This is a genomic window from Sporosarcina sp. P34, assembly GCF_002743375.1.
Lineage (GTDB): Bacteria > Bacillota > Bacilli > Bacillales_A > Planococcaceae > Sporosarcina.
The window spans coordinates 1-57,671 of the sequence record NZ_PDZC01000009.1; the positions used below are offsets into that span (position 1 = coordinate 1).

At 43.3% G+C, this 57,671-nt stretch carries 50 protein-coding genes (1 of these 50 running past the window's edge); 16 read left to right on the plus strand and 34 right to left on the minus strand.

Translation table 11 applies throughout. The features are described from left to right. Window positions 1-729: 729 nt before the first annotated feature. Both CSV63_RS12590 and CSV63_RS12595 read right to left on the minus strand, forming a co-directional pair. A complete protein-coding gene (locus CSV63_RS12590) occupies window positions 730-1,044 on the minus strand; it encodes a metal-sulfur cluster assembly factor (protein ID WP_099696123.1) in 315 nt (104 codons plus the stop codon). Window positions 1,045-1,090: 46 nt separating this feature from the next. After that, complete coding sequence (locus CSV63_RS12595; protein ID WP_099696124.1) at window positions 1,091-1,867, minus strand: prolyl oligopeptidase family serine peptidase; 777 nt, start codon at window positions 1,865-1,867, stop codon at window positions 1,091-1,093. A 173-nt stretch (window positions 1,868-2,040) separates the two neighbouring features. Here CSV63_RS12595 and CSV63_RS12600 point away from each other — a divergent pair, with 173 nt between their 5' ends. Beyond that, complete coding sequence (locus tag CSV63_RS12600) at window positions 2,041-2,865, plus strand: Cof-type HAD-IIB family hydrolase (RefSeq protein WP_099696125.1); 825 nt, start codon at window positions 2,041-2,043, stop codon at window positions 2,863-2,865. A gap of 12 nt (window positions 2,866-2,877) precedes the next feature. Then, window positions 2,878-3,735 carry a DegV family protein gene (locus CSV63_RS12605; protein ID WP_099696126.1) on the plus strand — a complete coding sequence of 286 codons (858 nt, stop codon included), beginning with the start codon at window positions 2,878-2,880 and terminating at the stop codon, window positions 3,733-3,735. Window positions 3,736-3,894: 159 nt separating this feature from the next. On the opposite strand, the gene CSV63_RS12610 is transcribed toward CSV63_RS12605, so the two are convergent. The 8 genes from CSV63_RS12610 to CSV63_RS12640 form a co-directional block, all read right to left on the minus strand. Beyond that, complete coding sequence (locus CSV63_RS12610) at window positions 3,895-5,265, minus strand: alpha-amylase family glycosyl hydrolase (protein WP_099696127.1); 1,371 nt, start codon at window positions 5,263-5,265, stop codon at window positions 3,895-3,897. Window positions 5,266-5,439: 174 nt separating this feature from the next. After that, window positions 5,440-5,568 carry a hypothetical protein gene (locus CSV63_RS16910; RefSeq protein WP_255407104.1) on the minus strand — a complete coding sequence of 43 codons (129 nt, stop codon included), beginning with the start codon at window positions 5,566-5,568 and terminating at the stop codon, window positions 5,440-5,442. 30 nt (window positions 5,569-5,598) lie between these two features. Next, complete coding sequence (locus CSV63_RS12615; RefSeq protein WP_099696128.1) at window positions 5,599-5,973, minus strand: YisL family protein; 375 nt, start codon at window positions 5,971-5,973, stop codon at window positions 5,599-5,601. A 92-nt stretch (window positions 5,974-6,065) separates the two neighbouring features. Continuing rightward, window positions 6,066-6,962 (minus strand): fumarylacetoacetate hydrolase family protein, encoded by an 897-nt coding sequence (locus CSV63_RS12620; RefSeq protein WP_099637514.1) that lies wholly within the window; start codon window positions 6,960-6,962, stop codon window positions 6,066-6,068. 55 nt (window positions 6,963-7,017) lie between these two features. Beyond that, window positions 7,018-8,205, minus strand: a complete 1,188-nt coding sequence (locus CSV63_RS12625; protein WP_233192091.1) for a DUF418 domain-containing protein — start codon at window positions 8,203-8,205, stop codon at window positions 7,018-7,020. After that, window positions 8,202-11,906, minus strand: a complete 3,705-nt coding sequence (gene addA / locus CSV63_RS12630; protein WP_099696129.1) for a helicase-exonuclease AddAB subunit AddA — start codon at window positions 11,904-11,906, stop codon at window positions 8,202-8,204. Before addA ends, CSV63_RS12625 begins: the two co-directional genes overlap by 4 nt. Continuing rightward, the gene (gene addB, locus CSV63_RS12635; RefSeq protein WP_099696130.1) at window positions 11,890-15,381 is read right to left on the minus strand and encodes a helicase-exonuclease AddAB subunit AddB; all 3,492 of its coding nucleotides are present in this window, start codon (window positions 15,379-15,381) and stop codon (window positions 11,890-11,892) included. The genes addA and addB overlap by 17 nt, the downstream gene beginning before the upstream one ends. Before the next feature lie 463 nt (window positions 15,382-15,844). Further along, the gene (locus CSV63_RS12640; protein ID WP_099696131.1) at window positions 15,845-16,477 is read right to left on the minus strand and encodes a TVP38/TMEM64 family protein; all 633 of its coding nucleotides are present in this window, start codon (window positions 16,475-16,477) and stop codon (window positions 15,845-15,847) included. Window positions 16,478-16,584: 107 nt separating this feature from the next. On the opposite strand from CSV63_RS12640, the gene CSV63_RS12645 reads away from it, so the two are divergent. Next, complete coding sequence (locus tag CSV63_RS12645; RefSeq protein WP_233192093.1) at window positions 16,585-17,307, plus strand: AzlC family ABC transporter permease; 723 nt, start codon at window positions 16,585-16,587, stop codon at window positions 17,305-17,307. Next, window positions 17,307-17,609 carry an AzlD domain-containing protein gene (locus CSV63_RS12650; RefSeq protein WP_099631055.1) on the plus strand — a complete coding sequence of 101 codons (303 nt, stop codon included), beginning with the start codon at window positions 17,307-17,309 and terminating at the stop codon, window positions 17,607-17,609. The genes CSV63_RS12645 and CSV63_RS12650 overlap by 1 nt, the downstream gene beginning before the upstream one ends. Window positions 17,610-17,720: 111 nt before the next feature. On the opposite strand, the gene CSV63_RS12655 is transcribed toward CSV63_RS12650, so the two are convergent. The 17 genes from CSV63_RS12655 to flaG all read right to left on the minus strand — a co-directional run bounded on the left by CSV63_RS12655 (window position 17,721) and on the right by flaG (window position 34,346). Next, window positions 17,721-17,972 carry a CsbA family protein gene (locus CSV63_RS12655; RefSeq protein ID WP_099631056.1) on the minus strand — a complete coding sequence of 84 codons (252 nt, stop codon included), beginning with the start codon at window positions 17,970-17,972 and terminating at the stop codon, window positions 17,721-17,723. 14 nt (window positions 17,973-17,986) lie between these two features. Further along, on the minus strand, window positions 17,987-19,159 hold the full coding sequence (locus tag CSV63_RS12660) for a PDZ domain-containing protein (protein WP_099696133.1): 1,173 nt from the start codon (window positions 19,157-19,159) through the stop codon (window positions 17,987-17,989). Between the two features lie 173 nt (window positions 19,160-19,332). Further along, window positions 19,333-20,760 carry a S41 family peptidase gene (locus CSV63_RS12665; RefSeq protein WP_099696134.1) on the minus strand — a complete coding sequence of 476 codons (1,428 nt, stop codon included), beginning with the start codon at window positions 20,758-20,760 and terminating at the stop codon, window positions 19,333-19,335. Window positions 20,761-20,830: 70 nt separating this feature from the next. Beyond that, on the minus strand, window positions 20,831-21,415 hold the full coding sequence (locus CSV63_RS12670) for a peroxiredoxin family protein (RefSeq protein WP_099696135.1): 585 nt from the start codon (window positions 21,413-21,415) through the stop codon (window positions 20,831-20,833). Further along, entirely contained in the window at window positions 21,412-22,065 is a 654-nt protein-coding gene (locus CSV63_RS12675) for a hypothetical protein (RefSeq protein ID WP_099696136.1), read from the minus strand. The genes CSV63_RS12670 and CSV63_RS12675 overlap by 4 nt, the downstream gene beginning before the upstream one ends. A gap of 73 nt (window positions 22,066-22,138) precedes the next feature. Next, window positions 22,139-23,470 carry a murein hydrolase activator EnvC family protein gene (locus CSV63_RS12680; protein ID WP_233192095.1) on the minus strand — a complete coding sequence of 444 codons (1,332 nt, stop codon included), beginning with the start codon at window positions 23,468-23,470 and terminating at the stop codon, window positions 22,139-22,141. Between the two features lie 25 nt (window positions 23,471-23,495). Continuing rightward, window positions 23,496-24,380, minus strand: coding sequence for a permease-like cell division protein FtsX (gene ftsX / locus CSV63_RS12685; protein ID WP_099696137.1), 885 nt, complete (start codon window positions 24,378-24,380; stop codon window positions 23,496-23,498). Then, window positions 24,370-25,056 carry a cell division ATP-binding protein FtsE gene (ftsE, locus tag CSV63_RS12690; protein ID WP_099696138.1) on the minus strand — a complete coding sequence of 229 codons (687 nt, stop codon included), beginning with the start codon at window positions 25,054-25,056 and terminating at the stop codon, window positions 24,370-24,372. The genes ftsX and ftsE overlap by 11 nt, the downstream gene beginning before the upstream one ends. Before the next feature lie 186 nt (window positions 25,057-25,242). Continuing rightward, entirely contained in the window at window positions 25,243-25,587 is a 345-nt protein-coding gene (gene cccB, locus CSV63_RS12695) for a cytochrome c551 (RefSeq protein ID WP_099696139.1), read from the minus strand. Between the two features lie 647 nt (window positions 25,588-26,234). Beyond that, a protein-coding gene (prfB, locus tag CSV63_RS12700; RefSeq protein ID WP_099696217.1) for a peptide chain release factor 2 occupies window positions 26,235-27,336 on the minus strand; the annotation gives its coding sequence in 2 pieces (ribosomal slippage) (window positions 26,235-27,263 and window positions 27,265-27,336; 1,101 coding nt in all). A gap of 33 nt (window positions 27,337-27,369) precedes the next feature. Then, entirely contained in the window at window positions 27,370-29,868 is a 2,499-nt protein-coding gene (gene secA / locus CSV63_RS12705; protein ID WP_099696140.1) for a preprotein translocase subunit SecA, read from the minus strand. A gap of 614 nt (window positions 29,869-30,482) precedes the next feature. Then, window positions 30,483-31,037 (minus strand): ribosome hibernation-promoting factor, HPF/YfiA family, encoded by a 555-nt coding sequence (hpf, locus tag CSV63_RS12710; protein ID WP_099696141.1) that lies wholly within the window; start codon window positions 31,035-31,037, stop codon window positions 30,483-30,485. A 117-nt stretch (window positions 31,038-31,154) separates the two neighbouring features. Then, window positions 31,155-31,526, minus strand: a complete 372-nt coding sequence (locus tag CSV63_RS12715) for a PilZ domain-containing protein (protein ID WP_099696142.1) — start codon at window positions 31,524-31,526, stop codon at window positions 31,155-31,157. Between the two features lie 67 nt (window positions 31,527-31,593). After that, on the minus strand, window positions 31,594-31,947 hold the full coding sequence (gene fliT / locus CSV63_RS12720; protein WP_099696143.1) for a flagellar protein FliT: 354 nt from the start codon (window positions 31,945-31,947) through the stop codon (window positions 31,594-31,596). Then, the gene (fliS, locus tag CSV63_RS12725; protein ID WP_085133016.1) at window positions 31,944-32,345 is read right to left on the minus strand and encodes a flagellar export chaperone FliS; all 402 of its coding nucleotides are present in this window, start codon (window positions 32,343-32,345) and stop codon (window positions 31,944-31,946) included. The genes fliT and fliS overlap by 4 nt, the downstream gene beginning before the upstream one ends. Before the next feature lie 34 nt (window positions 32,346-32,379). Further along, on the minus strand, window positions 32,380-33,954 hold the full coding sequence (gene fliD / locus CSV63_RS12730; RefSeq protein WP_099696144.1) for a flagellar filament capping protein FliD: 1,575 nt from the start codon (window positions 33,952-33,954) through the stop codon (window positions 32,380-32,382). 17 nt (window positions 33,955-33,971) lie between these two features. Next, the gene (flaG, locus tag CSV63_RS12735; RefSeq protein WP_099696145.1) at window positions 33,972-34,346 is read right to left on the minus strand and encodes a flagellar protein FlaG; all 375 of its coding nucleotides are present in this window, start codon (window positions 34,344-34,346) and stop codon (window positions 33,972-33,974) included. A gap of 256 nt (window positions 34,347-34,602) precedes the next feature. Between flaG and CSV63_RS12740 the strand changes: the two genes are divergently transcribed. The 5 genes from CSV63_RS12740 (at window position 34,603) to CSV63_RS12760 (ending at window position 40,560) form a co-directional block, all read left to right on the plus strand. Next, complete coding sequence (locus CSV63_RS12740) at window positions 34,603-36,570, plus strand: methyl-accepting chemotaxis protein (protein WP_099696146.1); 1,968 nt, start codon at window positions 34,603-34,605, stop codon at window positions 36,568-36,570. A gap of 113 nt (window positions 36,571-36,683) precedes the next feature. After that, entirely contained in the window at window positions 36,684-36,800 is a 117-nt protein-coding gene (locus CSV63_RS12745) for a YjcZ family sporulation protein (protein ID WP_099631072.1), read from the plus strand. Between the two features lie 25 nt (window positions 36,801-36,825). Continuing rightward, window positions 36,826-36,987 carry a YjcZ family sporulation protein gene (locus CSV63_RS12750; RefSeq protein ID WP_099696147.1) on the plus strand — a complete coding sequence of 54 codons (162 nt, stop codon included), beginning with the start codon at window positions 36,826-36,828 and terminating at the stop codon, window positions 36,985-36,987. A gap of 138 nt (window positions 36,988-37,125) precedes the next feature. Continuing rightward, window positions 37,126-39,108, plus strand: a complete 1,983-nt coding sequence (locus tag CSV63_RS12755; protein ID WP_099696148.1) for a methyl-accepting chemotaxis protein — start codon at window positions 37,126-37,128, stop codon at window positions 39,106-39,108. Between the two features lie 939 nt (window positions 39,109-40,047). Continuing rightward, window positions 40,048-40,560: a sigma-70 family RNA polymerase sigma factor gene (locus tag CSV63_RS12760; protein ID WP_099696149.1), complete on the plus strand. Its 513-nt coding sequence runs from the start codon at window positions 40,048-40,050 to the stop codon at window positions 40,558-40,560. Window positions 40,561-41,004: 444 nt separating this feature from the next. Here CSV63_RS12760 and CSV63_RS12765 read toward each other — a convergent pair whose 3' ends face one another. From CSV63_RS12765 to CSV63_RS12780, 4 genes are all read right to left on the minus strand, one after another. Then, a complete protein-coding gene (locus tag CSV63_RS12765) occupies window positions 41,005-41,559 on the minus strand; it encodes a competence protein ComK (RefSeq protein ID WP_099696150.1) in 555 nt (184 codons plus the stop codon). Between the two features lie 711 nt (window positions 41,560-42,270). Continuing rightward, window positions 42,271-43,062, minus strand: a complete 792-nt coding sequence (locus CSV63_RS12770) for a putative hydro-lyase (protein WP_099696151.1) — start codon at window positions 43,060-43,062, stop codon at window positions 42,271-42,273. Window positions 43,063-43,081: 19 nt separating this feature from the next. Further along, on the minus strand, window positions 43,082-44,308 hold the full coding sequence (locus CSV63_RS12775) for an NRAMP family divalent metal transporter (protein WP_099696152.1): 1,227 nt from the start codon (window positions 44,306-44,308) through the stop codon (window positions 43,082-43,084). Beyond that, a complete protein-coding gene (locus CSV63_RS12780) occupies window positions 44,305-45,081 on the minus strand; it encodes a LamB/YcsF family protein (RefSeq protein ID WP_099696153.1) in 777 nt (258 codons plus the stop codon). The genes CSV63_RS12775 and CSV63_RS12780 overlap by 4 nt, the downstream gene beginning before the upstream one ends. Window positions 45,082-45,360: 279 nt before the next feature. Here CSV63_RS12780 and pxpB point away from each other — a divergent pair, with 279 nt between their 5' ends. After that, window positions 45,361-46,101: a 5-oxoprolinase subunit PxpB gene (gene pxpB, locus CSV63_RS12785; RefSeq protein ID WP_099696154.1), complete on the plus strand. Its 741-nt coding sequence runs from the start codon at window positions 45,361-45,363 to the stop codon at window positions 46,099-46,101. Next, a complete protein-coding gene (locus CSV63_RS12790; RefSeq protein ID WP_099696155.1) occupies window positions 46,092-47,078 on the plus strand; it encodes a 5-oxoprolinase subunit C family protein in 987 nt (328 codons plus the stop codon). The genes pxpB and CSV63_RS12790 overlap by 10 nt, the downstream gene beginning before the upstream one ends. Window positions 47,079-47,132: 54 nt before the next feature. On the opposite strand, the gene CSV63_RS12795 is transcribed toward CSV63_RS12790, so the two are convergent. Then, a complete protein-coding gene (locus CSV63_RS12795; RefSeq protein ID WP_099696156.1) occupies window positions 47,133-47,888 on the minus strand; it encodes an IclR family transcriptional regulator in 756 nt (251 codons plus the stop codon). Window positions 47,889-48,115: 227 nt separating this feature from the next. Next, on the minus strand, window positions 48,116-51,787 hold the full coding sequence (locus CSV63_RS12800) for a flagellin N-terminal helical domain-containing protein (RefSeq protein ID WP_099696157.1): 3,672 nt from the start codon (window positions 51,785-51,787) through the stop codon (window positions 48,116-48,118). A gap of 505 nt (window positions 51,788-52,292) precedes the next feature. Here CSV63_RS12800 and CSV63_RS12805 point away from each other — a divergent pair. Continuing rightward, window positions 52,293-52,991 (plus strand): YjjG family noncanonical pyrimidine nucleotidase, encoded by a 699-nt coding sequence (locus tag CSV63_RS12805; protein WP_099696158.1) that lies wholly within the window; start codon window positions 52,293-52,295, stop codon window positions 52,989-52,991. A gap of 247 nt (window positions 52,992-53,238) precedes the next feature. On the opposite strand, the gene CSV63_RS12810 is transcribed toward CSV63_RS12805, so the two are convergent. Next, entirely contained in the window at window positions 53,239-53,703 is a 465-nt protein-coding gene (locus CSV63_RS12810; RefSeq protein WP_099696159.1) for an Lrp/AsnC family transcriptional regulator, read from the minus strand. Window positions 53,704-53,977: 274 nt separating this feature from the next. Between CSV63_RS12810 and CSV63_RS12815 the strand changes: the two genes are divergently transcribed. From CSV63_RS12815 to CSV63_RS12830, 4 genes are all read left to right on the plus strand, one after another. Beyond that, window positions 53,978-55,333 (plus strand): sodium-dependent transporter, encoded by a 1,356-nt coding sequence (locus tag CSV63_RS12815; RefSeq protein WP_099696160.1) that lies wholly within the window; start codon window positions 53,978-53,980, stop codon window positions 55,331-55,333. Between the two features lie 115 nt (window positions 55,334-55,448). Further along, window positions 55,449-56,528 carry a Glu/Leu/Phe/Val dehydrogenase dimerization domain-containing protein gene (locus tag CSV63_RS12820; protein ID WP_099696218.1) on the plus strand — a complete coding sequence of 360 codons (1,080 nt, stop codon included), beginning with the start codon at window positions 55,449-55,451 and terminating at the stop codon, window positions 56,526-56,528. A gap of 29 nt (window positions 56,529-56,557) precedes the next feature. Then, window positions 56,558-57,625 (plus strand): pyruvate dehydrogenase (acetyl-transferring) E1 component subunit alpha, encoded by a 1,068-nt coding sequence (gene pdhA, locus CSV63_RS12825; protein WP_099696161.1) that lies wholly within the window; start codon window positions 56,558-56,560, stop codon window positions 57,623-57,625. Continuing rightward, window positions 57,622-57,671, plus strand: the beginning of a protein-coding gene (locus CSV63_RS12830; protein ID WP_099696162.1) for an alpha-ketoacid dehydrogenase subunit beta. 973 nt of this gene lie beyond the right edge of the window; 50 of the gene's 1,023 nt are visible here — the first part of the coding sequence; the start codon lies at window positions 57,622-57,624; its stop codon lies off the right edge, out of view. The genes pdhA and CSV63_RS12830 overlap by 4 nt, the downstream gene beginning before the upstream one ends.

A 57,671-nucleotide genomic window follows, 5' to 3' on the forward strand; every position in this document is an offset into this window, starting at 1 on the left:
ATCCTCCAGGAGTCGCCCCAACTTCCGCTTCCATCCTACGTGGATAGTAGGGGTATTTGAATCACTTACTGGAGGTGGTGTGTTAATTATTATTGGTTTTGAACATGGTTAAGTTCAAAACCAAGTGCTTTGGAGTGGTGAGTGAATTTGTTTGTGTGAAGGGATGGAAGTGTGAGTATTTAGATCACTCACTGTAGGTTGTATGAGACTAATTGTTTTATTTTAACTTATTTAAGTTCAAGTTCAACGCCAATTACAAGACTAACTTCAATGCACGACAATAGGTAACTACCCTTACTTTGTAGGGATTGGTGCGTAGGAGGGGCGACTCCGAGAGGATCAGCGTGCGCCTTGAGACCCTGGACGTAGCGAAGCGAAGGAAGCGGCTCAAGCCACGCCCTCCGGAAAGCGTCCCCTCCGAAGCGCCAATCCCCTACCCCAACACCTCGTCAGCCTATTCTATATAATGCTGGCTATTGTTACGGAGAGAATCAGCCCGATTAATTGAGACAACTATAGGAGCGAAAGCCGTAACGAAGAACGGCTTTTGCGAGTAAAAGCGAAGCGTTAGGAGCATATCTTTGCACTTAGCGGACGAGGAAGCTCAAGCCATGCCCGCAGGAAAGCGTCCTACTCCGAAGCGCAAATCCCCACCCCAACACTACTGCCAGCCTACCCTTTCCATTAAAAAAACCACACCATATAAAACGGTGTGGTTGATGTATTCTATTAACGTACGCCTAGTGCAATCTTGGCATAGCGTGACATGTTGTCGCGGGACCATGGTGGATTCCAAATGATGTCTACCACTGCTTCCTTAACCTCTGGAAGTTCCATTAGCTCTTGCTCGATGTTCGCTACAATCTGTGGACCCATTGGGCAACCCATTGACGTCAGTGTCATTGTCACTTTCGCGACTCCTTCGTCTGACAACTCTGCATTGTAAACCAATCCAAGATTGACGATATCAATACCTAATTCAGGGTCGATGACGTTTTCCAACGCACCAAATAAATACTGCTTGATTTCTTCTTCTGTGTTCATCGGAATGCTCCTCTCTGCTGTGTAGTACTCTTATCTTACCAACATACTACCTCGCACGCAAATGCTGTGCAAGCCAATCGACTGATGCAAGCATTCCTGGACGTGAAACAGAGTGGCCTGCATTTTCGTCTGGCATCCACTTCAAAAGCTCTGGCTGATCTACGTAATCCTTTTGAATTTCCTCGTAAAATTCTTTCGTAAACTCAAATGGTACCATCGAATCTTGTTCTCCGTGCCAAATGAAAAGTGGACGCTGATGCAGTCTGCCTGGATTTTGTGATAGATCCACTTGGTCAAGGGCCGCGAATAGTTGTTCACGTTCTTCTTGAGACACGGGGATTTCCCTACCGCCACGCTCTGCGTAAGAAATTTGTCCTTTCGCTAAGCGCGTGAATGCAGGTGAACCCATCATGACGGAAGCTGCGTCGATCCAATCATAATTTGCAAGGCAACCGAATGTCGTAATTCCACCCATTGAAGTACCACCCATGCCGATTAATGTTTCGTCATCAATTAATTCTTTATTTACTAGTTCATCATGTAAAATATCTGCTTCTTTAATAGAGGTCAACACGATGTCCCAAAAGCTTAAGGCTAGTTGAAACTCATCAAGTGATTTTGAGCGTTCACCATGTAGTTTAGCTTCGGGTAATATCACACGAATCCCTTGTTTTGCTAGATTGTATGCATAGTGTAAATTATGTTCTTTTGCACTCGTAAATCCATGAAAAAATAGTACAACAGGAACGCGTTCTTTCTCTTTTGACTCTTCCACGATATGAAGTACCGGGATCTCTTGCCATTTTTCTGAACGAATAATCATGTCGATTCCTCTTTTCCTACAATCATTTACTGTTATGTTAGAATAGCAACAAGTAACAGATAAGACAATACCTTCGCCTTATCACTCATTTTTTTGACTTACTTACACGGTTAACGATAAACTATAAAGACATAACAATCTGAAAGTATTATTACTAGTAGGAGAGGATTTTTTTGAAACCACATTTGATTGTTTTAGATTTAGATGGAACATTATTGACGGATGAAAAAATCATTTCACCCAAAACAGAACAGACACTACGTAAGGCTGTTTCGCAAGGCCACCACGTTATGATTGCGACGGGTCGACCATACCGCGCTAGTGAAGTTTATTACCAGCAGCTTGATCTGACCACACCCATCGTCAACTTTAATGGAGCCTTTGTTCACCATCCTACCGATCGTTCATGGCAAACTATTCACGAAACGATTGCGTTGCCAGTCGTCAATGAAGTAGTAGATGCCATGCAGAACTTCCCAGTGAAAAATATCATAGCGGAAGTCATGGATGACGTCTATGCGCAGTATCATGATGAACGATTTTTAGACATTTTAAACTTTGGCAATCCACTCATCACCGCTGGAGATATTCGGAATTCATTAAAAACTGATCCAACTAGCTTGTTAATTCAAGCCGATTCGTTAACAGTTGATCCGATTCGACAGCATCTTGAAGACTTGCATGCAGAAGTCATCGATCATCGACGTTGGGGGACTCCATTTAACATCGTGGAAATAGTTCGTCACGGCCTCAATAAAGCAGTAGGCATTGACGCGGTGTCAAAATGGATGAACGTACCGAAAGAACGTATCATCGCATTCGGAGACGAAGACAATGATCTCGAAATGATTGATTATGCAGGAACAGGTGTCGCAATGGGGAATGCCATCGATCGTTTGAAATCCATTGCAGATGAAATAACCGACACGAATAATGAAGACGGAATTTCACGTATACTAGAAGAGCGATTATCCTTACAGAAAAACATCGTCGTATAAGGGGGAAAAGAAATGAAAATTTTTGCGGATAGCGCTTGTGATCTACCTTTAGACTTCTTTAAAGATAACGAAGTTGAACTATTCCCGTTAAGCGTTCTTCTAGACGGCAAAGAATACGAAGATATCGTCGAGATCCACTCCAAGGAAGTTTTCGATGCGATTCGCGAGGGACAACAACCCAAGACATCTCAAGCTTCACCTGATAAAATGATGACCAGCTGGAAAGATCTTGCGGCGTCCGGTGAAGACGGTATATACATCGCCTTCTCCTCCCAACTGTCAGGAACATACCAAACAGCGGTTATGACGAGTGACCTCGTAAAAGGAGACAATCCTTTCATGAACTTGGCAGTCATCGATACGCACTGCGCTTCACTCGGCTATGGTCTTCTCGTTAAGGAAGCCGTTCGTCTGCGCGACAAAGGTCTTGGCATGCGAGAAATTGAACAAGAAATTCGCACTATGGCGAGGCATATGGAACATCTATTCACAGTAGAAGACCTCGACTACTTAGCAAAAGGCGGTCGTGTATCTAAAGCAAGCGCATTTTTCGGTGGGTTGCTCAATATTAAACCATTGCTTCACGTAGAAGACGGAAAACTCGTTCCTATCGAAAAACATCGCGGACGCAAAAAAGTTCTACGTCGTATGATTGAAGTGATGGAAGAACGCGGCAGTAATCTTCAACAACAAACCATCGCGATCAGCCATGGCGATGACTTAACTACTGCCAAAGAGTTCCAGGAAATGATCCAAGAAGTCATTCAACCAAAAGCAATCGAAATCCACCAAATAGGCTCCGTCATCGGTTCACACGCCGGTCCCGGAACCATCGCCCTATTCTTCCTCAACCACACAAAAAACGAATAAAAAACAGCCTGCATACACCGCAGACTGTCTAGATCCCAAGATCCATTCCAAACTAGGAACTGATCTTGGGTTATCTTCTTTATGAAGTAACGCATGAAGTGTCATGTGCTAGCCTAGTTGATCGTAAGTGCAGAACGTCGATCAACGGAGCCTTACCCCTTACTTCTTCTCTCTAACAGTTTCCTCATTCCGACCCTGCTTGCCCTTCCGTATAACCATATACAAGAACAAGACAAACAGAACAACTACCATAATCGAAGCAATCAGATAAGGCGTATTAAATCCTTTATCCTCCTCGACGATATATACTTCCGCCAACTCACGGTCAAGAACGACGTGATATTTATTGTCCTTCGTCTCTTTGATCAAATCTTGACCAAGCACGCCGCGAAGTTTCTTATTTGGTCCAAGCTCAGAAGGATCAAGTTCTAAGCTTTGCACTTTCGATGTATTATTGAGCGCAATGATCCACTTCTCATCTTCAGAAGACCGTTCAAATACGACAAATCCATCTTTATTATGCAAAATCTTGAAATCACCTGTCCGAAGTGTTTCGGAATCATTTCGAAGAGTGTTTAGATCACCAATCCACTCATGTAACTCCATATCGGTTTTAAAGTTAAAGAACGGATGAGATTCCGGTGCTTCTTTACCATTCACGGCTATTTCCGTTGCGTAAGGAACTAGTGGAACTCCAGGAAGCATGAATTGTGCAACCGTTGCGACTTTCCAACGTGTCGGTGGGAATTGACGAAGTTCTACCATTTTATATGTAAAACGCGGTCCAGTTAAATCATCAAGCTGCAGTAATTTGCCTGCATTGTCATTACTAAACTGATCCAATGAAGAAGTATCTGGATCAACTTTCACAAATGATTCTTGAATTGCAGCACTTTGCTTTTCAGCCGGTACACTGTCAAATGACGCATCACTCTGCTCATTTGTAATCACGTATAACCCGTTGTTCGCATCCTTCACAGCTTCAATCATATTGTTTAGGAACGCCGTATTCGCATTGTGAAGTAATGTCAAACGAAGCCCGTCCAACTCATAATCAGAAACAAATTGTACAGCAGCATCCGTCAGTTCTTGCTGTACAGCAGGATCGCTGACGTCACCTACTAAAGGAAAATCCGCCATAACTTTTAAATCGTGCGCATGCATCTCTTCAATTAAAGCGATGAACTCTTCCGCTGTACCGAAGTGCGGTTCAATCTCGTCATAATCAAGAACTTCATTTCCATCATATGATGCTGTTTTGAAAACCGGTCCGACAGATATCATCGTAAAGTGCATGTCGATCAAATGTTGCAATCGATTGCTGATTCCGGCAAAGTCTCCCCCGTTAAATGCAGCTGGATCTTGTGCGTTGACGTCGAAATCATTCGATTCGACCCCATTATTGAAACGGTCGACAAGTAAATCATAGATACTTTCGTCGCTAAAAGCCCGGTCAGTATCTGCAAAAGCGGGTTGTGCTATCGAAAGGGCAAGCATACACGTTGCCAGTAGTCCGATTATTCGTTTCACTTTAGTATATCCTCCTCATACAAACTCTTCTTTTAGTTTATCAAACGGCTACAGACCATGCCATTCTTTCTCATAAAAACCTATGATGCGTTCTGTAAATACGGCAATCTTGTGAAAGTATAGTCCTGGAACCAAAAAAGCAGTGGAGGAAAAATCCCCCACTGCTTGCGCACATTAGTTATCGTCTTCAGCAAAGAAGTCCGGATCCCGTTGTTTACGCGCACTGACCAAAACGGAGACAGCAAACAGTGCCATCAGTAACAGGATCACAATCAAAAATATCCAGCCAACCTGTGTGGCCATTGGCTCATCTCCTATACTAGTCAGTCATTATTATGCGAAAAAGTTGAAACCTACCGGTAATTTGAAACCTATAAACATTGTTGCAAGTAATGCGATGATGAAGAGAATCCACATAAGACCTGTGTTCTTCCCTTTACTACCGCGAACCAGAACCATTTCCATAAATCCGATTGTCAAAATACCGAGGACAAATTTGATACCATATAGCATAGAATCAATACTCATATGCTTAAAGAAGAGCGCAGCTCCTGTGATGATGATCAATACATAGAACAGACGCAAAATCATATGTGTAATCTTTTTTCCTTTTGTTCCATTTGCCATGCTTGCGGCAACCAAAAAAAGTACAATGCCTACTACCCATGTGAAAATATGCATATGGGTTGTATCAGTTAAAAATCCCATTTCTTCCACCTCGTTATTTATCTAGTCGATTAATATCCTACCATATCTTTCAAACTACGACTATTCTGAAGCTTATTTCATAGACCTGACTATTATTCAAAGCGGTTAACTAGTGTACCAATGCCTTCGATGGACACCTTTACCGTATCGCCCTTTTTTAAGTAGGTCGGTGGTGTCATACCTTTACCAACACCAGCTGGCGTACCTGTCAAGATGACATCACCTGGCTCTAATGTGACATACTTAGAAATTTCAGCGATCAACTCATCAATTTTGAAAATCATATTGGATGTATTGCCGTTTTGGCGCACTTCGTCATTCACTTTCGTTACGACTGATAAATTTTGCGGATTGGGAATTTCGTCTTTCGTCACCACATAAGGACCCATCGGACAAGAATCGTCTAAACTCTTTCCTAGGAAGAACTGTTTGTGCTCCGTTTGAATATTGCGCGCTGTAATATCATTACCAATTGTGTAACCAAACACGTAATCATACGCTAGTTGCTTAGGAATGTTTTTGCCTGTCTTACTTATAACGACAGCCAATTCCCCTTCATAATCCAATGAATCCGTCACGTCACTATGGATCGATAATGTTTGCTCGTCTCCCGCGATAGATGTTGGAGACTTGGTGAATAGCATTAATTTCTCAGGTACTTTGGATCCAAGTTCCTCTGCATGGTCAAGATAGTTCTTCCCAACACACAAGACATTTTTCGGTGTGCGTGGAATTGGAGACAACCATTCGATGTCAGTGAACGCATGCTTGAACTGCTCTACATTGCCTTCGACTTCAGTTTTCTCTACCAATTTTCGAACTTCTTCCACAAAATCCATCCCATGTGAAACGCCTTCAATCATCGTTTTAGGGAAATCCGTTTGTTCCAAAGCTTCCGCCATAGCGAGTAAATCCCATACAGCTTCCTCACGTTTAACTTTTGGTCCGAATAAAGTCTGTCCCTCGTAACGGAATGACAATAATTTCATTTGAATACCCAACCCTTTCCATGTGAATTCACATATTCCTATGTTACGACAAAATCTACTTTTTTTCCTCTTTAACGACGAAATTCTTTCCGTAAGACCACTTCCGCCACACAGCTTCCAGTGGCCCCATTCGGAATTTCATCAACCATACCTGCGCGATAATGAGCTGAATCGCAAAAATCCCGATTGCCAGCCACGTGCCGGTCACTATATCTACTTTACCATACAGACCTACTCCATATGAATAAAATATCATCGTCGCAATGAGTGACTGCATAATATACGTCGTAAACGCCATTCTTCCTACATTTGCAAACGGTTGCGTCAGTCTTTTTAAAAATGGAATTTGAAACAGCAATAAAAATACTGCTGCGTAGCCAAGCGTCAGTATGGGTCCACCCACTATGGATTGAATAAGTAAGACATTCTCAAATTTCGGACCGTCCCAACTTGGAATGTTTTTCAGGGTTACGCCAGTCGGAATGAATACTAGCATCGCAAGAAATAACTTCCCTTTCAACGCATACATACGCTCGATCACCTTAAATTTCGATAACGCTGCACCGAACATAATCAAAGGCAATATGATAAAGACTGCTGTAATCGACCCAATGATTTCAAAAGTAAAGAATTCATTCAAACGGAAAGCGAAGATCTCGCTGAACGTCCCGCTTCCATAAGAGGAAATCGCCCGTTCGATCTGTTGTGTGTCCACGAATCCATCCAATAGACTCGAAGTGGATTTACTGCGGGTCAGCGCCAATATACCGTACAACAATAGCGTTGGCACAAAATAGATTACGAGTGAAAGTGTCAACAACCACTTTTTTGGAATACGGATCACCGCAATCATAATGAACCCCATCAACGCATAGGTGAACAAAATATCCCCTGACCAAATGAGCAACGCATGCAGCACGCCAAAAATTAGTAAAATCCCCATACGGCGTGCCATGAATGGCGCGAACTGTGTATGATTCCTCCATGATTTCTCATACTGCATATTCACGCCATAGCCAAATAACATGGCGAATAGCGGGTAGAAACTCGCTTCTATAAACACATCGATAAAATGAAACATCGACTGCTCATGCGGAATGGTATACCACGAATACGGATCCATATACGCATACGGTGAGTGGAAATGGAGCATATTCGCAATCAATATCCCGAGTAACGCAATACCTCTCAAATAATCGAGGGCTTCCACTCGTTCTGTTAAAGATGTTGGAGTCAACTTCAAACAAATTCCTCCTGTAAGCGAATCATTTTTGCACCACTGAATAAGTACAGCACCATTTCTTTAATTTCGATGGAAAGAATGGATTCCAACACATTCTTATACAAATTTAACTGAGTGCCATACCGAACTTGCATTTCTTTTTCAATTGCCGAATCGGAACGAAACTTACTGACATCGTCCGTTTTATAATCCACGAGTACCCACTCGCCGTTTTCATGAAATAGACAGTCGGCAATACCTTGCAGCAACTGAAATTCCCCTTCAACAGCAGGTAGCGCATAAGTAAACGGCATTTCACGCAACACCTCATCAGCTTGCTTCATCCGTTCGCCTAGTGACGTCTCGAAAAATGCTACAATCGCCTGAATGTCAATCGCCGCTGCTTCTTCTTTCGTCAGCAGTTCACGTGTTTCGAGTTGCTTGACAAAGTTTCTGGCACTCACTTGATCCAATTTCTCTTTCAAATCCAGATGCTGCATGACGGTATGCATCGCGGTTCCAATTTCCGCTTTCGTCAATGAACGTTTCTGTAAAAACGATGGTCGTGCATGAAGGTTTGAGATGCGTTTCGTGGCGCCTTGTTCCATTTCTTCAAACGGATCCGCATCTCCTCGTTCTAACTCAAGCAACGCAATCCGCTTCAACTCACTGACGGATTGCTTAGAAGATAATTCCACCGCAAATTCAAACGGGTACTGCGCATCAAAACGGCTTCGCACTTCTTCCACCAACACCGGATCCGCCATGGCATTTTCCTGATCGACAGGAATCCAGTCCTCGATCTCCACTTCATTCGTCTGATGAAAAGCCGAAAATGGCAAGGCATTGACTTCCCATGACGACGAATCCGCAAGTAGTTCTCCGCCTGTCATCTTACCAAACTTACCAAAATCCATATGACGTGCAACAGCTGGGCCTATCCAGTCGAGGTAACCGGTTGCCCGTGAACGTGTGTATTCCGGCAATGGATCCTCTTCATCCAATAACTGTGCTTCTTGCCACTTGTTTATCGTCTTTTCGATGTCTTTAACGGAGGCAATCAATTCCAAATGCTCTTTAGCACGTGTCATGGCTACGTAGAGTACGCGCATTTCTTCTGCTCGCATCTCTAGCTCCTTTTTCTCTTTGATCGCTAGAAACGGTAGTGACGTGAACGTAATCCGTTTTTCCGGATCGATCGCTTTGACGGCGAGACCGAAATGCTGATCGAACAAATACGGATTGTGGAAATCCATTTTATTAAACGGACGTCCCATTCCCGCTAAAAATACATACGGGAACTCTAGACCTTTCGATGAATGAATGGTCATGATCCGCACGACGTTTTCCTTTTCACTCATGAACCGCGCTTCCCCGAGATCGTCTCCGCGTTTACGCATGCGGTCGATAAATCGAAGGAAGCGGAACAATCCACGGAACGACGTCTTCTCATAGGCCATCGCACGGTCATGTAATGCACGTAGATTCGCTTGACGTTGTTTACCGTTCGGCAAAATCCCGACCATTTCGTAATAATGCGTATCTTGATATACTTGCCAGATCAATTCGGATAAGGAACCGTGCCGCGCCATATTCCGCCAGTCTTCAAGTAATAGGAAAAAGCGTTGAAGCTTTTGCTGAGTAGCAGGATTCACTCCCGCACCACCGGTCTGCATGAATACTTGCAGTGCTTCATAAAACGTCGCATTGCGATTGACGAGGCGAATTTGCGCGAGTTCATTTTCGGTCATGCCAACAAATGGCGCACGCAACACCGACACGAGCGGAATGTCTTGGTACGGATTATCGATGACACGCAATGTATTCAGCATAATCATCACTTCAATTGCGTCAAAATAGCCTGAAGATAAAGATACATAGACAGGAATCCCAGCGGCCTTTAATTCATCCGCAATTTCACTCGACCACGTCATCGAACGCATGAGGATGACAATATCACGGTATTCAAGCGGACGTTGTGTACCACTGAAGGCATCCGCTACTTGCGCCTGTTGATCTTTCCATGCCTTGATCTTCTGTGCAATACACCGTGCTTCCACTTGGGATTTCTTCAGCTCTTGCTGGGCTTCTTGCTCTTGCGACATGTCCTCCTCTTCATTCTCATACAAAATCGTCAAGCCCGCCGATACGTCTTTTTCGGGATATTGCGCACCGTATTTTAACGCGGCGGCGTCATCATACTCTATTTCTCCCACTCGCGTTCCCATGATCTGCCTGAAAATAAAATTCGTTGCATCAAGCACTTCTTTACGGCTTCGGAAGTTGGCATTCAAGTCAATTTTCAATCCTTGATCCCCTATATCTGATGTAAAGCGATCATACTTCCCTAAAAATAAACCTGGTTCTGCCAAACGGAATCGATATATTGATTGTTTGACGTCCCCTACCATAAATAAATTGCCATCTACTTCTCCGCCTTGCTTTACTAACTGCAAAATAGCTTCTTGTAAGAAGTTCGTATCTTGATACTCGTCCACCAATACTTCCGCAAATCGATTGCGGTAATCGTTCGCAATATCAGAAGGTACTCGCTCCCCGTCGACTTCTTCGGATAAGATCTGTAACGCATAATGTTCGAGATCCGAGAAATCCACTAAGCCGCGCTCTTCTTTTAACACTTGGTAACGCGTCGCAAAATCTTCTACCAATCCGACGAGCGTGTGCATAAGTGGCGCCATTAAACGAATTTCTTCTAATAATCTGGCAGGTGTGCGAGTAAAGTACGTATCTTTTAATGCAGTGACCATTTTCTTCACTTGATCACGCATCGTCTTACCACGCGTAGCCAAGTCTTCGTCACATGTACCTTTACGAATCGTACCTGCTTTGACCCACTTCAACGTCTGGAAATACGCAAAGGCATCTTCCCACTTCCCGTGAAGCATATAATTTAGCGCTCCGTCAATCCAGGCTTCATCAGCTTTCGCGGTTTCAAGCAACGGCAACGGGCCGTCGTTCATTTCTGCTACTCGCTGCAAATCGCGTGCTACCGTCTTAGCTTCTTCAAGCGTATGCTGGATTGATACTTTCAGCGAATCGATGAACGACAATTCATCAATCGTCGCATCCTCCCCAATTTCATATTGCTGTGGAATGAGCTCTAGCCACTGCGATGGATTCGGATGTACACGGGAATAATCATAGAGCTTATCAATCAGCGTCTCGATCGCCTGATCATTCCGGTCTGACGTGAAACTATCACTCAGACGATAAATCGCTTCCGGATCGGGCTGACTGTAGGCATCTTCCAACACAAGTGCAATCGTGTCATCACGTAAAATCGCCGCCTCTGTTGCATCGGCAATACGGAATCCAGGATCTATATCCAGTACATAGGAATACTGTCGAACGACTTGCAGACAAAATGAATGCAACGATGAAATCTGTGCTTTATTCAATAAATTCAATTGTCTGCGCAAATGGACGGAAGAAGGATCCTTGACGATTGCTTCTTCGAGCGCACTAGCCATACGGTGACGCATTTCGGCAGCCGCCGCATTTGTAAACGTCACAACGAGTAGCTGATCTACGTCTATCGGATTTTCTGTGTTCAATACTTTTTCAATCATCCGCGTGATGAGGACTTTCGTTTTCCCTGAACCTGCTGCAGCAGATACGAGAATATCTGTACCGGATGCATGGATTGCTTTCCATTGATCATCCGTAAATGTCTCATGTGGCGGCTTATCTGGAATTCGCATCTGGATCGATCTCCTTCCTCATCATGTCTAGTGATTCTTCCGGCTTATAGGCCGAATAGTTCCGTGCAGGCTGTGTCGGATCCGTACGATCAAACTGACAAATTGACTGATACGAACAGAACGTGCACGGCATATGTTCTTTTAGGCGGTACGGGTAGACACGTGTATCACCTGACAGCATGCCGTCTCCTGCCTGCTGATGTTTCTTGCGGACAAATGAACGCAAAATATTAATATCTTCAGGTGGTACGACTTTTGAATTCGAATAAAACGAGCCGTCTTTCTTCAAGCGTGCCGGAATAATTAACGACTCACTTTCGATATGATCATCCATCGCCAGTGCAACGTCCGCATCTTCCACTATATAGCCTTGCATTTTATAAGATTTTAATAGCTCTTTTTCCACAGCATCTTCGTTTAACTCTTTTGTCAAACGCAACATCGGATTGTGAACATACATATAAAGTACACCTGCGGGATTTGCGTAAACACCGAGCCAATCTTCCGCATGCTCGAGTGCAACATCTAGATACGTCAGCATTTGTAGCGATAAGCCATAATACACTTCAGTCAAATCAAGTGCACGGGCCGACGATTTGTAATCGACTACTCGCAGATACGTCTGATCGTCTTTTTTCATCGTATCGATTCGGTCGATTCGTCCTCTAATATGCATCTGTTGACCATTTTTCAAATTGATTTCAAGTGGTGCGATTTCTTCATTCGGACCAAAACCTGCCTCGATCGCAATCGGCGTAAAGCTTGAATTACGCGCCTGCGACTGTAGTGCACGGATCGTCCGTTGAATAATTTGCATCAACTTTCGTTGAATATATGCATAGCGTGGACTCGACAATAAAATTCTATGGAAGAACTTCGGCGCTAGTGCATCGATCGCTTCACGGCCTAACTGCCAGCACTGTTCTTTCGTCAACGCAGCCCAAGACAAACCTTGGCGCATGACTTCGTCAGATACCCATTTCAATGCCGCATGGAATAAATCCCCGATATCCGGTGCTTCCAACTGGAATTCAAAACGCTCTTGCAAATTCAGACCATATGTCGTGAAATGTTGGAACGGACAACTGTAATACGATTCTATCCTGGATACACTCGTTGTAAAGGACGAACCATATAAACCTGTCGTCAGTTCGGTATCGAGCAACTCGGTCTTCTGTCGCTTCAATGCAGGTTGAACGATGGACTCTATAACTGAAGACCACAGTGGATCTTCTTTATAATACGCTAGAACCGCTTGCCATTCAGGTGCGATTTCTTCCTGTGTTGAAGCTTGGCGCATCATACGGATTGCATAGGACAGCGCCACTTCGGGGTGTTCGATATACGTTAGCTTGTCCACAACCTCAGATAATTCCGTTGGTTCCATAACGGCGATCTCCGTTGGTATATTCGATACAATTTGCCTTAATCTAGGAATGTAAAGTGAAGGAATCAATGCTTTCCCTTCTTCATCCGCAATGGGATAGCTGACTGTCAAACGCGCACTCGCTCCGGTAAACGCTCGATACGCCATATACGATTCGCGCATGAGCTGAAGTTTGGTCGTAGGTGCGAGAGTCATGCCGATTTCACTAAACAACTCTCGGTCACTGTCCGAAAGTAACCCTTCATGATCATTACGCAAAGGCAATATCCCTTCATTCGCACCGAGTACAAACACCGCTTCAACATCCATCGCATTGAATAACTCTATCGTTGTCACAGTTACTTGATCGAGCGAAGGCGGAATCAATTTGAATTCTAGCGTATCGAATCCTTCATCCAATATTTTAATGGCTTCGGCAATCGGCAGTTCTTTCTCCCCGAACATCAGCACAAACTGATCCAGCACATTAATCCAACTCGTCCACGCTTGTTCATGTTCCGCTGCTGCTTGCAAACGATTTATTGTATGTTCCGTTTGCTGCAACTCTATTATTTTATCGTAAATACGAAGAGATTCTATTGTGTAAAACAGCGCTTCTGCCACGTCTTGACCGGTACGAGCAGCCGTTAACTTCTGCTGTAACTGCTCAATCGGTTCGCGAATCATATCGCGTGTCTCAGCAAACTCTGCTTGGGTTGCGAGTTCTTCATCTGTCTGTACGGTACGGACTTTTTCCAGACCCCTATAGCGACTAACCTTCCAACGCTCTTCATCTTGCCAACGGGATTTACCATGAATTCCTTTAGCCAGTACGAAATTCTCCAAACGGTCTGCCCGCTCTCTCCACACTTGTTTGCTTTCATTGATCGGGAAGAACAAATCCGTCTTCACTGCCCTGAACACTGCTTCATACGACCAATCTGTGCGCACCGCTTCAAGCAATGAACGCACAAATTCAATCAACGGATGATGAAGCATCGGTTTCTTTTGACTAATGAACACGGGAATATCATATTGCGTGAAGATATTCTGGATCAATTCGTTATACACATCCGGTTGACGATGGACAACTGTCATCCCTCGGTAACGCTTGCCTTCACGCATCATCTTGCGAATCGAACGCGCCACGGCATGAACTTCCGCACGGCGATTCGACGCTTCGATTAGTTGAATCGCGCCTTCTGATTCAAACGATTCAGGAGGATAGCGATCAAACTGCTCTTCCAAATGCGCCAATTCTTGACTGGAAAAGCGTTGCAACTCTGTCAAATGAATGCGTTCTTCACGATCGACTGACTCACTATAGGCCAGCTGCTGAAGCGTTTCGTACTGTTGCTGTGCTGTATGAAATAATTCATGCTCGCCGGTATGCACTTTTTCTTCCATTGGTAACACGACTGTAACGCGTTTCGTATATTTCATTAATTGAGTAATAATCGTGTATTCCTGTGTCGTGAAATCACCGAATCCATCGATGTAGATCGACGCATCCTGCAACCATTCCGAATGCGCTAATTGTTCAGCTAACGCATTGAGTTGCCCTTCACTGTCCATATACGTCGTTCCAAGACGTTCTTCTATTTTCTCAAGCAACAAGTGCAAATCATGCGCTTTATCTTGCAAAATGCGAGGAGCTTGCTGATCGGCAAGCGAAGTCATCAATTCGGAAAATGCTTGTTGATCGATACAATACTTACTGAATTCCTTCATGATGTCACTAATTTGCTCAGCGAACCCGTGCTTCGAAGCAGCTTGCTTAAATAGCTTGAACGATTCCTTATTGTCTTCTAGCACACTGCGTACAAGCATGCGATATCCGAAGCTATCCACCTCTTCCCGTGTGATGCCGCCGACTTCTTGCAACACCCGCCATGCAAGACGTTTAAATGTAAGTACTTGCGCGCGAATCATACCAGTCATTCCAGACTTGACGGATAAACTGTATTCCATCGAGTAAGATAGTTGATCGGGTACGATAACCACAATGGGAGCCCCCATCGGACGTTGCTTCAGCTCTTGTGCAATTTCTCGTTCAATAAAAGTAGTCTTTCCTGTCCCGGAGCGACCTGTAATAAAGCGCAGTGACATAGTACTCTCCCCTTTCGTTGGAAGTTGAATTTATACAAGTTCATTTAATCAGTTAGTAAGTAGCTTTTGTGGTTCTGCATGTGTTTTTCTATTTGCAGTTGGTCAGGAATTTGTTGTTTTGCTGACCGTGTTAGTAGAGATTTCATTGTCCCACTTTGTCGCTCGTGGAGGCACCTTCGTAAATAACATTGTAGCGCAGGTACGTCACAACAATCAGAACCACAAACTAGTTGATCGTAAGTGGAAGGCGGCGACTCCCGGAGGATCAGCGTGCGCCTTGAGACCCTGGACTGAACGAAGTGAGGGAAGCGGCTCAAGCCACGCCCTCGGGAAAGCGTCCGCCTGGAACGTCGATCAACGGTGCCATTCCACTTTCCATCTTCCCTATTTCAGAAAGAAAAAAATCCCTATCGCTCTTTCTTCCATTGTACCGAAAGAAAAGAGAGACAGGAACCGTTAACCGTTATTCTTTTTTAGGATCACCATGCACACTAGAAAAACTCCTGAAATCTTCTTCGACTTTCCGCGTCAACCTGCGCTCAAACCATTTCCCCACCAACCACAGCAAGAAAATCACAACAAACATAATCAACGTCCGAATCGGCTGCGTAATGAGCGCTCGCACATCATACCCAATAAACGTAATCATCATAATCATCACCAACTTACCAAGCATCAACACGAACAAATAATTCTTCTTATTCATATTCGACAAGCCCGCCACGAGATTCACCAAAGCAGAAGGCGTAAACGGAAAACAAATTAAGACAAACAACGGACCAAAACCATTACGCTCGACCCATTGAATTAACTGTTGCACCTTTTTAGGACGGGTCAGAAACGAGAAGAACTTACTGCCGCCAAATCGCCGGACGAGCAAGAACACCACATACGAACCCGCTACCGTTCCAGCCCAGGAAAGCACAAAGCCTAGCCAAAAACCGAATGCGATAGCATTGGCGATAACAAATACGAAAAGTGGCAGAAATGGAAGGAATGCTTCCAAAAACGTTGGAATGAATCCCATGAAAAAACCTAGTGCTTCATACTGTTCTGCCAAATCCTCCACTTTATCAATTGATAGCCATTCATTCATCGCCAACACCCTCACTGATTTTCATAGTTTTTCGTCATAACGCTGTAGAATTTGTTGAATTATAGTATACTAGCACCAAGATTGGTAAAAGAAAGATGGGCTGCCTAGTGAATACAACCTTTTTTCATGGCCTGAAAGCAGGATCGAGCATTGCCATTGGCTATTTTCCCGTTGCACTGACATTTGGACTGCTCGCCAAAACGACTGGCCTCACGATTATCGAAGCAACCGCAATGAGCATATTCGTTTACGCGGGAGCCGCTCAATATATGTCACTTAGCTTACTTGCGACCGGTGTTGCACCGTGGCTCATCGTGACGAATACGTTTATCGTCAATATTAGGCACTTTCTCATGACGGCTGCGCTAAGTGAAAAAGTGGAACCTGCGCCTAAATGGAAAAAAGCGATCTATGCATTTGGAATCACTGATGAAACCTTTTCTGTTCTGGCTACGCAGAAGAGTCGACAAGTCACGACCGCCTTTACATTTGGCGTTGCCTTGATTGCCTATAGTAGTTGGGTGGTCTTTACAGCAGTTGGTCACGTCATCGGAGCCAACTTACCACAATTTCTACAAAAGGCGATGTCCGTTGCGCTCTATGCGATGTTCATTGGCTTGCTCGTACCATCCATGAAAGGCAATCGCAAAGTGGTGTTGCTTGCGGTAATTGCAGCAGTCATTCACTGCGCATTGTATTACACGCAGTTACTCTCTACCGGATGGTCGATCTTGGTCGCGACGCTCGCCTCCGCTATATTGGTTGAGATTCTTTATGTAAAGAGTAATAAGAACGTCGAACGCTTTACTACACGGAAGGAGGCAAACTGATGGGATCTATGTATTGGTGGATGTTGCTCGGCATGGCCGTTGCTACATATGTGCCCCGAATGATACCGTTGACCATTCTCGACGGCAAGGAATTGCCGCCAATTGTCAGCGGTGTGTTGCGCAATATTCCATATGCAGTGCTCGGTGCACTTATTTTCCCGGCTATTTTACATATCCAAGATGATATTCTTTTCGGTGTAATAGGCGCGATCACAGCGTTTACACTAGCTTTCCTCGGTCTCGACGTCATGTTTGTCGTGATTGGTACCATTGCAGCGCTCGCCGTGTACAGTTTATTTTAACTCTTAGTCTCACTATTCCCCAGTGTGGCGACAATTAAAACAGGTACTAGCTAGTATCTGAGACAAAAAAAGCGGTTTTCAAAGCAAATATGCTCTTTGAAAACCGCTTTTTCACTCCTCGGTTTGATTCAGTCGCGCATTCTTCACCATGCGCGATGCAAACCAAAAACCTACCGTCAACGACACCGCATCCGCTACATATAACATCCAGTTATGCGTATAGCCCGCATAGACCGATGCTGCGATCAGCGACAATGTCAAGATTAATCCAACGACGTGATGAAATGTCACGCGCGTAAAAAATACAACTAAAATCCCTGGCAACAACATCGCAAATAGTAACTTCGTGTCGAAATCATGCATATTGTTCTCCCCTTTTAACGCACAACCACAATACCTAGACGGAAGTGGTCATGACGGAACAGCACTTGTTGCTTTAGACGGACCTCTTGATCACGGCCGATGACTTGTAAACGACAGTGCGCGGCATTGACTTGGATCGCATCATATAATTCATCTTCATTATGGATCGAGATGCCGTTTACCGACTTGATCAAATCACCCGGTACTATGCCCATTTTCTCTGCTGGTGAATCGCTAAGAACCGCTACTACATACACACCTTCTGTTTGAGGCACTAATAACACTTGTTTATTGCGTTCTGACAGTGAAATCACAGCACTCAACAAGATGCGGCATAGAACCCCAGCGAGCAATGCTGCCCAACCAAGGACCGGCATCCAAATTGCACCAATACCTACTAATGCGACAGCTACACCGAGCCAAGCGATCGCTTTTCCCATTTTAGGAAGTAGCACGTCCGGGAACGTAGAACGAATCCACTGCGAGAATCCGATGACTACAGGCACCGGAATGAATGAAAATTGCTCTGCGCCTAGTGTGAATTGCGGCCAGTACGGAGCAAATTCTGCTACCATATGTCCAGGTACTATAAATACTACTGGCACGAGCCATAGTAGCTTCGACTGATAAATTGCACCACGCATTCCGCGCTGAGTCGGAACGAACGATGGAGACGTATGACGCGCCGCATGACGACGAACCAATAAGCCTTCCGAAATTAACAACAATCCTGCAATAATCGGTACCGTAATCGCTAATGTACCGAAGAAGTCCAAGTCTTCCTGAACAAACCACGTACCGATTGAAAAATCTCCTGCAAAACGATCCAATGCCCACAGCGCAAAAAACGCGAGAGTTACATAGTAGATCGGTGAGGCTAGTTTATAGGAGAACGATACGATAACGAGCAACATGATAACGGATAAAATAATGATCCAGTTAAAATCGACGATCAATCCAACGCCAGCGATCAAAATCGATAGAACTAGACCGTGCAACCAACCTACTGAAATAGCGTGTTTCATTTCAGTGGAACTTTTGTTTATGCCCACATTGAAATCTGTTCGCTCGCGGCTTACGCGTTTACTGCCAAGCATATAGGCAGCCACTAAAGCGATTAGCCAGACGGGATTCAGAAAAAAGTACAGTACTGCATCTTTTAAATTAAGTAATAGTTCACTAGACATCTTCTGTCACCTTTCTCGCTTGTCTTTATAACTCTTTCCTTCATTGTACAAAAAAAGAAGGAAAATAGCGAGAGAGTTCTGAAGGAAGTTCCAATTTAAGCTACATTGCATAAAAAAAAGAGGCTGTTCGCGCGTGTCTTGTTTTTTAAGACCTTGCCGAACCGCCTCTGCTATTATTTTTCCAGTTTATTGACGAGGAAATCGACCGCCATACGCAACTGTTTGTCGTTCTTTGGCTCAGCCCGATATTCTTCTGCAGCCGTTTTTAATGCTGTGAAGAATTCTCTGTCCATATCATAGCCTTCTTTAATTTCATACTCCGCTCGGAATGCATGTACCGCTTCTGCTGTTTCGCGATCGAAATAGCCATCCGTTCTACCTGGACGATGATCAAATGCTTTGAGCATGCGTTGCGCATACGCCACTTGGTCATTGAAATGCCCTTCTTTCATAGTATCCGTCACCATCTGCAAATGCTCTGTGAATAAAGCATTCTGTTTTACTTCAATATCTGCTGTGACCCCTTTGCCATGAATCCACTTTTCTTTAGGCGTCAACCATTTACTCGTGGATAGCTTCAATTCTCCACCATTAGATAATTCCATCGTTTCTTGTACGGTTCCTTTGCCAAAACTTGTCGTGCCGATGATCTCCCCACGTTTCAAGTCTTTGATCGCTGCACTCAACACTTCACTCGCTGATGCGCTGCCTACATCCTGTACGATCACAATCGGAATGTGTTTCAAGCGTTCATTAAATGTAAGCTTGTCGTCCTTCTCCGTCGACACTGGCGTTAAATTCCCTTTTGCATCTTGCATCACGACGAACGTTCGATCTTCCTCCAATAGACTACTGGAAATTTCGGATACAGCCGTCAAATAGCCGCCCGGATTCCCGCGCACATCGATGATGATAGCTTGGGCACCTTTTTTGAGGACGTCAGACGTAGCCTTTTGCCATTCTTTTGCTGTCTCTTCACCAAACATGCTTAGCGCTATGTACCCGAGCTTAGCATCGCGTTCTTTAATCAGCTCATGCGACACAGAAACCACAGGCATGTGATCGCGTGTGATGGTATATTCCATATGCTTATCCGCTTCCGGTCGGAAAATAGTCAACTTCACTTCCGTCCCTTTTTCACCCCGTATCATATTGACTACGTCGCGTAATGTTTCATTGGCCAATCGTTCTCCGTTGACACGCACAATTTCATCATAAGGCTGTAATCCCGCCTTTTCAGCTGGACCTCCTTTAATTGGCGCTACAACAATATACTTGCCGTTCGTCCGTGTCATTTCCGCACCAATTCCTACACGTGATCCTGCGAGTGATTCCCGGTGAGACTCCGCTTCCTGTTCAGTCAAATACGTCGAATACGGGTCACCGATTGTATCGGTCATCCCACGCAACGCCCCTTCAATCAGCTCGTCCTTCTTGACTGGGTAAACGGCTCGCTCTTGAATCTTTTCAAATACCTCATCGACTACGGGTAACTTACTGACCGACTCATTCTTTGCAGCTTCTTGCTTCCCGCAGCCATTTAGCCATATGGCACCGATCAGTAATAATACCCCCACCAAAAAAAGCCTGCTCTTACGCATCCATAACCTCCTCCTCTCTTCACTATATGAAGAAAGACAAGGAGTTACGACACGAGAACAGACTCTTTTTTCAGTCCATGGAATCGATTAATTCATTTAATGTTTTTTCATCTACTGGGCCAATGACTTTTTGTGCAATGCGCCCCTCTGTATCAATTATATACGTTGTCGGCATCGAGAACACACCATACGCATGTGTGACTTCCGCCGTCTTATCTAGCGGAATAGGGAAGCTTAATTCATAGGAAGCCACAAACTTTTCCACTTCACCTATACCACGTCGCTCAGATTCTGTGACGTTGACGGCGATGAGTTCTACTTGGTCTTCATCCGTAAGTTTCGAATAAAAACTTTCCATATGCGGCATTTCTGCTTTACATGGAGGACACCATGTCGCCCAAAAGTTCAAAATAACTTTCTTCCCTTTTAACTCGGAAAGCGTCACCGTTTCGCCTGCAAGTGTTTCGAGTGTAAAGTCCGGGGCAAGTGAATATTGTTCCAAACCTTCCTCTTCTAGCAATGCATTTTCCTGGCTGTCTTGTGTACTCGGTACTTCTACCGATTTTTTCTGTCCAACTGAATTTTCTACCATGATAAAGATCAATGTACCGACGAGCAATGCTGTAATAATATATCCGATCGTTTTCTTACTCACTTTACCTCTTCCTTTCCACTAATCGGTTGGGCGGAAAATTTCTCTACTGCCCACATGAACAAACCAATGAAAATGGTTGTGACGAATGCTGTGTTCACTAGATTTCCTTGAATGGCGGATACGAGAAAATGAACCGCTAGTAAGACACCAGCAAGTTCGCTCACTGTATTGACGTTCTTTTGTTGACACCACCACGACAATACAAAGACAGCGACAAATAATAGAATGGTTGCGATTTTCACTACGAGGTTGCCTTCATTAAGAAATGTCATAACAATTTGATAGACAGCTTGCCAGCAAATTAACGCAAGCAATAGCGACCATTTATCGATACGCTTCCACTTCTGTTTATATACTTGCCGGAGCAATAATACACTTGCTACAACTACCCCGAGTATCCAGCCAAACTTTCCCCCGTGGAAATAAAGAATAGACAGTGGATTTTTCATGACCATCGTAAAATCCGTTGCAATCACTGATACTTTCCAAATGATGACGATATAGAAGAATAGATCACCGATTCGCTCAGCATGCACTTTACCAAAGTATAATCGAATGAAAAGATAGGTCACTAGGAAACCCGCCATAAAGGCGATCCAAGAAGACGGCATCGTAATGGACCCAATTGGATAATATTGCGTCACCGGCATGGTCCATCCTCCTAATCTTTCTATGAACGTAGGAAAACCCACCTTTTCAGGCAGGTTTTCAATTTATGCTATATTAAAAAGAAACGTAATGCAAAGGATTGACTGCACTCGGACCTGTGGCGGAGAAGTTTCCTACATGCACTTCAAAATGCAAATGCGGACCTGTAGAGAATCCTGTCGAACCGACCGCTCCAATGAATTGACCTTTATCGACAGATTGCCCTGAGCTTGTACTAATCGTGGAAAGGTGACCATAGACCGTCGTCAAAATCTGGCCCTTCACGGAGTGCGTGATCATAATCACATTACCGAACCCCTCCATGCTTCCCGCATACGATACGACACCATCTCCTGCCGCTACAACCGGAGTTCCTGTAGGTGCGCTTATATCCATTCCACGGTGCTGTTTTCTCACTTTGGATATGGGGTGAATCCGCCAGCCAAATCCTGAAGTGAAAGTACCCGTTGTCGGTTTTGTCCACGTACCACTTGAAACAGGCGGAGCAGCAACGGAACTAGAAGATGCACTTGAAGGGCTATTTGCCGCGGCAGCTGCTGCTTCTGCTGCCAATCTTTCTTGCTGCAGCTTCTGCTTTCTCGCCTGCTCCTTACGAGCGACTTCCGCTAAACGATTTTGCTCTGCGATAATCTTCTTTTCTAGTTTAGAGCTGATTGCTACCGTTTCGCTATATTCTTCTTCTAACGCGCCTTTTTCGCTCGAAAGTTTTTCTTGACTCTTTTCGAGCTGATTGACAACTTCGCGTTTTTCAAGCTTTTTGTTATGCAATTCGTCTTTCAACGCTTGAATTTTTTGCTTGCGCTCTTCTTGTTCCGCTAATTTCTGCTCCACCAGTTTCTTTTCTTCCTCCAGCAACGCCATATCTTCTTCTTGCTGTTGAATGATTTTTCGATCTGCATCCATCAATGTAGACACCGCCGAGAAACGGTCAATGAAATCCGCGAAACTGTTAGCACCAAGAAGCACGTCCAAATAACTGACTTGATTCCCCTTGACTTGCATAACGCGAACGCGCTCACGCAAAACTTCGTCTCGTTGTTTGATTCGAATCTCTAATTCTTTAATAGATGATTGAAGTTTCTCAATTTCAATTTGGGTCTGATTCATTTCTGCAATGATCCGATCCATGTTTTGATTGGTTTCTTCAATTTTGTCATTCAGTTTTTTGATTTGAGAGACCAGTACATCGACTTTCGACTGTTTCTCCTGTATTTGAATTTCTTTTTTCTGAATAGTAGAATCTAAGTTTTTCTTTTTGATGTCTGCTGCATTTTTTTCATTCTGCAAATCTTTCAAAGAGTTTGCGAAGACGTCTGCACTGCCAATTGTTGTGGTAAGTAGACACACCGCAAGGACACTCGAAATGATTCTATGTCTTTTTATCAAATTCTAGTTCTCTCCTTAGTAAAACTTACGATTTCAAGAATTTTCTGACGGACATGAAACTGCCCCAGACGCCGATAAAGACGGCAACGAATAGAAGTAAAAAGTTTAATTGTAATAGGAATGGGTTAGGATCTAGCAAATGGAATAATTGATTTTGCAAACGACCTTCCCAGAAACTATACAACTTCGAATAAAATATCGTCATAAGCGTCATCGGAAGAATCGCACCAAACATTCCAAGCCACACGCCTTCGAGCATGAAAGGAATCCGTACGAAACTATCTGTTGCACCGACCAGTTTCATAATATCAATTTCTGTACGTCTCGCCACAATGGTGAGTCGGATCGTATTTGATATGAGAAACATAGCGGTAAACAGCAAAGCTACTATTAAGCCGAGACCGATATTTCGTCCGATTTTTAAGACTTTGAACAGTTTTTCTACCTTGCCTTCACCGTACTCCACGTCAAACGTATTCGGGTACGTAGCGATTTCATTTGCGATGGATGCGGTGTTTTTCGGATCATCCGCTTTAACATATAATGCATCACCGAGGGGATTGTCCTGTTTGTAGAGCGCTAACTCATCGCCGAACGATTGAATCATGTGCTCCAATTCCTGTTTTCGTGAGGAGTACTGGACTTCGGCAACACCTGAGGTTTCTTTGACTTCCTTCAATAGTTCCTGGACTTCTTCTTTACTAGCGCCTGGTTCCGCGACTACTTTAATTTCCACATCATTTTCGATGTTATCAGCCAGTTGATTCAAGTTCATCATGATGACGATGAATACACCAATCAATAATAAAGTCACAGTCACAGCGCTCACTGAAGCAAAGGTCATCCAGCCGTTTCGACTAAGACTTTTGAAACTTTCCCGAATATGACGTCGAACTGTTCTAGATTTCATTGGAGTATTCTCCTTCGTTCTCATCCCGTGTGATGAGTCCGCCTTCGATCTGTATCACGCGATGTGGTTGATTATCCACGATATCTTTATTATGTGTAGCCATAATAATCGTGGTGCCTCGTGCATTTATCCGTTCAAAAATCTTCATGATTTCCCATGAAGTTTCTGGATCTAAATTTCCTGTCGGTTCGTCTGCAATGACGAGCTTCGGTTGATTGACGATCGATCGTGCAATCGACACGCGTTGCTGTTCCCCACCTGACAGTTCATTTGGAAACATTCTAGTTTTCTTCGTGAGGCCTACTAATTTCAGCACTTCTGTCACTTTTTGCCGTATGACACTCGGTGATTCTTCAATTACTTCTAGCGCATACGCAATATTTTCATAGACAGTCAGTTTTGGCAGAAGTTTAAAATCCTGAAATACTACGCCAATTTGTCTTCTCAAATAAGGGACATCTTTTCTTTGCATTTTTGTTAGTTCCGTATTGTTGAAGTAAATCAAGCCACTAGTTGGGACTTCTTCACGATACATCATTTTAATGAACGTGGATTTACCTGCGCCACTCGGTCCAACAACATATACAAATTCCCCTTTTTCGATTTCGACATGAATTCCGTTAGACGCGACAACGCCATTCGGGTACTTTTTGTATACATTTTTCATTACAATCATACATCATAACCACCTGAATTTTGTTTTTCTCTCATATTCGCCATTTTTATTATATCATGGCCTTCATCTTACTATGTATTACAGTTATGTATCAATTAATTAGCAAGCAAAATAGGTAAAAAATGTTTTTCATCGATGAACAAAAAAATCGCCACCAAGAATATCTTGGTGACGATTGAGTATTCATTATTTTTTTTCAGCTAACCAAGCAGCAACTGCGTCTGCTTCTTCGCCTTTAATAATACCAGGAGGCATAGCGCCTTTACCGTTTACGATCACGTCGTGGATTTCTTCTTCAGAAAGTGTTGCACCAATTTTATCAAGTGCTGGACCTGCTCCACCTTCTAAGTTTCCTCCGTGACATGACGCACAGCTTTGTTGTACAACTGCTTCTGCATCTACTTCAGAAGTAGCAGCTCCGTTGTCTTTTGTAGCATCATCATTTGGTTCTGAAGCGTTGTCGTTGCCTCCACCACAAGCACCGAGAACTAGCGCTGCTCCGAAGAGTGTAGCCAATAGTTTGTTCTTCATGTAATATCCTCCCTTTTACTTAAATTTTTCTAACATATAGTAGTATACCAAATCTCAATCGATTTATGGTGAATAGAGAGGATAAAGTTACAAATTATCGAGGATAATCGTGTTTTTCGTCTCTTTCATTCCATAAAAGACGCTTTGGTAGTAAGTACATATATAGTATTGACCAAATTGATCATTCTTAAACATACCATTTTGTCATGTGGGTAAAATAACGAGTAAATTGGGCTTCTACTAGGGAATTGGTGATAAACAAACATAACTCTTTGTCACAGTTTGTAATATTGTAATGTCTTTGTAATATTCAAAAGGCAAATGTGACAAAAGTTCACATGCATAATCCATTACAAGATGATTTTCCTTTACTATAATCTACTTTCAGTTTAAACGGTAAAAATATTCCATCATTTTTTCAGGTGTTAGCACAAAGTTCATAATTTATCATTCCCTAAATCCTTTATTACATACGCATATGAGCTACTGTGTGAAAATGAACAGCCAAGCCAACTTCTAGTGAACCATACTAATTGTCACCCACTTACATTGTAGGGATTTGCGCGTAGGAGGGGCGACTCCCATTTAGTAAAAAAACAGCCGCAACAAGTCATGAAGAAATGACCTGCCTGGCTGTCTTTTTATGATTACGAAATTCTTGAACGCAAATACGCATTGATAAACTGGTCGATCTCGCCGTCCATTACAGAACTAACGTTACCTGTCTCTTCATTCGTACGGTGATCTTTCACCATAGAATACGGATGGAAAACATACGAACGAATCTGACTGCCCCAACCGATTTCCTTTTGCTCGCCACGGATGTCCGCCAAACGCGCTTCCTCTTCCTCCACGCGAATCTGGTAAATCTTCGCTTTCAAAAGATTCATCGCACGCTCACGGTTTTTAATTTGTGAACGTTCTGTCTGACACGTAACAATTGCACCTGTTGGAATATGCGTCATACGTACAGCGGAGTCTGTCGTGTTAACGTGTTGTCCGCCGGCACCGCTTGAACGGTACGTATCAATTTTAATGTCTTCCATCTTCAGATCCAATTCGATATCGCCGTCAAACTCTGGCATGACTTCAATAGAAGAGAATGATGTATGGCGTCTGCCTGAAGAATCGAATGGAGAGATCCGAACGAGTCGGTGTACCCCTTTTTCCGCTTTCAAGTAGCCATATGCGTTATGCCCTTTAATTCCGAGTGTGACAGATTTCACGCCCGCTTCGTCACCTGCTTGATAATCGAGTGTTTCGACTTTAAAGCCATGGTGCTCTGCCCAGCGCGTGTACATACGAAGCAACATCGACGCCCAGTCTTGAGACTCGGTACCGCCTGCGCCAGAGTGTATTTCAACTACTGCATTATTTTTATCAAATTCATCGCTCAATAACATTTGAAGATCGAATTGCTCCATCTTCTTTTTGAACTCTTTTAATTCGGCTATCAGATCTTCTTGTAACTCTGCGTCTGCTTCTTCCCGCAGAAGTTCAAGCGTCATTTCCAAATTTTCTTGTATTTCGTTCAATTCGTTATATTCGCCGACAATGTCTTTCAATGCATTCGATTGTGAAATCACCTTTTGCGCCGCTTCCTGGTCATCCCAGAATCCTGGCTCCAACATCATTTCATCTAACTCCTGCATGCTAGCCTCTTTGTTTTCTAAGTCAAAGAGACCCCCTAAAGTCCGCTAATTTCTTAGCTGTTTTGTCGAGATCATTGCGAACATCGGATAATTCTATCATAATGGTTTCCTCCTGAGTGGTTGTTTCTCTTTATGCTTTGCCGTGGCAGTTCTTGTACTTCTTGCCGCTACCACACGGACAAGGTTCGTTACGTCCGATATTGACAGTACGTCGGATAGGCTTTTTAGCAACCGGTGCGCCGTCTTCTTTCGGGTTGTTCGCTTGACCTTTTGCTACTTCTTCGCGCTCCAAGTTATTGCGAATTTCTGCCTTCATGACATACTTCGTCGCATCGTTTTCGATCGCCATGAGCATATCTTCAAACATGGCAAATCCTTCAGCCTGGTATTCACGAAGCGGGTCATTCTGTCCATATGCACGTAAATGAATTCCATTACGAAGCTGATCCATCGCATCGATATGATCCATCCACTTGGTATCAATCGCACGCAACAAGACGACCTTCTCAAATTCACGCATCCGCTCTTCGGACATTTCCTGCTCTTTCTCATTATAGCGCGCAATGACCAATTCGTGAATAAATGTTTGCAACTCTTCTGGTGTTTTACCTTCTAAGTCTTCTATTGTCACGGTGTCTTCAGCTAATAAGTTCGCTTCTAGATAGTCTTTTAAACCTTTGGAATACACGGTATCGTCTGCAGTGTGGGTCGCCACGACACGTTCAATAACCGAATCCAACATATTTTCAAGTACTGGGCGAATATTTTCCGAACCAAGTACTTCATTACGCTCTTTGTATATCACTTCACGCTGCTGACGCAGTACATCATCATATTGTAATAAACGTTTCCGTGAATCAAAGTTATTCCCTTCTACCCGTTTCTGGGCAGATTCAACTGAACGTGAAACCATTTTCGACTGGATCGGTGTTTCATCGTCCATACCGAGTTTGGTCATCATCGACTTCATTTGTTCGGAACCAAAACGGCGCATGAGTTCATCTTCTAATGATAAATAGAATTGCGTAACGCCCGGGTCCCCTTGACGCCCTGAACGTCCACGGAGCTGATTATCAATTCGTCGTGACTCGTGTCGCTCCGTACCGATGACCGCTAAACCGCCCACATCCTGGATATGATCGCCCAGTTTAATATCCGTACCACGACCCGCCATGTTGGTTGCAATCGTTACCGCACCTTGTTTACCAGCGTCTTGAATGATTTCAGCTTCTCGTTCGTGATTCTTCGCGTTCAAGACATTATGCGGAATGCCGTATTTTTTCAAGAATGCTGAAATGATTTCTGACGTTTCGATCGCTACTGTACCGACTAGCACCGGTTGGCCCTTTTCGTGTCGTTCTTTAATATCTTCTGCTACCGCTTTATACTTTCCATCCATCGAGGCATAGATCAAGTCCGGACGGTCATCACGAGCAATTGGTTTGTTGGTCGGTATGGCAATCACGTTCATATTGTAGATGTTGCGGAACTCTTCTTCCTCCGTCTTCGCTGTACCCGTCATTCCAGACAGTTTTTCATACATACGGAAATAGTTCTGGAACGTAATCGTCGCAAGCGTCATCGACTCATTCTGAACTTCGAGTCCTTCTTTCGCTTCAATCGCTTGGTGCAACCCATCGCTATACCGACGGCCTTTCATCAAACGTCCCGTGAAGGAGTCAACGATGACCACTTCGCCTTCTTCCACAACATAGTCTACGTCATTATGCATACTTACATGCGCTTTCAATGACTGATTGATGGCGTGGTTTAGCGTCACGTGTTGCAGATCGAATAAGTTCTCAATGCTAAATGCCTTCTCCGCCGCTTCAATCCCTTGTTCTGTCAAAACCACACCTTTAGTCGACTCATCGAACGAATAATCTTCTTCTTTTTTCAGTGTGATCACAAAGCGATTGGCTAAGCGATATAATTCCTGGGCTTTCGCTGCTTGACCTGAAATGATCAGCGGTGTACGTGCTTCATCGACTAAAATGGAGTCCACTTCATCAATTACGGCGAAATGAAGCGGGCGCTGTACTTTATGTTCATTATAAAGCACCATGTTGTCACGCAAATAGTCGAAACCGAGTTCGTTGTTTGTACTGTATGTGATGTCGGCTTCATATGCTTCTCGCTTTTCTTCTTTGCTGAGACTGTTCAAGTTCAAGCCTACGCTCATGCCAAGGAATGAATACAACTGCCCCATCTCTCCCGCGTCACGGCTAGCCAAGTATTCGTTAACGGTTACTACGTGGACGCCTTTGGAAGTCAGCGCATTTAAATAGACGGCGAGTGTAGAAGTCAACGTCTTCCCCTCACCGGTCTTCATCTCTGCGATATTCCCTTCGTTCAGCGCTGCAGCACCCATGATTTGCACGCGGAACGGGTATAGCCCGAGCACGCGGCGAGAAGCTTCACGCACGACAGCAAACGCTTCAGGTTGCAGATCTTCAATGGTTTCGCCTTGCTGATAGCGCTCTTTGAATTCATCTGTTTTCGCTGTCAGTTGTTCGTCTGACAGTTTTTCCATATCCTCAGCCAATAATTCTACTTGATCGGCAATTTTCTCAAGTCGTTTTAAGTCACGTTTGTTTGGGTCGAACATTTTATTTAATACGCCAAGCATTTATCGTCACATCCTCATAGCTTCATCAATTAGCAGGACGCGCCTGCCAGTTGTAAGTTCGTTGTCTAGGTATATTTAAGCCACACTCCATTTTAACATTGTAAAAAGCTAGGTGCAAATGGTGCACTGTATCTTTTTTCCTAAGTTTGAATGGGTTAGGCTGAATGGGGTGTGGGGGTAGGGATTGGCGCTTCGGAGGGGACGCGTTCCGGAGAGCGTGGCTTGAGCCGCTTCCTTCGCTTCGCTACGTCCAGGGTCTCAAGGCGCACGCTGATCCTCTCGGAGTCGCCCCTCCTACGCGCCAATCCCTTGCAATGTGTGTGGGTGACACTTTTTGTTGTGCATTAAAATTAGTCTTGGAATTAATTTGAAATTAAACTTAATAAAGTTTAAAGGCAACAACAATTCACACACTATCTACAGTGATTGATCTACGTACCTCCACCATCAATGTAGGATTGAAGCGGAAGCTGGCGGTGACTCCCGATGGCTCACCGCGGGCCCATGGGAAAGCGTCCGCCAGCTGGAGCTTCAATCCCCCCACACACCCCGTCACTCACAAGTCATAAACCAAAAAACAAGCCCAGCATAAGCTGGACTTGTCTTGTTGCGTATTAGTTTGTTTCGATTAAGCCGTATTTGCCGTCTTTACGCTTGTAGACAATGTGTGTGCCATCGGAATCTGCATCCGTAAAGATGAAGAAACTGTGGCCTAGCATGTTCATTTGAAGGATCGCTTCTTCTTGATCCATCGGCTTCAAATCGAACTGCTTCGTACGTACCACATCGAACTCTCCGTCGTCTTCGAAATCTGGAGTAGGATTACCATCCGCCGTCTGGAAGTAAGCTGCTACCCCTTCACGATCACGTGACTTACGATTAACACGTGTTTTATATTTACGAATTTGACGCTCTAGCTTGTCGACGATTAAATCCACAGCTGCGTACATATCATTGTGACGCTCCTCTGCGCGAAGTGTCAAATTCTTCATTGGAATGGTAATTTCCACTTTTGTTTGTTTGTCACTATACACTTTTAAGTTAACATTTGCTGTAGCGTTTACACCTTCAGTAAAGTAACGCTCCAGTTTCTCAACTTTCTTTTCAACGTACTCTCTGATCGCCGGAGTTACCTCGACGTTTTCACCGCGAATATTGAAGTCTAACATATGAACTCCTCCTTTGTTTAAACCCTCACTACCTTACTTCTTCATAGTACCCTTAAAATCCTTTCTAAAACTTAAGAAATATGCAGAATTGTAAAGAAACTTCTGATTCATGTGAACTTATTCCATTTCTTTCACTTTACGGGCATGATGTTTTAATTCTTCAGTGATCAGCGCATCCACTTTTTGCTCTTCACCAAACTCGAATCCATATTCAAAGCCATATTTCGTTTCTTTTTTCCAAGCCACATTGCCTAAAATTTCGAAAGGATGCTGATGGATTATAAACTCTAATTGCAGTACCAGAATTTCCGAACGTACAGGCAAATCCAGATGCGTCACGAACTTCACACCGCCCGTGCTGATATCCAGAATTTCGCAACGTCCTTCATTAGACATGCTTTTCTCTTCATTGTTTAATTGAATGCGGAATGTGGCCGGTATGTATGGATTGAACGGGTACCGGAAGTAGTCGTGGCGATTATAACGCATAGGATTACTCCTTTCTCTTGAATACCAATATGTAAAAAAACCGAAAGAGATTCCTCTCTTCCGGTTATCAGTGCTTCGAATCGAAATAGGCACCGTCTTGAGACATCTTACTATATGGATTTACATAGCTATTCATGTTTTCTTTTTTTGCTTGGGATTGTGAAATGTCTGTACGAATCGCATGTGTGAAACGTTGCAGACTCGTTTGCACATCTTTCTCCAAACGAATTAATTCCTCACCGAATGCATCTTCTTCCGCTGTGAAAGGCTGGACGATTTGTGACTGCAACAAATCACGTTCATTCAGTATCTTATCGATTTCTTCGATGACTTCATCACGCTTTTCTTCATCTACTACCTGTACAAGCGCAATCAATCGAAGTGAACGGTCACGCCACATCGTCATGGCAGGTCGGATCATATCTCACTCACGTTGGAGTATTGTTTCGAACGATTAATCTGGATTACTTGTTTCCACGTATCGCGGAATTCCGTAATGATTCCTGCCGCTTCTTCAAACATCGCTGGATCATTTTGGATATTGCCATCGATCAAGCGGCTGTTCACGAATTCATACAAGACAAGCATGTTTTTGGATACGTCATAGGATGTATCCAATGTCAGCATTAATTCCGTCACAATCGCTTGTGCTTTTTGAATCGCAATATTTTTTTGCTCCAAATTACCTTTAGCCAGCTCCATCTTTCCTTGCTGAATAAATTTAAGGCATCCGTTATAAAGCATTAAAGTTAGCTCACCGGGCGTTGAAGTCGTCACCGTATTCGTTTGATATGCTGCATAAGGGTTGTTAGTAGCCATTTTATGTCATTCTCCTTTTTCTAGCTAAGTTGCGTTACATGCCGCCGCCAAGTGAACTCATCAACTGAGCAGACTGTGAATTCGCACGTTGGATAGCTTGCTCCATTGCGTTAAACTGTTTCCAGTAACGATTTTCCATCATTTTTAACTTACTTTCAAAGCGCTCGATTTGTTTGTCCATGCTTTTAATTGAGCGTCCAAGGGCAAATGTATCGTTTACCGCTGTTGAACTACCCGCTTTAACGGTAATCTTTTTTTGCGCGTCTTGTAATTCAGTTCGGTATTGTTGTGCAATTCCTCCCTTTTTAGGATCCGTATTGCTTTTACCGATTAAATCATAGACTGCGTTTGGATTTTCTGAAATTTTCGCACGAAGTGTATCTTCATTGATTGTCAATTTACCGTTGTCTAAATAATTACTCGTGGTTTCAATGCCTAAATCTTTCAGACTGATTTTGATTGGGTTTCCATTTTGGTCAAGACTCTTACCATCTTTATCCGTAGTATTAACAGATGCAGACATAATAGAACGTAAATTATTTAACATAGAAGTAAGTGCAGGATCGCCCTTTAAAGTACCACTCTTGGCTTTTTCTTCCCAAAGCTCAATTTCCTTTTCTTTCATATCGGCTTTTTGTTCATCGGAAAGTGGGTGGAAAGACTTAAATTGTTTTTCTTTAATTTTAGTGTTCAGTTTTTCGATCATTTCATTATAGTCATTGACGAATTCTACTACTGATTTTAGGATTTGCTCCGTGTCTGTAGAAGAACTGAAAGTCACTGGGGATGTTGTAACTTGTTTAAGTGAAACTTCAAATCCATTAATAGTGAAAGTATTAGATGCACGGGTTGTATCAAGACCGTTAAATATGAAAGACGCGTCCTCACCTTTTACTTTAGTAACTTCATCTCCTACTAATTTTAATTTTTCCGCAAGATTACTTTCATTATTATTTTCATCTATACTCGATATCTTGATTGTTCCTGATTCCTTTAGAATTGGATCCTCGTTACCAAATCCACTTTCTTTAGCACTCATTGCGATTTTGCCTGTTGATGAATCGAAAAATGCAGTAACGCCTGTTTTTTCATTAATTTGATTGAGTACATCACTAAGTTTATCGGACGATTTAACAGTAATAGATTTTGCTTCTTGCCCTGGAGTCTCTATTATTAACTTATGTTCTCCTTCGCCCACTAATAAATTTAACTCTTCAAGTGTTTTCGTCTTTATTTTCTCTTCTGTTAATTTTATGCCTTTTTCATCTAAAATTGTGCCACCTTGCAATGTCGCTTGCTTTGCTAACGTTTTCACTTCAATCGTCCCCGAAAAGTCAGAAATAGATCCCTTAGCTGTAATACTAACTGCCTTATCGTCAGACACATTGACGCTTTTCTTCATATACGTACTCTGCTTCATGACTGTATCAAACAACTTATCGCTCGACTTTCTCAAGTCACGGTTGGTGGAACGATAATCGTCTAGTTGCCATTGTGTGTATTGTTTCTTTTGTGTAATTTTATCAAGGGGAATCCGATGCGCTTTCATCATGTCTCTGATAATGGATTCTGTATCGATTCCGGATGCCAATCCGCCGATTCTCATCATGCCTCACACCTTTTTCGTTATATTTTATGATCGATTAGTAATCCAATGAAGTCTTTCATGGCTGCATGTATGTCGAGCATTTTTTTTGGTGGTATTTCACGAACTACCTCTTCCGTTTCAGGGTCCACGATCGTTACGTAATATTCATTCAGCTGTTCGTGAAATTTGAATCGTAACTGGACATTCGCACTTTCAAGGAATTTGTTCATACCATTCGTTAATTCTTTCGCCTCACTCTTTGACAACTCCACCTGTAGTTTCGGTGTCATCTGTTGAGTTGGTTGACCAATGGGCTGAATGCCTGGAACTTCACTTCTGTTTTCAACGGTCCCACTCGCATAAGATGTTTGCACTGGTTGGGTTGCGGGGCCTTCGCCAATTCGGTTGACCATGCTGGTACCCCCCGTCTTCAATGAACAATCGTTATATATAGTATCGGATTAAAATACGCGATGTTGAGTGTAGCTCCAGCTTTTCTTCTATAGAATCATTGTTGTTGTAAATTTTAGCTGTTTATGATGATTTGGAATCCCTCTATTTCCTTCTTATGCAAATACATATTTACCACGTTATGAAAAACAGACTATTCGATTAGTCAAAAGTACTGTATGATTAGAATAATCTATAAGAGTAAAGGAGCATACATCCATGTTTCATTCCATCAAAACGAAAATGATCCTTCTTGTCCTCGTGCTAGTTGCTGGCGGGGTTCTGACAATGACGGGAATTAGTAGCTGGTTAGTCAAAGAACGGACAGAGAAAAATCTAACAGAATCTAGCAGTACGTTGCTAAATGAAATGAGTGCATCGATTGAAGCGGATTTACGGCAATACAGTAAAGGGTTAGATTTGCTGACCGATTCATCAGACTATACGAATGCAACCGCCACAAGCGGTGAGGCGGAAGTTGCGAAAGCACTGACTCACACATTGGAGACGTACCCTGACGTATCTAGTACCTATCTTAGCTTTGCGACAAAAGAAACGATGATTCGTCCTTACGTGGATTTGACAGACTTCGATCCGACTACACGTGAATGGTATCAAAAGGCAGTGGCAGAAACGGATCGCGTACACTGGACCAAACCGTATATTGACGAAGCGACAGGTAACTTTGTTATTAGTGCTTCAAAAGCCGTGATGAACGACAACCAACTAGTGGGTGTGGTAGGCATTGATATTCAATTATCCACCATGTCAGAAGATATCTCAGCGACAGCTATCCCTCATGGTGGTTATGCATTCATTCTCGATTCAGAAGGGACAGCGATCGCCCATCCTTCACTCGTCGGAAAGAATCTCATGGATCGTGACTATGTAGCCGAAATGTACAAAAAGACAGCTGGCCACCATACATTCGAGCAAGAAGATGTTAAAAAGGTGGACATGTTCACGACGATTCCAAACTTTGACTGGAAACTCGGGGTCATTTACGATCAGAAAAACATGCAATCTCTCGCAGCCGGTTTACGAAACGTCATGATCATTGCGGCTATCGTGACACTGGCGATACTGGCGATCATTCTATTCATTTTCATCAGCCGAATAGTGAAGCCTATTTTCCGTTTGCAAGAGACCGTGCAGCAAGTAGCGGACGGGGATTTAACAGTCAGAGCCAACATCCAGTCCACGGATGAAATTGGGGAACTGGCTACAGGTTTTGATAAGATGCTCGACCACATGAACAGTTTGATTACGACCGTTACACAGTCCGCCTCCAATGTACTGGCGAGTTCACAAAACTTGAGTGCCGTATCCGAAGAAACCAATGCGACAAGTGAAGAAATCGCGAGTGCTTTGGCAGAAATCACGCGAGGCGTTGTGGAGTCTGCGGACAATGCAGAAACCGTGACGACTCGTGCAGAGTTATTGAATCAGCAAATTCAAGAAGCCAATGATACAGCCGGCGAAATGGCGAGCTTAGCAACAGAAGCCGTAACATTCAACGCAGATGGGCGCGCACAGATGAGTATTTTAAGCTCTTCCTTCAATAATTGGAATCAAGACTTGCAACAAATGGGCACGATGATCGGCTCACTAGAAGATAAAGTGAAAGCGATCAGTTCCGTCATTGACGCCATTACATCGATCTCTTCCCAGACCAATTTACTCGCGTTAAACGCTAGCATTGAAGCAGCGAGAGCCGGAGAACACGGTAAAGGTTTTGCAGTTGTAGCAAACGAAGTCCGTCAATTGGCAGAGCAGTCTGCGAAATCTGCGGAACAAGTACGTTCTACGATTCATGAACTGCAAAATGGCACACAGCATGTCATTGAGCAAATGGACAATACGCGGAATACATTTGAACGACAAAGTACAGTCGTACAAGATACAGAAGGTATTTTTGAACGTATTTCTAGTTTCATTGGCGAAATGCAATCGCGGATTAATCAAGTCACTACGGCTCTTCAAGAAATGGACGCGCATAAAAACGATGTCTCTGAGCAAATTCAAATTTTACTATCCACAACAGAAGAATCTGCAGCTGCTTGTGAAGAAGTGAGTGCTTCTTCAGATGAACAACTCCACGCGATTGGTTCTGTTGCCGAAGCGGCTGAAGCATTGACTCAGTTGAGTGAAGACCTTAGTACTGCCGTGGAACGATTCAAAATCTAACAAGATCCGCCTTTCCTTCTCCAAGGATTGGCGGATTTTTTTATAAAACCCAAGGCACTCTGAGAATCTTTGCATAGAATAAGGGTAGTTCCACATTTGGAGGTGAAATCAATATGGGAGAATCAGTTAAAGGATCTGGATACGATGGAGGCTTCGGCTTTGCAATGATCGTTGTTCTGTTTATCTTATTGATCATTGTCGGCGCAGGATTTATGGGTTACGGTTGCTAATTACTAAAAAAATGGAGGTGGAGACATGTTTGGATTCGGTGGATATGGCTACGGTGGTGGCGGTTACGGAGGATCCGGTTGTGATACTGGTGGCTCTGGTGGATCTTATCGCTCATGCGGTAACGGATTCGCATTGATTGTCGTGCTATTTATCTTACTCATTATTGTAGGCGCCGCTTGCCTATAATAGGTTAAAAATAAACCTGTCGATTTTTCGACAGGTTTCTTCATTTTCTTTACACAACGATGAACATATAGGAAATATAGCCGATATCAAGTGAGGCACACTAACGCATCACACATCTTAGAAGGAGCTGAACATCATTTGTTACGGTCAATTAAAACAAAAATCATCTTAACCGCTATCATTTTATTCATTCTCGGCATTTCATTCATGACATGGATGACGAATGAGCAAGCGAAGAAACAATCGATTGCCAATGCCATTGATTCGAGTAATGCCATCGTCAATGAAATGAGTTTTGGTATTTATCATTTTATGGACAAGTATGAAAAAGGATTGGCATTGCTCGCAACGACCGATACAGTAACCAAATTTATCGGTGAAAATGGCAAGGACGTATCCGTTAAGGAATTAGAGGAACGTTTGGGCAATTTCTTGTCCATGTATCCAAGTACGGATGCCGTCTATTATTCATTGCCATCTAAATTTACTGTCATCCAACCGAATGATGATTTAACGGGTTATGATCCAACGACTCGGAATTGGTATATTTTAGCGCAACAACATCCAGACGAAGTGCAATGGACGGAACCGTATTTTGATGATACGACCAATCAGTTTGTCATCACTGCTTCGAAAGCCATTATACTAGACGGCACGTTTATCGGTGCTCTCGGACTGGATATAGAACTAGCCGCTCTGACAGACGAAATAGCGAGTCGCGATATCGGCTATAACGGCTATCCTGTGTTGCTCGATGATCAAGGACTGGCTATCGTGCATCCTTCTAAATCAGGAACCGATGTAACAAACGAAGCGCACTTCAAAAAAATGTATGATGCAGACAACGGTGTCATCCAGTATACCGATGATCAAGGTATCGACAAGCGCAATATCTACACGACAATTCCCGACTTTAACTGGAAAGTTGGAGCAGTTTTTGAAGAACGTAACCTGAGCGCGATGGCGCATTCATTACGCAACTCCATGCTACTAATTGCAGGCCTGACGTTGCTTCTGACATTCGTTGGTCTATTCATTACCATCAGCCGTATGTTGAAACCACTCGATACAGTCAAAGAATTGATGGCTAAAGTGTCTGGCGGAGATCTGACAGTACGTTCAGATAACCAAAGTGCAGACGAAATTGGTGAACTGAGTCGTGACTTCAATCATATGGTGCAAAATATGAACCAAATCATCACAGTCGTCCATACATCAGCAGACCATGTCCGTTCGAATTCCGAAAGCCTAAGTGCCGTCTCAGAAGAAACCAGTGCCGCAAGCAATGAAGTCGCCATGGCGGTTGGGGAAATTGCACAAGGTGCCGCTAAATCTGCAGAAGACGCCGAAAATGTGACTGAACGCATCGACCTGCTCAGCCAGGAAATCAATGAAATTCAAGAAAAATCGCAAGTGATGCTGGATATCGCCACACAAACCGGTATTCAAAACACCAATGGTCAGCAACAAATGCATGCATTAAAGACTTCCTTTACGACTACGGGTAAAACGCTAGAAGAGATGTCCCACGACATACATTCACTCGCAAGTAAAGTAGAAGCAATCGGTAGTGTCATGGAAACGATTATGAACATTTCAAAACAAACCAACCTCTTGGCACTAAACGCAAGCATTGAAGCAGCAAGAGCCGGCGAACACGGCAAAGGATTCGCAGTCGTAGCAGAAGAAGTCCGCACACTGGCTGAACAATCTGCACGTGCCACAGACGATGTCAAAATAACAATAGAAGAATTACAAAAAGAATCACATATCGTATCTGAACAAATGCAACAAACGATCCACACATTCCGCGACCAAGGCGTAGTCGTAGAAGATACGGAAAATACGTTTGAAGAACTGTCTTCACTCATGGACACGATGCAAGAATCCATCCATACGGTATCTGATGAAATTCGCCTGATCGCTACGCATAAGGATGACGTGTCCTTAACAGTGGAAACCATGTCCGCCACATCACAAGAAACCGCAGCAGCCTGCGAAGAAGTCAGCGCATCCTCAGACGAACAACTTCGCGCCATCCAGTCGGTGACCGAAGCTGCCGAAACATTGACCGAACTTAGCGAGCAACTAACAGAAGTCATTGCACAATTTAAAATGTAAGTGGTTTTAGAGAAGATCCCTGGTCTGTGGGGATCTTCTTTTTTGTGTGAGTGCTCTGTTGAACTTGGTATTCGATCATACTTTGTGCGGGAGCGCTCTATTGGACTTGGTACGCGCTCATACTTTGTGCAGGGGCGCTCTATTAAACGTGGTATCCGATCATACACAGTGCGCGGGCGCTCTATTGAACTTGGTATGCGCTCATACTCTGCGCGTGGGCGCTCTATCAAGCACCATACCCGATCATACGCAACGCGTGAGCGCTCTATCAAACACCGTGTCCGATCATACTCAACGCGTTCGCTTTATCAAACATGGCATTCGATCATACGCAATGCGCGGGCGCTCTATCAAACGGGGTATCCGATCATACCCTAAGCGTGAGCGCTCTATCAAACACCGTATCCGATCATACTCAACGCGTGACCGCTCTATCAAACACCGTACCCGATCATACTCTACACGTGAGCGCTCTATCAAACACCGTATACGATCATACTCAACGCGTGAGCGCTCTATAAAACACCGCGTCCAATCATACTCAGCACGTTCACTTTATCAAACATGCATTCGATCATACACAATGCGCGAACGCTCTATCAAACACGATATCCGATCATACGCAACGCACGAACGCTCTATCAAACACCGTACCCGATCATACTCAACGCACGAACGCTCTATCCAACACCGTACCCGCTCATACCCAACGCGCAACCGCTCTATCAACCCCCAAATCCCCCCTTCCCACTAACCAAAAAAACAACCAAATTCATTCAACTTCATCCAATAAAAGCATGTGCTTTCCCCTAACCAAAGCATACGCTTCACCCCAGGCATAACTACAACATGACGATTCGATATCCCCTGCAAAACTTCCTATTATATAAATACCCAGGGAATTCAATGTGTCGTGCACGGCCTGAAGAGGTCGCTTTTATGGAAAAGAGTCAGAATGAAAACTTTGAACAACTAATGGAACAATACGAACCGATGATTTCAGCCGTCATCAGAAAACTAAACATTTACCGTGATTTCGACAACTTCCGTCAAACCGGACGCATCGCACTGTTTCATGCGTGGACACGCTTTGATGAAACGAAAGGAAATTTCACGCCCTTCGCCTATCGTTCTATCTATGGCGCTATGCTCGACGACCTAAAAAAAGAAAGTCGATTCAGCGAAGTCAACACATCAGTCGAAACCGAAACGTTAGAACACTTAACACAAAACCACTTCACCGAAGATCCTGACAACGAACTACATGAAATCATCACCGCACTCCCGACAAGCGAGCGCGAACTCCTCATCCATCTTTACGTAGAAAACAAAACCCAAGCTGAATGCGCCACTCACTTCAGCATTTCAGTTTCTGGAATCAAAAAACGCCGGGAAAAACTACTACAGAAATTAAAAGACCAACTCACTACTAAAAGAAATACCGATATATAAACAAAAACAAGAGCACCCTACGCGGGTAGCTCTTGCTTCTGTTCGCTCTATTGATCGTGCTTTTGACTCCATACATTTTGTTAGATGAAGATTCCAGTTCAACCTAAGTGGAAGTGGCACCTCACTCTACGTCAGCCCTTCCACTTCCGAAACCCACGGCGTTGCGCAAAACGCGCACAAGACGAACACACTTTTATCTTCTTATCATTCGGCAAATAATATCCCTGATAGACAGACGTCCGTTTCTTGCAATATTCACACTTCGGCTTAAAGAAATCAAACAACATACTCTTCCCTCCTGACCGCTCATGAACAGAGTCCCTAACCAAACGATTCATTATTACACTGATTATACCACCCCGCCTACCAAAACAGTGAACATTTCACAAAACCATTCGACAAAAAAAGCGCTCCTCCCGTGAGGAACGCTATGTATAACTTTATTTACTCATCTGTGATTTCATAATTCCCACGTTTATGATTCTTTCGGATCAAATACGTTTTATACCCCTTCTTCTCACCGAGCGCCATTTGCGTGAACCTGGCCGTCAATCCATTCTTTAACATGCATGTCCGCTGGTATCTTTTCTGGAACACTGGATAACTGCAGTTCACCGTAAACACATTGCCATCACGGAATATCACTTTGGTATGTTCTTTATCGAACGGTAAGAACGTCAAAATGTTTGACAATGAAAACCACACGCATTCAGTACTTGAAGGTGAATTACTTGGAAACCAGTACATATCCAATCGCTCATTGACCATCACAGGTGTCATATGTATTCTGCCCATCAACGCCTTACCCCCATCGATTCCACCACGCAAACTCGTCCCGTAAAACTGCATGCTCAAGTCCACTACCTCAGTCGGACTTTGATCCACCCGTACAAAATCACCGTTTTTTAGTAATACCGCACATAACTTTCCCTCATCGTCATAATACGGATATACCATACTCGTCCCTGGTGAAATCACTGACTTTGTTTCTTCATCCATACCCCATTATCCCCCTTTTAATAGAAACACCTTTCGGTTAGTGAGATAAAGGGGTATACTAACGATATGTTGGTATGACCAGCTAGTAAATCCTCGAGTCTGTCTCCCATGACATGAAGCACTCGGGGATTTTCTCTATCCACCACGTGACGCATTCATTTCTCACCTCCTTTCAGACATATACGTTGACGCACAAAAAAAACAGGCCAATAAATATAGCTGTAGTTATCGACCTGCATTCATTCATTTTTAAAGATAGTAAGCGTTTACAAATCGAACTGCATACAAAGTACCTGTCTTAAGGACTAGTATATAGCACTATATTGCTTCCGTCTACTATAATTTCCACTATTCAGATTTTATTGTTGGATTGCTGTTTTATTTGACATATTATGTATTAAATTAATGAATTCTGTAGTGACATTACATTCAGTATGTGCTTTGAATGAAAATACATATCAAGATGTTATACGGTTTTGGCAAGCACGTAAGCGGGAGTTCGCTGTAGAACCGCGCTATTACCACCGAACACCGCGCTTTCATCCTTCGAAACCGCGCTATTCATCTGCATGACCGAGCCAAAGTATGGACTAACCGCGCTATTAACACTGAACACCGCGCTATTACCGCCGAACACCGCGCCATTCCACAATCACCCACAAATCAAAAAAGTTCTCAACCGACAATTAGTCGAGTTGAGAACTTTTTACCTTACAACACACTAAGCTCTGAATCTTTCATATCACTAATGAACATACAACCTGGAGAATGCGTGATCATAATGGCCGGCTTACTGTGCATAGCGACGGCTTGCGGAGTGACGCCGCACGCCCAGAATACGGGGATCTCGCCTTCATTGATCGTCACCGCATCGCCAAAGTCCGGCGCGGAAATGTCGTCTATTCCAATCAGACTCGGATCTCCGAGATGAATCGGTGCTCCGTGAACATCTGGGAAACGCGTCGTAATTTGAATCGCACGAATCGCATCTTGCGCGTTCATTGGGCGCATGCTGACTACGGTCGGTCCTTCAAAAACACCCGACTTTGTGCACGCAATAGACGTTTTGTACATCGGGACATTGCGGTTTTCTTCGATATGCCGAATAGGAATTCCGCCCGCGAGTAACGGTGATTCAAACGTGAAACTACATCCGATTAAAAAGCCGACCATATCATCTTCCCAGTAATCTGTAATATCATTCACTTCTTCGGTCAACACACCGTCTCTGTAGATGCGGTAACTCGGTAGATCACTGCGAATGTCTGCATCTTCCGCGATCTTCGCCGGACGATACGAACCCGGTTCTGTGACATCTAGAAGCGGACAAGACTTGGGATTTCGTTGGCAAAACAGTAAGAAATCAAGCGCATGTTCTTGTTTTAATATGACCAAGTTCGCTTGCGTATAACCTGTGGCCATGCCAGACGTCGGCCCTGTAATTTTTTGCTCTCGGATCAACTTCCGAACTTCCTTTGCATTCATAGAACGATACTCTTCCATCAAAAAAACCTCCTATCTATTAGTCAAAAAGTAGTGGAATCTGTTCAATTAACGTCATAACACCTAACACGCCCATTATAACCACGACGATCGCGCCGCCAATCGTGAGCCACAGTGGATGCTTGTATTCCCCAACAATATTCTTCTTATACGCTGCAACGAGCAACGTACCAAGTGCTAGTGGCAGAATCAATGCATTCAATGCCCCTACCAATAAGAGAATCGTGACGGGCTTTCCAACAAATGCGAACGTCGTAGTCGAAATGACAATGAATAAAATAATGATCCAGTTGTGATACTTTTCAATAAGTGGGTGGAAAGATCGGATGAACGAAACTGAAGTATACGCTGCACCCACAACAGACGTGATAGCTGCTACCCACATGATGACGCCGAACAATCGTAAGCCTAGTTCTCCTGCTCCAAGCTGGAAAACAGAGGCCGGTGGATTGTCTGGATCAATCTGCAATCCTTGCGCAACGATGCCGAGTACTGCTAAGAATAATGCCACTCGAATAATTCCAGTGACCGCAATACCTGTGACGGAACTTCTCGTGACAAACGGAACAGAATCAATTCCTTTCACTCCCGCATCTAGCAAACGGTGTCCCCCTGCAAACGTAATGTAGCCCCCTACTGTACCGCCAACCAACGTAACAATCGCAAAGAAGCTAATTTCAGAAGGATTAAACGTTCGAACGATGGCTTCCCCGACTGGTGGAGAGGTCTTGAACGCGACGAACACGACCAAAATAATCATGATCACACCCGCAACAGCCACGACTTTGTCCATCACTTTACCCGCTTCTTTTACCACAAAGATCAAAATTGCAAAGATCGCACTGATGACTGCGCCCATGATGGGATCGATGCCAACCATCGCATTAAGCCCTAACCCTGCACCCGCCACGTTTCCGATATTGAACGCAAGACCTCCTGCGACAATGAGGAAAGCGAGGACGAAACCTAAACCAGGCAGCACTTTATTCGCAATTTCTTGTCCACGTAAGCCGGACACCGCGATAACTCTCCAAATATTCATTTGAGCAAAGACGTCTAAAATTAATGAAATTAAAATAACGAAACCGAAACTTGCTGCGAGCTGCTCCGTAAATACAGTGGTTTGTGTTAAAAAACCGGGTCCGACAGACGAAGTCGCCATCAGGAAGGCGGCGCCAAGTAAGACGCCACGGGTTACCTTTTTCTGTTCCTGCTCATGAGTAAGTCCTAACTTGTCATTTTTCATAAGGAATCCTCCCTGTCAGAAATAGCGGTAATCGAGATTCCTTCACCACTTAGTCGGTCTGTAATGTATTTCGCAAACTCCACTGCGTGCTCACCATCTCCATGAATGCAAATCGTATCTGCTCGTAGCGCGACATCGGTCTGTTGCTGCGAACGTACTTTTCCTTCTTTCACCATCCTAATGACTTGCTCAGCAGACTGTTCTTGATCGGTAATCATCGCATCCTCTTGCGAACGCGAAGTGAGCATGCCGTTTGATTGATACGTACGGTCAGCGAATACTTCATGTGCCGTCACGAGTCCGATCGCTTCTCCAGCTCTCGATAATTCACTATCCGTAAGTGCAAACAATACAAGGTCCGGTGATACATCATAGACAGCTTTTGCGATTGCTTCTGCAATTCCTTGATCTCTTGACGCCATCTGATAGAGCGCGCCATGCGGCTTGACATGCTGCATCGGTTCTTGATGTACAGCTAAGAATGCTTGCAGTGCGCCAATTTGATAGACAACCATGTCGTACGCCTCTTGAGGAGTAATATTCATGTCTCGTCGACCGAATCCAACTAAATCCGGCAACCCCGGATGCGCACCGATTCGTACACCATTTTCGATCGCAAGCTGAACCGTCTCCCGCATTACGGAAGGATCTCCCGCGTGGAAGCCGCACGCGATATTCGCAGACGTTACATATTTCAAAATTTCTTTCTGTTCTCCTAATGTATAACGGCCAAAACTTTCCCCTAAATCACTATTCAAATCTACTTTTGCCATGTATAGGCCCCCCCTTTATTTTTCAAAATGAATTCATACGCCAACAAGAAGTAAGCGTTTGCATACAACTTAGTTCCGTAATTCGAAACTTAAGTTTTGAACTTGAAACTTAGTCTATCACAAAAATCTTTTGTTGAATAGACCATTGTCGAAATATGGTGAGTATTTTTATTAACTGAATAATAGGCTTGTATTTTCTCTTTAGAAATCTATAATAGAATTACGATTCGTTTTTCAGAATAACGGTTTCGAATTTCGGAATTTGAAGGAGATGTTACGATGAGTGATCAGAAGTCTCTCGATATCAAAGCACTTGGCGATTCTGCCATCATTATAAAATTAGGCGAAGGCATCCAACCTTCTGTCCACCAGCAAGTGAAAAACTTGTCTTTCCTTTTGGATGAATATCCATTCGACGGATTCATCGAGTCGGTTCCGGCTTATAATAGCTTGGCGGTATACTATTCCCCGTATTTGGTGTATCAATCAACACATGGATTTCAAACAGACGGCACACCGCTGGAAAAAGTCATCGACTATATGAATACACTAGCTATCCAAATGTCCGATCTTCCCGTTACAGAAGGAAGATTAGTAGAGATCCCCGTTCTGTACGGCGGTGAATTCGGTCCCGATCTACAAATCGTGGCAGACACACATACGATGTCGATTGAAGAAGTCATTGAGATTCATACGACACCAGAATATCTCGTGTACATGATCGGCTTCGCACCCGGTTTTCCGTTTCTAGGTGGCCTCGATGAACGGATTGCGACACCGCGAAAATTAACACCGCGGACATCGATTCATCCCGGCTCTGTTGGGATTGCTGGCAAACAAACAGGTGTCTATCCACTTGAAACACCGGGCGGCTGGCAGATTATCGGACGTACACCAACCGATCTATTCGTACCGGATATGTCTCCACCGTCTTTATTGCAGTCGGGAGATAAAATCAAGTTTTATCCGATAACACAAGAAGAGTATGATGAGCAAAAGAAGGTGACGACATGTCAGTAAACGTATTGAATGCTGGACTTTTGACGACTATACAAGATATCGGTCGGACCGGTTCCCAAAAATTCGGTGTACTTGTAAGCGGTGCCATGGATAGCTATTCAATGCGTGTCGCGAACCTTCTTGTAGGCAATGAAGAACGAGAAGGCGTTTTCGAAATCACATTATTTGGCACGATGCTACAGTTTGAAGAAGATGCGTTGATTGCCATTACGGGCGGAGATCTTCAAACGACGATTGACGGGATACCCGTTGCGAATTGGCGGCCTCTTATTGTCAAAAAAGGCTCCATACTGAAATTCGGCTTTGCGATTGAAGGGTGTCGCGCGTATTTGGCCATTGCAGGAGGAATCGACATACCGGTTGTGATGGAAAGTAAAAGTACGTATCTGGTGGCGGGAATTGGCGGATTTAAAGGAAGAGCACTGCAGCAAAACGATCACCTGTCGTTCGGGCAACTGACGGAATCAAACGAAAAAGTCTTTGCACGGATCGAACAACTTGGTACGCCAGACTGGGCTGTCCCCCATCATCTATTAATCAGACTGACTTCCACACAAACGATTCGAATAATTGCAGGCACTGAATATCAGTACGTTGACGATGCGAGTAAACAACGATTGGTAAGTGAGCCGTATGTCGTCACGCCTCAATCCAATCGAATGGGCTTACGACTCGAAGGAAAAGCGCTTTTGTTAACCGAAAAAATCGAACTTCTATCGGAAGGCGTGACGTTCGGAACGATGCAACTCCCCCCTAACGGCAAGCCAATTATTTTAATGGCAGACAGACAAACTGCTGGCGGCTATCCGAAAATCGGACAAGTCATTACCGCCGACTTAGGTAGTTTATCGCAAGTGAAACCTAACGCGAAACTCTATTTCAAGCTCCTCAGCCATGCAGAAGCAGAGCGTGAACTGATCGCGAAAGAAGAACTGATTAACCAAATCAAAATCGGCATACAGCAGAAATTTCAGTAGTAAAGCAAAAAACCTTGCATTTCAGTATGACTCCACTGAAAGACAAGGTTTCATTCATCCTGTATACCCAAGCTGCCTGGAAATTTCCAAGGCAGCTTCTTTTACTTTCGGGACGAGTATTTTTAAATTCTCTTCTTGATAATTCGCTTCAATACCCGCTATACTGATACCCGCAATGACATCACCGCTAAAATCAAAAATTGGCGCCGCCACAGCAGAAGTGAAATTCTCAAGCTCGGAATGACTAAGCGTATAGCCATTTTGTCGCGTTTCGTTGATGGATGCTAGCAGCAATTCCCGATCCGTTAAGGTTCCATTCGCAAACGGCTGTAATTCCGTTTTATCCAAATACTCGGCGATATAGCGATCAGACAGGTTGGATAAAATAATTCTCGAACAGGCACCTGCATAGAGCGGACTACTTCTACCAATCGCCGTATACAAACGAACTTTCTGATAGGTATCGATCTTCTCCACATAAATCGCCTGATCCCCTTGGCGGACAATCAAATTAATCGCTTCCTTCACATCATTGTGAAGCTCTTCCATAATCGGATAAGCAATCTTCCGAATATCCAACCGTTTCGATACTAAACTACCGTATTTCAATAGCAACAAACCGAGACGATACTGTGAATCCGCACCCTTCTCGAGAAACTTCATTTCCTCTAGCGAAGACAGCATACGATAGACGGACGATTTCGGAATGCCGGACAGGTCGATGATTTCTTGGAATGTGAGCGCTGGGTGATCAACGAAAAGGTTGAGTATGTCCAAGGATCGGACGACTGTTTTGTTGTTTGTGCTCATGTTGGCTCCTTTCTGATTGATAGTCTAGATCAATTTCTATATTTTGAATGAAAACTTGTATGGTTGAGTATAGCATTGAAGTGAAATGTTGCCTAGATAAAGTCTTAATTGTCTTCAGAAGACATTGTGATTCTGAAAGATATTCTGACATCTATTTTCGCTCTTTTAGTTGTGTTTTCGCTTTGGTCATATATCCGATAATTGTTTACGATTCTTTCATTTACAAGTTACTTTAACATATCCAAAATTCCTTGAGGGTGCGCACCAGCTTTCGCCAATACTGATTGATTTGCCTGCATCAAAATATCATTTTTTGCTTTTTCTAAGAGTTCTTTTGCCATGTCCGCATCACGTATGCGAGATTCGGCCGCCACCAAGTTCTCGATATTCACCGAGTTGACTCGAATGACATGATCGAGACGATTTTGGGTTGCTCCTAAATAACCGCTTTTTTCAGTCAGACTTGATATTGCCAAACTTAAGCGTTCTAATGCTTTTTCTGCACCCATCCTGTGTGAGACGGTAAGTGTATTAACCCGTAATAGTTGTTCAGATAGACGAACACGGTTGTATTCTATCGATTGATTGGAATTTGCCCCCACTTGAAAATTTAATTCTGCTTGGTCTTCCCTACGCTCTGTACGAAAAAACAAGAAGTCTCTTGCTGATCCCGCAAAACCATCAATAGGTATAGCACCATATTCTCGGTTACTGAACTTCAATTTATTGTTATCATAACTCGCGATGATACCTGTATTTTCTATGTCTAATAGATTATTTAATTCTTCTAATAGCTGACCTTGGGAATAGTTGCCTGCGGGTATAGTAAACTTTTTTGTTATATCATCAATATCCAAAGTAAATTCATCGTTAACTCCTGCCTCTATCGTAGCTCCTTCACTTAAATCCGTAATTCCAATTACATAAGAAGGTTTGGGATCGCCTTGTGAGTTATAGAAATACGTATACGCAGCAGTTCCCCGAACGCCTTGGATTTGATACGTTCCACTATCATTCCGACCATCATTATGCTCGTTAAATAATAAAACAAATTTGTCCGATTTATCGTAGGAGCTAGGGGGTTTCGTATTGCTCATGCCGATTTGCGCTTTCATCAAGTCTTCTTCGAGTCCCGCTGTCTTAAGCCCTTCTTTTAACGCAGTATTAAATGCAGTGACAAATTGATTCCGCGTGTACGTATTCGGAGGAACAGTAACATCTACTTTGATCACTTCGTTGTTTTTATAAATATCAAACGTTAGTACTTCATTGATATTGGGAAAGATTTCAATAGTACTTCCAAGTGGTTGCCTTCCCAAAATATACGTTTCATCTTTACGTGTAGTATTTCCACTGTAACCATAGCCTGAATAGGTATATTCTTGTTTTCTGAAAAATTCCTCATACAACTTTCCACCCATTCCTTTAAATTCAGTACCTATGCCAGCTTCTTTACCTATAAGCTGAATACTTCCTGAACTAATTTCGAACTGGAATTTATCCAATTGTGGTAAAGTGAGCTGATCATTGATAGCTGAAACAAAGTTGTCTCGATTAGTATAAGTTCCCATTGGTACCGCAACATTAATTGTTTCTTCTCCACTTTTGCCAATGTATGTAAAAGTGATATCATTATTACTGCTGTCAATTATGATGGGTTCATTTTTTAAGGCAGCATATCCTGTAACACTTGGCACTGTTTCTAATACTGTAGATACTTGTGTTGAATTAGGTACATTCACGAAGCGCTCCATGCCAATACCTGCTACATTTCGGAACTGCATATGTCTGCCTTGCTCATTTGAAACTAATGCAAGGCGATTAGCACCCGTTATTTCAGCACGTACGGGTGTGTCTGCTAATTGTGCATTAATTGAAGCAACCAATGTATCCTTTGTATATGAACCAAGACTTAGAGTAACTGTAAATTCTTCATTATTTATATAAAAGCTTAGAGTATTCTCACCGTCTGTAATCGTTAACCCGTTCGTAAGATCAATATTGCCTGTAACTTTTGCAGAAGTTTTAGTAATTTGGGATTCACCTACAGTACCTTCCGGAGGTGGTACAGGAGCTGAAGTTGTACCTGATGTATAAGAAGGATCTACTACACGATCCCCTCCGAAAAGTGTTTCAAATGCATTAGAGGCTACAGATTGATCGTTGAATGCAATAGTTTTCCCAGCATCAGTTGCCGCAAGGTGGATTGCTTGTTTTGCTCCCGAAGTACTTAGCTGGAATTTCAAGCTATTGTCCTCTGGTAGTAATGTATTGAGATGGGCGACTAAATCTACCGCGCCATATACTCCTTCATCTAGAGTCAACGTAAGTTCCTCACCACCAACTTTTATCGATAGTGTATTGTTTTGATCTGTAATTACCGTCTCTGATCGTTCCTTATAATTACCATACAATATCGCATCTGAACGTCCACCAGCATAGCTGGAGGGATTTCCAAAATACACTTCTTCACGTGTAAATAACGATTCATAGGCAGGTGACGCAGTAGATACAGTAATTCTGGAACTACTTCCATAATAGTTACTTTCTAACTTTACTCTATTTCCACTCATACTTGCCTCAGCATCTAAACCAAGTAATTTAAATTGTGTATTGATTCTCGATACGATTTGAGTCCCTGTTAAATTTGCCGAACCTTCCAACAATTGCAACAATGATATTTTCATAGGTGCTTGGTTATTTAATTCGATGAACAATGTATCATTTTGTCCTTTTATAAATTCTGTAGAACCTGGTTGTAAATAAGCACTTCCATAATATGTACCATTAGTTTTTGATACAGACCCAGTATTCGATATGTCATAGAGGAAAGAGGAGATACCATCTATCTTAATCATATTTCCACTCAAGCCCGTGATTACGTATTTGTCAGATGAAATGGATATATAACGATCTCCAAATTTATTGGCTATAATTTCGTCTTCACCTTGACTTTGTAAGTATGCATTCACAATATCAACCATTTCATCTCGCGTATAACTGACTCTTCGATCATCAGGATGCCCAACTGTGGGTGTAGGAATAACTAGCTCAAACTTCTTAGTAGCGCCAGCATAGAAGCTCAATCTATCATTCACACCTGCAATAATTTCTAATTTATTATTGCCTGTCGAGAAATCAGTTGAGCCTACAATCATTCCAGGAGGATTACCCAATTCATATTCATAAAAAAGGAACGAACCCGGTCCTTTAACTTTTGTAATATCTTTATGATTTTCCACTTGGACAGATACCGAATGATCGGGTTGCACATTAAAAATGATATTTGGATAATCTTTATATACTTGTGTATCGATTTGATCAATTAAATCTTCCACCTTCTCAAAATTGCCTTCAGGAAGCGTAACCGTATATTCATCGGGTTCTGCTACTATAACCAAACGATCATTCCAACCAGGAATCACTTGAATCGGTTGATTAAATATACGATTTCCAGTCAGTTTACTAAATGCAGGCATATGTTGATCTACTGAGTTCAATTCTCCATTGTATTGTGCAAACTCCGTAATGTCTGAGATTGATTTCTTTAATTGTCCAAACTCTGCATCTAATTGTCTACGGTCAGAATCAGTTAAAGTATCATTTAATGACTGGACAGTCAGCTCACGCATTCTCTGTATATGCTGTGTTACTTCTTGCACAACGCCATCCGCTGTCTGCACGTACGAGACAGCATCTTGTGTATTCATTTGAGCCCGCTCAAGCCCCCGGATTTGTGCACGCATCTTTTCACTGATAGCTAAGCCAGCCGCGTCATCCGCAGCTTTATTTATAAATAAGCCCGAACTCAGTTTTTCTAGCTGATTCTCGCTTTTCTTCATAATTTTTGTATTATCATTCCACGCACGAAGCGCTTGTAGATTGTGGTTGATTCTCATAATAGATTTTTCCCTCACTCTTCATTGGTGATTGGTGTATGATAGGCAACTTATAATTAATCAGGCTCTCTATGAAATTATTACTTATACTTCTCAAAAATAGGTATAATTATTCATCACTTCATTAATTATACATTTCTTTTGGTGCAATACCCAACATTATTTTAGTAATATAGAAGCTGAGCAGTTTTTTATTAATACTGTTTACAATACGATGATATTTTGTATTTTTAGTTTTTTAATAGAAAAGATCAATAAAATGACTCTACCTCGGAACAAAGCAAGCTACACTGTAAATCACCCTATAGCATCTGTCTACTTGGACATTAAATTAAGCTCAATGTATTAAAACCTACTATAATATAATCCGAATCATGTCCCATATCTCTATGCCTCTTGATATAAAGGCACTTACATTTCTTTGCACTTTCCTGTTTTACTGCATATGCTCTAACTACACATCGTGTTACACTTAAAGTAACTATTTATAAAGGAGTCCTTCAACATGCCATACGACGTACTATTATTCGATCTAGACGATACTTTATTCGACTTTGCCGAAACAGAAAAGCATGCTCTCGGCAATACATTTAACACATTCGGACTACCAAACGGCTTGGAAGCGTACCGTGACACATACCGCGCGATCAGCTCCGTCATCTGGGACGATCTCGAACAAGGTCGCATCACATTGGAAGAATTAAAAGTTGAACGTTTCCGTCGGTTATTCACACAGCACGAACTACAACTAGATGCTTCTCACTTTGGAGAACTATACATCGAGAACCTAGGCTTCGAATCACATTTGATTGACGGTGTGGAAGAGATGATTTCAAAGCTATCTGATTACCGTTTGGCGATCTTAACGAACGGTTTCACCATCGCCCAACACGCACGCATAGCCGGCTCTCCTTTACGCGATACGTTCGAAGCGATCATTGCTTCTGAAGAAACTGGCTACAAAAAGCCGCAGCCTGAGATTTTTGACTATACTTTTCAGAAACTAGGTATTACCGATCCTTCACGTGTACTAATGATTGGTGATTCGTTGACTTCCGATATACAAGGCGGAATCAACGCAGGTATTGATACGTGCTGGTTCAATCCAGACCGACGTGAAAACAACACAGCAATTCAGCCGACATTTGAAATTCATTCATGGGCAGATTTCAGCTTAGGACGTAAGACAGTACTACACAACTGATCTGTAACTAATCACAGCTAAACCCTCCAACACCTTTCGTTGGAGGGTTTAATCATGTATTAAACGGAATATTGTTTTGATGCCTGGCAACCGTTGAAAAAAAGTGCTTAGCATGATGAAATGTATGCCTATCTCCACTACGTTTTTCTGATTAGTATTTATAGCACCAAACACCGATTTGAAAGCGCATACATATTCAACTAACATATCGCATTATATAGAAGTAATCCACCCCCTACTCAATCCGTTACTGTAAACAGTTTTCTTTTACCGCGTCTTCTTCCGGCAAAATAATCTTATACGGAATAGGCGAAGACAAGACAATGGATGTCGTTAACGAACCGTATGGTATGAGCCGATCGATCAACTCGCTCATTTTGGCCATGCTAGATGTAGCAGCTTTTAAGATATAATTTGTCGTTCCGGTCACACGGTGACATTCAAGAATCGACGTTTCTCCTTTTATTTGTTCCTCAAAATCAGCGGGCTTCTTTTTCAACTCACTCACTTGGATGAATAGTAATGTATCCAGTCCGAGTGCTTGCAATGAAAGGCGCGCAGTGAAATCTTCTATAATACCTTTCTCCTGCAGACGCGCGATACGCTCCGAAACACTTGGGCGGCTAAGAGATAATTGTTTGGATAGTTCGCTGATCGTGACGCGACTGTTTTCCTGCAATAGTTCCAATAATTTAATGTCTGTTATGTTCAAAAAACACACCTCTTTCCAAAATGAAGGATAAATGCATTAAAGTCGTTCAAAATTGTGTCTTTTTTGTGAAATCTACTTTTTTCTGATATGTAATTAAAGTATATCCTACTCTATTATTAAGTCAAAGGGAATCTAACAGAAAAAGGAGGTACGAAATGGACCACATGTATCCCAAAAACATATGGATAAATATTTTTTCACTCACAAATGTAAGCGATTTCAAAAGGCTGAAATCCTTCACAACAAAAATTATAAAACAAAAGGAACGTGACGCATGCATACACATAATCAGTGGTCTTCTAAATTAGGTTTTATTTTAGCTGCGGCAGGCTCAGCTATCGGTTTAGGCGCAATATGGAAATTCCCTTATGTAGCAGGTACTAGTGGCGGTGGAGCTTTTCTATTGATCTTTTTACTTTTCACTTTTCTGATCGGACTCCCCCTTCTACTGGGTGAATTCATTATTGGACGGAGCACGCAAAAAGATGCGATCGATTCCTATAAAACCGTCGCACCGGGTACATCTTGGCACTTGATTGGAAGACTAGGAATTGTGACGTGTTTCATCCTTCTATCTTTTTACAGCGTGGTAGGCGGTTGGGTGCTCATCTACATCTGGAAAGCTGCAACTGGCAGTCTGAGCGGTCTAACGCAGACGGACTATGGAGATTTATTCGGCAATATCGTATCCAGTCCGTACGCAAGTGTAGGCGCGCAGCTTCTGTTCATGGTGATGACAACATTTGTTATCGCGAAAGGTGTGACAAGTGGGATTGAAAAGGCCAGTAAATACATGATGCCTGCGCTGTTCGTGTTGTTTATCATCTTAACTATACGTTCATTCACTCTCGACGGGGCGATGGCAGGCGTCAGCTTTTTCCTAAAGCCGAACTTCGGTAATGTTACTTCCGAAACCATTTTGTTTGCGATGGGGCAGTCATTCTTCGCACTTAGTATCGGTGTTTCTGTCATGGTGACGTATAGTTCGTATTTATCCAAAAAGGAAAGTTTGCCGCAGTCTGCTATTTCGATCGTATTGATGAACTTGCTCGTGGCCATTCTAGCCGGTTTGGTTATTTTCCCAGCGGTCTTTGCATTCGGTCTTGAACCGGACGCAGGTCCCACATTACTCTTTAACGTCATGCCTACCATTTTCGGGCAACTTCCGTTTGGCACATTATTCTTCCTAGCATTCCTGATTCTGTTCTTGTTCGCTGCGCTGACTTCCGCATTTTCTATGCTAGAAATTATAGTGTCGGCCACTTCCAAAGGGGATGACACGAAGAGGAAAAAATATGCTTGGATAATCGGGGCGGCGATCTTTATTGTCGGCATTCCATCCGCATTATCGTACGGTGTACTATCAGACTTTACGATTTTCGGTATGATTCTGTTTGATGCGTTTGACTATTTAGTAAGTAATATTCTTATGCCGCTTGGTGCGTTGTTGATCGCTATATTCATTCCATTAAAGATTTCGAAAGATCGACTCTATGATGAATTGAAAGCCGGCTCCAATATCAGCAAAAAAATCTTTTCTGGCTGGTTTTTATTGATCCGTTATCTCGCGCCGGTAGCTATTTTAATTGTTTTTGCAGATGTGCTCGGGCTACTAAACTTCTTGAAATAACTAGATCGATTGCTGATACTTTTTGCAAGTTGACAGCAATAAAATAGAGGGGGAAATTATTTTGGTGACATTAGAACAAACTTTACAAGACGACAAAGCAAGTGTATTGGATAAAATGGTCGAGCACGAACAAATTTTATTTTGTCATGATAAAGCAACAGGGCTTCAAGCCATCATAGCCGTCCACGATACGACAATGGGGCCTGCACTTGGCGGATGCCGTATGGCGCCGTATAAAACGATGGATCTCGCATTACAGGATGTTCTTCGCCTATCAAAAGGAATGACATATAAGTGCGCGGCAGCTGATGTAGACTTCGGCGGCGGTAAATCGGTCATCATCGGTGATCCGTTAAAAGACAAAACGCCTGAGAAATTCCGCGCTTTTGGTCAATTCATCGAATCATTGAACGGACGCTTCTATACAGGAACAGACATGGGCACAACGCTTGAAGACTTCGTGCACGCAATGAAAGAAACCAACTACATCGTCGGCAAGCCCGTTGAATACGGTGGCGGCGGAGACTCGTCCATCCCTACTGCACTCGGCGTGTTCTATGGGATCAAAGCAACAAACCAGACGTTGTTTGGTGACGACAAAGTAGAAGGCAGAACATACAGTATTCAAGGTCTTGGAAAAGTAGGGTATAAAGTAGCTGAACATATTATTAATGAAGGCGGAAACGTGATCGTCACAGATATTCATGAACAGGCCATCGCGGATATTCAGAAGCTTGGTGGAAGCGCTGTCAAAACAGTATCAAGCGATGAGATTTATAGCCAACAAGCAGATATTTTCGTTCCTTGTGCATTCGGTGGCGTGATCAATGACGACACGCTGAGCGTATTGAAAGTCCGTGGAATCACGGGCTCCGCAAACAATCAGCTCGCGGAAAGTCGCCACGGAGAACTGCTCCGTGAAAAAGGTATTTTGTACGCACCGGACTATATCGTCAATGGCGGTGGTCTGATCCAAGTGGCGGATGAACTGTACGGAACGAACCCTGCACGTGTACTCGCCAAAACGCAAAATATCTATAACTCACTACTTCAAGTATTCAATCAGGCAGAACAAGATCATATTACGACTGCCACTGCCGCAGACCGTATGTGCGAAAAGCGTATTGAAGATGCGAAGAACCGCAACAGCTTCTTCACGCAGTCCAACAGACCGAAATGGAATTTTCATCGGTAATAAAAATAGCTAAATGAGGTGAACGATTCATGGAAGAACTATATCCAATTACTCAATATGTGAATGAAGAAGGGAAATTCTCGGATGATTCCATTAAAGGAGACATCTCAACCGAGTTAGTTCATACATTTTACTATAATATGCTACGAATCAGAACGTTTGACCGCAAAGCGAAAAGCCTGCAGCGTCAAGGCAGACTTGGAACGTATGCCCTTTTCGAAGGACAGGAGGCGGCACAAGTAGGAAGCGCTCTTTCCTTGGAAATAGACGACTGGGTGTTTCCTACCTATCGGGATCACGGTGCCCTGTTGACGTTCGGCGCAAATATGCCGAACGTGTTGCTGTACTGGAACGGACGCGCGGAAGGGAATGTGCATCCTGGCCGCAATATCTTCCCTCCAGCCGTTCCGATTGCCACACAGCTCCCCCATGCGGCAGGTGCTGCGTGGGCAGATAAACGTAAAGGCAATACACATGTTTCGATCGCTTATTTTGGCGACGGGGCGACATCTGAGGGAGACTTTCACGAAGGCATGAACTTTGCCAGTGTCTTCAAGTTACCTGTCGTGTTCTTTAACCAGAACAACGGCTATGCCATTTCGACGTCAATTGAGAAGCAAATGAACTCCAAAACCATCGCGCAGAAAAGTGTCGCGTACGGCATGCCTGGCATCCGCATTGATGGAAACGATATTTTCGCCGTATATTTTGAGACGAAAAAAGCATTCGACAGAGCGAGAAACGGTGGCGGACCGACGTTAATCGAAGCCGTTACCCAGCGTTTCGGTGCCCATACCACAGCGGACGATCCGACGAAATACCGCGATCAAAACGAAGTCGAATCTACACGCGATCAATTAGATCCCCTAATACGCTTAGAACGTTTCATGAAAGAACAAAAATACTGGGACGAAAACTGGGTGCAAGAAATCACTACACAGATCAACGAGGAAATTGAAAAAGCAGTCGTGGATATGGAAAACTTCCCGAAAGCGAATGTAGAAGATTTATTCGACCATGTATTTGAAGAACTGCCATGGCCACTACAGGAGCAGAAAGATCAGTATCTACAATCAGTAAGGAGTGAGCAAGTATGAATCCAGTTACTGAAAAATCAGCAGTAGAAACAACTAAAACGACACA

What these genes read in the sequence shown, in the direction of transcription:
- CSV63_RS16910 (WP_255407104.1), bottom strand. Translation starts at nt 5,568, where the DNA reads ATGGCCACACAGGTTGGCTGGATATTTTTGATTGTGATCCTGTTACTG.
- CSV63_RS12595 (WP_099696124.1), bottom strand. Translation starts at nt 1,867, where the DNA reads ATGATTATTCGTTCAGAAAAATGGCAAGAGATCCCGGTACTTCATATC.
- CSV63_RS12750 (WP_099696147.1), top strand. Translation starts at nt 36,826, where the DNA reads ATGTTTGGATTCGGTGGATATGGCTACGGTGGTGGCGGTTACGGAGGA.
- addA (WP_099696129.1), bottom strand. Translation starts at nt 11,906, where the DNA reads ATGCGAATTCCAGATAAGCCGCCACATGAGACATTTACGGATGATCAA.
- CSV63_RS12655 (WP_099631056.1), bottom strand. Translation starts at nt 17,972, where the DNA reads ATGCATGATTTCGACACGAAGTTACTATTTGCGATGTTGTTGCCAGGG.
- cccB (WP_099696139.1), bottom strand. Translation starts at nt 25,587, where the DNA reads ATGAAGAACAAACTATTGGCTACACTCTTCGGAGCAGCGCTAGTTCTC.
- fliS (WP_085133016.1), bottom strand. Translation starts at nt 32,345, where the DNA reads ATGGCTACTAACAACCCTTATGCAGCATATCAAACGAATACGGTGACG.
- CSV63_RS12715 (WP_099696142.1), bottom strand. Translation starts at nt 31,526, where the DNA reads ATGCGTTATAATCGCCACGACTACTTCCGGTACCCGTTCAATCCATAC.
- CSV63_RS12800 (WP_099696157.1), bottom strand. Translation starts at nt 51,787, where the DNA reads ATGAGAATCAACCACAATCTACAAGCGCTTCGTGCGTGGAATGATAAT.
- CSV63_RS12820 (WP_099696218.1), top strand. Translation starts at nt 55,449, where the DNA reads ATGGTCGAGCACGAACAAATTTTATTTTGTCATGATAAAGCAACAGGG.
- CSV63_RS12675 (WP_099696136.1), bottom strand. Translation starts at nt 22,065, where the DNA reads ATGCCGGTGACGCAATATTATCCAATTGGGTCCATTACGATGCCGTCT.
- CSV63_RS12615 (WP_099696128.1), bottom strand. Translation starts at nt 5,973, where the DNA reads ATGGGATTTTTAACTGATACAACCCATATGCATATTTTCACATGGGTA.
- secA (WP_099696140.1), bottom strand. Translation starts at nt 29,868, where the DNA reads ATGCTTGGCGTATTAAATAAAATGTTCGACCCAAACAAACGTGACTTA.
- flaG (WP_099696145.1), bottom strand. Translation starts at nt 34,346, where the DNA reads ATGGTCAACCGAATTGGCGAAGGCCCCGCAACCCAACCAGTGCAAACA.
- fliT (WP_099696143.1), bottom strand. Translation starts at nt 31,947, where the DNA reads ATGATCCGACCTGCCATGACGATGTGGCGTGACCGTTCACTTCGATTG.
- CSV63_RS12620 (WP_099637514.1), bottom strand. Translation starts at nt 6,962, where the DNA reads ATGAAATTATTGTCATTCCGTTACGAGGGACAGACTTTATTCGGACCA.
- CSV63_RS12795 (WP_099696156.1), bottom strand. Translation starts at nt 47,888, where the DNA reads ATGAGCACAAACAACAAAACAGTCGTCCGATCCTTGGACATACTCAAC.
- CSV63_RS12760 (WP_099696149.1), top strand. Translation starts at nt 40,048, where the DNA reads ATGGAAAAGAGTCAGAATGAAAACTTTGAACAACTAATGGAACAATAC.
- hpf (WP_099696141.1), bottom strand. Translation starts at nt 31,037, where the DNA reads ATGTTAGACTTCAATATTCGCGGTGAAAACGTCGAGGTAACTCCGGCG.
- pxpB (WP_099696154.1), top strand. Translation starts at nt 45,361, where the DNA reads ATGAGTGATCAGAAGTCTCTCGATATCAAAGCACTTGGCGATTCTGCC.
- CSV63_RS12765 (WP_099696150.1), bottom strand. Translation starts at nt 41,559, where the DNA reads ATGGATGAAGAAACAAAGTCAGTGATTTCACCAGGGACGAGTATGGTA.
- CSV63_RS12770 (WP_099696151.1), bottom strand. Translation starts at nt 43,062, where the DNA reads ATGGAAGAGTATCGTTCTATGAATGCAAAGGAAGTTCGGAAGTTGATC.
- CSV63_RS12745 (WP_099631072.1), top strand. Translation starts at nt 36,684, where the DNA reads ATGGGAGAATCAGTTAAAGGATCTGGATACGATGGAGGCTTCGGCTTT.
- CSV63_RS12815 (WP_099696160.1), top strand. Translation starts at nt 53,978, where the DNA reads ATGCATACACATAATCAGTGGTCTTCTAAATTAGGTTTTATTTTAGCT.
- CSV63_RS12665 (WP_099696134.1), bottom strand. Translation starts at nt 20,760, where the DNA reads ATGCGTAAGAGCAGGCTTTTTTTGGTGGGGGTATTATTACTGATCGGT.
- CSV63_RS12775 (WP_099696152.1), bottom strand. Translation starts at nt 44,308, where the DNA reads ATGAAAAATGACAAGTTAGGACTTACTCATGAGCAGGAACAGAAAAAG.
- addB (WP_099696130.1), bottom strand. Translation starts at nt 15,381, where the DNA reads ATGTCACTGCGCTTTATTACAGGTCGCTCCGGGACAGGAAAGACTACT.
- CSV63_RS12660 (WP_099696133.1), bottom strand. Translation starts at nt 19,159, where the DNA reads ATGTCTAGTGAACTATTACTTAATTTAAAAGATGCAGTACTGTACTTT.
- CSV63_RS12590 (WP_099696123.1), bottom strand. Translation starts at nt 1,044, where the DNA reads ATGAACACAGAAGAAGAAATCAAGCAGTATTTATTTGGTGCGTTGGAA.
- ftsX (WP_099696137.1), bottom strand. Translation starts at nt 24,380, where the DNA reads ATGAAATCTAGAACAGTTCGACGTCATATTCGGGAAAGTTTCAAAAGT.
- fliD (WP_099696144.1), bottom strand. Translation starts at nt 33,954, where the DNA reads ATGATGAGAATCGGCGGATTGGCATCCGGAATCGATACAGAATCCATT.
- ftsE (WP_099696138.1), bottom strand. Translation starts at nt 25,056, where the DNA reads ATGATTGTAATGAAAAATGTATACAAAAAGTACCCGAATGGCGTTGTC.
- CSV63_RS12640 (WP_099696131.1), bottom strand. Translation starts at nt 16,477, where the DNA reads ATGAATGAATGGCTATCAATTGATAAAGTGGAGGATTTGGCAGAACAG.
- CSV63_RS12740 (WP_099696146.1), top strand. Translation starts at nt 34,603, where the DNA reads ATGTTTCATTCCATCAAAACGAAAATGATCCTTCTTGTCCTCGTGCTA.
- CSV63_RS12780 (WP_099696153.1), bottom strand. Translation starts at nt 45,081, where the DNA reads ATGGCAAAAGTAGATTTGAATAGTGATTTAGGGGAAAGTTTTGGCCGT.
- CSV63_RS12805 (WP_099696158.1), top strand. Translation starts at nt 52,293, where the DNA reads ATGCCATACGACGTACTATTATTCGATCTAGACGATACTTTATTCGAC.
- pdhA (WP_099696161.1), top strand. Translation starts at nt 56,558, where the DNA reads ATGGAAGAACTATATCCAATTACTCAATATGTGAATGAAGAAGGGAAA.
- CSV63_RS12790 (WP_099696155.1), top strand. Translation starts at nt 46,092, where the DNA reads ATGTCAGTAAACGTATTGAATGCTGGACTTTTGACGACTATACAAGAT.
- CSV63_RS12650 (WP_099631055.1), top strand. Translation starts at nt 17,307, where the DNA reads ATGGGATCTATGTATTGGTGGATGTTGCTCGGCATGGCCGTTGCTACA.
- CSV63_RS12605 (WP_099696126.1), top strand. Translation starts at nt 2,878, where the DNA reads ATGAAAATTTTTGCGGATAGCGCTTGTGATCTACCTTTAGACTTCTTT.